The organism is Salmonella sp. FC25216, assembly GCF_057751355.1.
In genome coordinates this window covers 288,357-344,655 of sequence record NZ_JBDGON010000007.1, presented here as the reverse complement: position 1 = coordinate 344,655, position 56,299 = coordinate 288,357, and the positions used below count along the sequence as shown (strand labels likewise).

59 protein-coding genes, 3 tRNA genes and 4 pseudogenes (2 of these 66 only partly in view) are annotated in these 56,299 nt (G+C 45.1%); 39 read left to right on the top strand and 27 right to left on the bottom strand.

What is annotated here, in order from left to right:
- On the bottom strand, positions 1-279 hold the 5' portion of the coding sequence (mltD, locus tag AC3G3F_RS16480; RefSeq protein WP_488395349.1) for a murein transglycosylase D. Its footprint begins 1,089 nt before the window's first position; 279 of the gene's 1,368 nt are visible here — the first part of the coding sequence; its start codon is at positions 277-279; its stop codon lies off the left edge, out of view.
- Positions 280-350: 71 nt separating this feature from the next.
- Positions 351-1,106 (bottom strand): hydroxyacylglutathione hydrolase, encoded by a 756-nt coding sequence (gene gloB / locus AC3G3F_RS16475; RefSeq protein WP_023248844.1) that lies wholly within the window; start codon positions 1,104-1,106, stop codon positions 351-353.
- Between the two features lie 34 nt (positions 1,107-1,140).
- Here gloB and AC3G3F_RS16470 point away from each other — a divergent pair, with 34 nt between their 5' ends.
- Complete coding sequence (locus tag AC3G3F_RS16470) at positions 1,141-1,863, top strand: class I SAM-dependent methyltransferase (RefSeq protein WP_023248845.1); 723 nt, start codon at positions 1,141-1,143, stop codon at positions 1,861-1,863.
- On the opposite strand, the gene rnhA is transcribed toward AC3G3F_RS16470, so the two are convergent.
- Positions 1,860-2,327: a ribonuclease HI gene (rnhA, locus tag AC3G3F_RS16465; protein WP_023248846.1), complete on the bottom strand. Its 468-nt coding sequence runs from the start codon at positions 2,325-2,327 to the stop codon at positions 1,860-1,862. The genes AC3G3F_RS16470 and rnhA overlap by 4 nt on opposite strands.
- Before the next feature lie 63 nt (positions 2,328-2,390).
- Between rnhA and dnaQ the strand changes: the two genes are divergently transcribed.
- Positions 2,391-3,122, top strand: coding sequence for a DNA polymerase III subunit epsilon (gene dnaQ, locus AC3G3F_RS16460; protein ID WP_023177499.1), 732 nt, complete (start codon positions 2,391-2,393; stop codon positions 3,120-3,122).
- Positions 3,123-3,257: 135 nt separating this feature from the next.
- A tRNA-Asp gene (locus AC3G3F_RS16455) sits at positions 3,258-3,334 on the top strand.
- A 552-nt stretch (positions 3,335-3,886) separates the two neighbouring features.
- Here the strand turns inward: AC3G3F_RS16455 and pagN are convergent.
- From pagN to fadE, 6 genes are all read right to left on the bottom strand, one after another.
- A complete protein-coding gene (gene pagN, locus AC3G3F_RS16450) occupies positions 3,887-4,606 on the bottom strand; it encodes an adhesin/invasin protein PagN (protein WP_023248847.1) in 720 nt (239 codons plus the stop codon).
- 318 nt (positions 4,607-4,924) lie between these two features.
- Complete coding sequence (locus AC3G3F_RS16445; protein WP_023248848.1) at positions 4,925-5,236, bottom strand: autotransporter outer membrane beta-barrel domain-containing protein; 312 nt, start codon at positions 5,234-5,236, stop codon at positions 4,925-4,927.
- Positions 5,237-5,306: 70 nt separating this feature from the next.
- Positions 5,307-5,573 (bottom strand): hypothetical protein, encoded by a 267-nt coding sequence (locus tag AC3G3F_RS16440; RefSeq protein ID WP_023248849.1) that lies wholly within the window; start codon positions 5,571-5,573, stop codon positions 5,307-5,309.
- A gap of 86 nt (positions 5,574-5,659) precedes the next feature.
- A complete protein-coding gene (locus AC3G3F_RS16435) occupies positions 5,660-6,067 on the bottom strand; it encodes a Spy/CpxP family protein refolding chaperone (protein WP_023248850.1) in 408 nt (135 codons plus the stop codon).
- Between the two features lie 161 nt (positions 6,068-6,228).
- Positions 6,229-6,996 (bottom strand): amidohydrolase, encoded by a 768-nt coding sequence (locus AC3G3F_RS16430; RefSeq protein ID WP_023248851.1) that lies wholly within the window; start codon positions 6,994-6,996, stop codon positions 6,229-6,231.
- Positions 6,997-7,104: 108 nt separating this feature from the next.
- On the bottom strand, positions 7,105-9,549 hold the full coding sequence (gene fadE, locus AC3G3F_RS16425; protein WP_023248852.1) for an acyl-CoA dehydrogenase FadE: 2,445 nt from the start codon (positions 9,547-9,549) through the stop codon (positions 7,105-7,107).
- Positions 9,550-9,788: 239 nt separating this feature from the next.
- Here fadE and lpcA point away from each other — a divergent pair, with 239 nt between their 5' ends.
- Complete coding sequence (gene lpcA / locus AC3G3F_RS16420) at positions 9,789-10,367, top strand: D-sedoheptulose 7-phosphate isomerase (RefSeq protein WP_000284051.1); 579 nt, start codon at positions 9,789-9,791, stop codon at positions 10,365-10,367.
- Positions 10,368-10,492: 125 nt separating this feature from the next.
- Positions 10,493-11,260: a class II glutamine amidotransferase gene (locus AC3G3F_RS16415; RefSeq protein ID WP_114048574.1), complete on the top strand. Its 768-nt coding sequence runs from the start codon at positions 10,493-10,495 to the stop codon at positions 11,258-11,260.
- On the opposite strand, the gene dpaA is transcribed toward AC3G3F_RS16415, so the two are convergent.
- Positions 11,231-11,971 (bottom strand): peptidoglycan meso-diaminopimelic acid protein amidase, encoded by a 741-nt coding sequence (gene dpaA / locus AC3G3F_RS16410; RefSeq protein WP_023248854.1) that lies wholly within the window; start codon positions 11,969-11,971, stop codon positions 11,231-11,233. The two genes, AC3G3F_RS16415 and dpaA, sit on opposite strands and share 30 nt — an antisense overlap.
- Positions 11,972-12,223: 252 nt before the next feature.
- Here dpaA and dinB point away from each other — a divergent pair, with 252 nt between their 5' ends.
- Complete coding sequence (dinB, locus tag AC3G3F_RS16405; RefSeq protein ID WP_063390150.1) at positions 12,224-13,279, top strand: DNA polymerase IV; 1,056 nt, start codon at positions 12,224-12,226, stop codon at positions 13,277-13,279.
- 260 nt (positions 13,280-13,539) lie between these two features.
- On the opposite strand, the gene pepD is transcribed toward dinB, so the two are convergent.
- Positions 13,540-14,997, bottom strand: coding sequence for a cytosol nonspecific dipeptidase (gene pepD, locus AC3G3F_RS16400; RefSeq protein WP_488395346.1), 1,458 nt, complete (start codon positions 14,995-14,997; stop codon positions 13,540-13,542).
- Positions 14,998-15,242: 245 nt separating this feature from the next.
- Here pepD and gpt point away from each other — a divergent pair, with 245 nt between their 5' ends.
- The 3 genes from gpt (at position 15,243) to crl (ending at position 17,493) form a co-directional block, all read left to right on the top strand.
- Positions 15,243-15,701 carry a xanthine phosphoribosyltransferase gene (gene gpt / locus AC3G3F_RS16395; protein WP_001292018.1) on the top strand — a complete coding sequence of 153 codons (459 nt, stop codon included), beginning with the start codon at positions 15,243-15,245 and terminating at the stop codon, positions 15,699-15,701.
- 88 nt (positions 15,702-15,789) lie between these two features.
- Positions 15,790-17,034 carry an esterase FrsA gene (gene frsA, locus AC3G3F_RS16390; RefSeq protein WP_023248857.1) on the top strand — a complete coding sequence of 415 codons (1,245 nt, stop codon included), beginning with the start codon at positions 15,790-15,792 and terminating at the stop codon, positions 17,032-17,034.
- A gap of 57 nt (positions 17,035-17,091) precedes the next feature.
- On the top strand, positions 17,092-17,493 hold the full coding sequence (crl, locus tag AC3G3F_RS16385; RefSeq protein WP_000174693.1) for a sigma factor-binding protein Crl: 402 nt from the start codon (positions 17,092-17,094) through the stop codon (positions 17,491-17,493).
- 99 nt (positions 17,494-17,592) lie between these two features.
- On the opposite strand, the gene phoE is transcribed toward crl, so the two are convergent.
- Complete coding sequence (phoE, locus tag AC3G3F_RS16380) at positions 17,593-18,645, bottom strand: phosphoporin PhoE (RefSeq protein WP_053510632.1); 1,053 nt, start codon at positions 18,643-18,645, stop codon at positions 17,593-17,595.
- Positions 18,646-18,927: 282 nt separating this feature from the next.
- Here phoE and proB point away from each other — a divergent pair, with 282 nt between their 5' ends.
- The 6 genes from proB to AC3G3F_RS16350 all read left to right on the top strand — a co-directional run bounded on the left by proB (position 18,928) and on the right by AC3G3F_RS16350 (position 25,264).
- Positions 18,928-20,031 (top strand): glutamate 5-kinase, encoded by a 1,104-nt coding sequence (gene proB, locus AC3G3F_RS16375; protein ID WP_001285275.1) that lies wholly within the window; start codon positions 18,928-18,930, stop codon positions 20,029-20,031.
- Between the two features lie 11 nt (positions 20,032-20,042).
- On the top strand, positions 20,043-21,293 hold the full coding sequence (gene proA / locus AC3G3F_RS16370; protein WP_063390152.1) for a glutamate-5-semialdehyde dehydrogenase: 1,251 nt from the start codon (positions 20,043-20,045) through the stop codon (positions 21,291-21,293).
- Between the two features lie 115 nt (positions 21,294-21,408).
- Positions 21,409-21,484: transfer RNA gene (locus AC3G3F_RS16365), tRNA-Thr, on the top strand.
- 451 nt (positions 21,485-21,935) lie between these two features.
- Positions 21,936-22,874: a retron St85 family RNA-directed DNA polymerase gene (locus tag AC3G3F_RS16360; RefSeq protein ID WP_108629849.1), complete on the top strand. Its 939-nt coding sequence runs from the start codon at positions 21,936-21,938 to the stop codon at positions 22,872-22,874.
- Between the two features lies 1 nt (position 22,875).
- Positions 22,876-24,504 (top strand): retron Ec78 anti-phage system effector ATPase PtuA, encoded by a 1,629-nt coding sequence (ptuA, locus tag AC3G3F_RS16355; protein ID WP_108629848.1) that lies wholly within the window; start codon positions 22,876-22,878, stop codon positions 24,502-24,504.
- Entirely contained in the window at positions 24,455-25,264 is an 810-nt protein-coding gene (locus AC3G3F_RS16350; RefSeq protein ID WP_488395345.1) for a retron system putative HNH endonuclease, read from the top strand. The genes ptuA and AC3G3F_RS16350 overlap by 50 nt, the downstream gene beginning before the upstream one ends.
- A gap of 84 nt (positions 25,265-25,348) precedes the next feature.
- On the opposite strand, the gene AC3G3F_RS16345 is transcribed toward AC3G3F_RS16350, so the two are convergent.
- Positions 25,349-25,612, bottom strand: a complete 264-nt coding sequence (locus AC3G3F_RS16345) for a HigA family addiction module antitoxin (protein ID WP_074188826.1) — start codon at positions 25,610-25,612, stop codon at positions 25,349-25,351.
- A 953-nt stretch (positions 25,613-26,565) separates the two neighbouring features.
- On the opposite strand from AC3G3F_RS16345, the gene AC3G3F_RS16340 reads away from it, so the two are divergent.
- The 6 genes from AC3G3F_RS16340 (at position 26,566) to AC3G3F_RS16315 (ending at position 30,222) form a co-directional block, all read left to right on the top strand.
- On the top strand, positions 26,566-26,847 hold the full coding sequence (locus tag AC3G3F_RS16340; RefSeq protein WP_077257455.1) for a hypothetical protein: 282 nt from the start codon (positions 26,566-26,568) through the stop codon (positions 26,845-26,847).
- A 281-nt stretch (positions 26,848-27,128) separates the two neighbouring features.
- Positions 27,129-27,482: a conjugal transfer transcriptional regulator TraJ gene (traJ, locus tag AC3G3F_RS16335; protein WP_001460377.1), complete on the top strand. Its 354-nt coding sequence runs from the start codon at positions 27,129-27,131 to the stop codon at positions 27,480-27,482.
- An 81-nt stretch (positions 27,483-27,563) separates the two neighbouring features.
- Positions 27,564-28,358, top strand: a complete 795-nt coding sequence (trbJ, locus tag AC3G3F_RS16330) for a P-type conjugative transfer protein TrbJ (RefSeq protein WP_001460378.1) — start codon at positions 27,564-27,566, stop codon at positions 28,356-28,358.
- An 11-nt stretch (positions 28,359-28,369) separates the two neighbouring features.
- Positions 28,370-28,543 (top strand): hypothetical protein, encoded by a 174-nt coding sequence (locus AC3G3F_RS16325; protein WP_488395344.1) that lies wholly within the window; start codon positions 28,370-28,372, stop codon positions 28,541-28,543.
- Between the two features lie 2 nt (positions 28,544-28,545).
- Positions 28,546-29,940: a P-type conjugative transfer protein TrbL gene (trbL, locus tag AC3G3F_RS16320; RefSeq protein WP_159192295.1), complete on the top strand. Its 1,395-nt coding sequence runs from the start codon at positions 28,546-28,548 to the stop codon at positions 29,938-29,940.
- A 69-nt stretch (positions 29,941-30,009) separates the two neighbouring features.
- The gene (locus AC3G3F_RS16315; protein WP_001460380.1) at positions 30,010-30,222 is read left to right on the top strand and encodes a hypothetical protein; all 213 of its coding nucleotides are present in this window, start codon (positions 30,010-30,012) and stop codon (positions 30,220-30,222) included.
- 21 nt (positions 30,223-30,243) lie between these two features.
- Here the strand turns inward: AC3G3F_RS16315 and AC3G3F_RS16310 are convergent, their stop codons facing one another.
- From AC3G3F_RS16310 to AC3G3F_RS16300, 3 genes are read right to left on the bottom strand one after another with little or no spacing between them, the layout of a single operon-like run.
- The gene (locus AC3G3F_RS16310; RefSeq protein WP_063809048.1) at positions 30,244-30,471 is read right to left on the bottom strand and encodes an antitoxin VbhA family protein; all 228 of its coding nucleotides are present in this window, start codon (positions 30,469-30,471) and stop codon (positions 30,244-30,246) included.
- The gene (locus AC3G3F_RS16305; protein ID WP_063809049.1) at positions 30,458-31,348 is read right to left on the bottom strand and encodes a hypothetical protein; all 891 of its coding nucleotides are present in this window, start codon (positions 31,346-31,348) and stop codon (positions 30,458-30,460) included. Before AC3G3F_RS16305 ends, AC3G3F_RS16310 begins: the two co-directional genes overlap by 14 nt.
- Positions 31,349-31,357: 9 nt before the next feature.
- Positions 31,358-32,431: a site-specific integrase gene (locus AC3G3F_RS16300; RefSeq protein ID WP_001396517.1), complete on the bottom strand. Its 1,074-nt coding sequence runs from the start codon at positions 32,429-32,431 to the stop codon at positions 31,358-31,360.
- Positions 32,432-32,456: 25 nt separating this feature from the next.
- On the opposite strand from AC3G3F_RS16300, the gene AC3G3F_RS16295 reads away from it, so the two are divergent.
- The 5 genes and pseudogenes from AC3G3F_RS16295 to AC3G3F_RS16275 all read left to right on the top strand — a co-directional run bounded on the left by AC3G3F_RS16295 (position 32,457) and on the right by AC3G3F_RS16275 (position 37,195).
- Positions 32,457-32,568, top strand: a tRNA-Ser gene (locus AC3G3F_RS16295).
- 163 nt (positions 32,569-32,731) lie between these two features.
- Positions 32,732-33,913, top strand: coding sequence for a tyrosine-type recombinase/integrase (locus AC3G3F_RS16290; protein ID WP_001130496.1), 1,182 nt, complete (start codon positions 32,732-32,734; stop codon positions 33,911-33,913).
- 392 nt (positions 33,914-34,305) lie between these two features.
- Positions 34,306-34,924: pseudogene (locus tag AC3G3F_RS16285) on the top strand (ABC-three component system protein).
- Positions 34,924-35,382 (top strand): ABC-three component system middle component 2, encoded by a 459-nt coding sequence (locus tag AC3G3F_RS16280; RefSeq protein WP_000251689.1) that lies wholly within the window; start codon positions 34,924-34,926, stop codon positions 35,380-35,382. Before AC3G3F_RS16285 ends, AC3G3F_RS16280 begins: the two are co-directional and overlap by 1 nt.
- Positions 35,375-37,195, top strand: coding sequence for a hypothetical protein (locus AC3G3F_RS16275; RefSeq protein WP_223152479.1), 1,821 nt, complete (start codon positions 35,375-35,377; stop codon positions 37,193-37,195). The genes AC3G3F_RS16280 and AC3G3F_RS16275 overlap by 8 nt, the downstream gene beginning before the upstream one ends.
- Before the next feature lie 409 nt (positions 37,196-37,604).
- On the opposite strand, the gene AC3G3F_RS16270 is transcribed toward AC3G3F_RS16275, so the two are convergent.
- The 3 genes from AC3G3F_RS16270 to AC3G3F_RS16260 are packed head-to-tail and all read right to left on the bottom strand — an operon-like array spanning position 37,605 to position 39,183.
- On the bottom strand, positions 37,605-37,877 hold the full coding sequence (locus AC3G3F_RS16270; protein WP_021294172.1) for an ogr/Delta-like zinc finger family protein: 273 nt from the start codon (positions 37,875-37,877) through the stop codon (positions 37,605-37,607).
- A 5-nt stretch (positions 37,878-37,882) separates the two neighbouring features.
- Positions 37,883-38,434, bottom strand: coding sequence for a phage polarity suppression protein (locus AC3G3F_RS16265; protein ID WP_488395343.1), 552 nt, complete (start codon positions 38,432-38,434; stop codon positions 37,883-37,885).
- Positions 38,431-39,183 (bottom strand): phage polarity suppression protein, encoded by a 753-nt coding sequence (locus AC3G3F_RS16260; RefSeq protein ID WP_488395342.1) that lies wholly within the window; start codon positions 39,181-39,183, stop codon positions 38,431-38,433. The genes AC3G3F_RS16265 and AC3G3F_RS16260 overlap by 4 nt, the downstream gene beginning before the upstream one ends.
- A 917-nt stretch (positions 39,184-40,100) precedes the next feature.
- On the opposite strand from AC3G3F_RS16260, the gene AC3G3F_RS16255 reads away from it, so the two are divergent.
- Genes AC3G3F_RS16255 through AC3G3F_RS16235 form a run of 5 tightly spaced genes read left to right on the top strand, consistent with a single transcriptional unit; the run spans position 40,101 to position 43,803 of the window.
- Positions 40,101-40,361: a helix-turn-helix transcriptional regulator gene (locus AC3G3F_RS16255; protein WP_001244581.1), complete on the top strand. Its 261-nt coding sequence runs from the start codon at positions 40,101-40,103 to the stop codon at positions 40,359-40,361.
- The gene (locus AC3G3F_RS16250; protein ID WP_488395341.1) at positions 40,358-40,915 is read left to right on the top strand and encodes a host cell division inhibitor Icd-like protein; all 558 of its coding nucleotides are present in this window, start codon (positions 40,358-40,360) and stop codon (positions 40,913-40,915) included. The genes AC3G3F_RS16255 and AC3G3F_RS16250 overlap by 4 nt, the downstream gene beginning before the upstream one ends.
- Complete coding sequence (locus AC3G3F_RS16245; protein ID WP_001071227.1) at positions 40,912-41,133, top strand: hypothetical protein; 222 nt, start codon at positions 40,912-40,914, stop codon at positions 41,131-41,133. Before AC3G3F_RS16250 ends, AC3G3F_RS16245 begins: the two co-directional genes overlap by 4 nt.
- Positions 41,133-41,456 (top strand): DUF5375 family protein, encoded by a 324-nt coding sequence (locus AC3G3F_RS16240; protein WP_000562750.1) that lies wholly within the window; start codon positions 41,133-41,135, stop codon positions 41,454-41,456. Before AC3G3F_RS16245 ends, AC3G3F_RS16240 begins: the two co-directional genes overlap by 1 nt.
- Before the next feature lie 13 nt (positions 41,457-41,469).
- A complete protein-coding gene (locus AC3G3F_RS16235; protein WP_114050523.1) occupies positions 41,470-43,803 on the top strand; it encodes a primase-helicase zinc-binding domain-containing protein in 2,334 nt (777 codons plus the stop codon).
- Positions 43,804-43,935: 132 nt separating this feature from the next.
- Here the strand turns inward: AC3G3F_RS16235 and AC3G3F_RS16230 are convergent, their stop codons facing one another.
- Entirely contained in the window at positions 43,936-44,892 is a 957-nt protein-coding gene (locus tag AC3G3F_RS16230) for a hypothetical protein (protein WP_039514466.1), read from the bottom strand.
- A gap of 563 nt (positions 44,893-45,455) precedes the next feature.
- Positions 45,456-45,656, bottom strand: a pseudogene (locus tag AC3G3F_RS16225) (tyrosine-type recombinase/integrase); the annotation flags it as partial.
- A 48-nt stretch (positions 45,657-45,704) separates the two neighbouring features.
- On the opposite strand from AC3G3F_RS16225, the pseudogene AC3G3F_RS16220 reads away from it, so the two are divergent.
- Positions 45,705-46,839 (top strand): annotated as a pseudogene (locus AC3G3F_RS16220) (IS3 family transposase).
- A gap of 27 nt (positions 46,840-46,866) precedes the next feature.
- Here the strand turns inward: AC3G3F_RS16220 and AC3G3F_RS16215 are convergent.
- Positions 46,867-47,325, bottom strand: a pseudogene (locus AC3G3F_RS16215) (IS3 family transposase); the annotation flags it as partial.
- A 309-nt stretch (positions 47,326-47,634) separates the two neighbouring features.
- On the opposite strand from AC3G3F_RS16215, the gene AC3G3F_RS16210 reads away from it, so the two are divergent.
- On the top strand, positions 47,635-48,600 hold the full coding sequence (locus AC3G3F_RS16210; protein WP_079814220.1) for a sugar-binding transcriptional regulator: 966 nt from the start codon (positions 47,635-47,637) through the stop codon (positions 48,598-48,600).
- Between the two features lie 30 nt (positions 48,601-48,630).
- On the opposite strand, the gene hxlB is transcribed toward AC3G3F_RS16210, so the two are convergent.
- From hxlB to AC3G3F_RS16185, 5 genes are read right to left on the bottom strand one after another with little or no spacing between them, the layout of a single operon-like run.
- On the bottom strand, positions 48,631-49,152 hold the full coding sequence (gene hxlB / locus AC3G3F_RS16205; protein WP_079814229.1) for a 6-phospho-3-hexuloisomerase: 522 nt from the start codon (positions 49,150-49,152) through the stop codon (positions 48,631-48,633).
- A 56-nt stretch (positions 49,153-49,208) separates the two neighbouring features.
- Positions 49,209-49,667, bottom strand: a complete 459-nt coding sequence (locus AC3G3F_RS16200) for a PTS sugar transporter subunit IIA (protein WP_079814230.1) — start codon at positions 49,665-49,667, stop codon at positions 49,209-49,211.
- A 7-nt stretch (positions 49,668-49,674) separates the two neighbouring features.
- A complete protein-coding gene (locus AC3G3F_RS16195; RefSeq protein WP_000723161.1) occupies positions 49,675-49,959 on the bottom strand; it encodes a PTS sugar transporter subunit IIB in 285 nt (94 codons plus the stop codon).
- A gap of 21 nt (positions 49,960-49,980) precedes the next feature.
- Positions 49,981-51,351 carry a PTS galactitol transporter subunit IIC gene (locus tag AC3G3F_RS16190; protein WP_079814221.1) on the bottom strand — a complete coding sequence of 457 codons (1,371 nt, stop codon included), beginning with the start codon at positions 51,349-51,351 and terminating at the stop codon, positions 49,981-49,983.
- Positions 51,352-51,354: 3 nt separating this feature from the next.
- Positions 51,355-51,891 carry an RpiB/LacA/LacB family sugar-phosphate isomerase gene (locus tag AC3G3F_RS16185; RefSeq protein WP_079814222.1) on the bottom strand — a complete coding sequence of 179 codons (537 nt, stop codon included), beginning with the start codon at positions 51,889-51,891 and terminating at the stop codon, positions 51,355-51,357.
- 379 nt (positions 51,892-52,270) lie between these two features.
- Here AC3G3F_RS16185 and AC3G3F_RS16180 point away from each other — a divergent pair, with 379 nt between their 5' ends.
- The 6 genes from AC3G3F_RS16180 to AC3G3F_RS16155 form a co-directional block, all read left to right on the top strand.
- Complete coding sequence (locus tag AC3G3F_RS16180; RefSeq protein ID WP_079814223.1) at positions 52,271-53,026, top strand: DeoR/GlpR family DNA-binding transcription regulator; 756 nt, start codon at positions 52,271-52,273, stop codon at positions 53,024-53,026.
- 352 nt (positions 53,027-53,378) lie between these two features.
- Positions 53,379-53,828, top strand: coding sequence for a PTS galactitol transporter subunit IIA (gene gatA / locus AC3G3F_RS16175; protein WP_079814224.1), 450 nt, complete (start codon positions 53,379-53,381; stop codon positions 53,826-53,828).
- A gap of 21 nt (positions 53,829-53,849) precedes the next feature.
- Complete coding sequence (locus AC3G3F_RS16170) at positions 53,850-54,143, top strand: PTS sugar transporter subunit IIB (RefSeq protein WP_025106018.1); 294 nt, start codon at positions 53,850-53,852, stop codon at positions 54,141-54,143.
- Positions 54,144-54,170: 27 nt separating this feature from the next.
- Positions 54,171-55,424 carry a PTS transporter subunit IIC gene (locus tag AC3G3F_RS16165; RefSeq protein WP_079814225.1) on the top strand — a complete coding sequence of 418 codons (1,254 nt, stop codon included), beginning with the start codon at positions 54,171-54,173 and terminating at the stop codon, positions 55,422-55,424.
- A gap of 18 nt (positions 55,425-55,442) precedes the next feature.
- On the top strand, positions 55,443-56,087 hold the full coding sequence (gene rpe / locus AC3G3F_RS16160) for a ribulose-phosphate 3-epimerase (protein ID WP_079814226.1): 645 nt from the start codon (positions 55,443-55,445) through the stop codon (positions 56,085-56,087).
- A 122-nt stretch (positions 56,088-56,209) separates the two neighbouring features.
- Positions 56,210-56,299, top strand: partial view of an SDR family NAD(P)-dependent oxidoreductase gene (locus tag AC3G3F_RS16155; RefSeq protein WP_079814227.1) — the beginning only. It continues 663 nt past the right edge of the window; only the first 90 of its 753 coding nucleotides appear in the window; its start codon is at positions 56,210-56,212; its stop codon lies off the right edge, out of view.

The following is a 56,299-nucleotide window of genomic DNA, read 5'->3' as shown; positions in this document are numbered from 1 at the left end:
ATAGCTCTTATTGCGTAAATACTTCTGTTTTTGTTCGCGAATCCGGCTGTTTTCCGGAATTCCCATCTTTAGCTCGTCGCCAATGAAAGCCCACAAGTCTTGATCTGGCGCGATAGACGTTCCGTCGTCCATCCATCGTGCCTGACTCGTAAACTTTCCTGCTTCCCCTTGACCAGCTGCAGAAAGGCTCTGTGCGTGCTGTTGGACGTTGCCAGTGTTCTGAGACGCCTGGCACCCCACAAGCAGGACAGAGGCGAGTAATATCGCTTTTGCCTTCATGTGTGTGTCAATAGTTGCTTAAAAGACGACCGATCATAACGGCGAAGTTAGCGAATGACAAGTAAGAATTATCAGAACGTGTCTTTCTTTGACCTTAACCATGCAAAACGCGCTTCTGGTTGTTGCAATATTGTTTCTTTGTTAATTTCATTAATTAAATCAATATCTTCAATTCTTAAAAAAAGATTAATCTTACGCTCATTTTTAAGAATAACGGGTAATGTCATTTGTTTTTTTACACGTAACTCATTAACTTTACGATAATATTCATTTATGAACGAATCGTGCGGAAGTATGCTCAATGCGAACTTAATATTAGCTAAAGTATATTCGTGAGCGCTACAAATGAGTGTGTCGTCAGGTAGGGAGTTTATTTTCATAAGTGATTGATACATCTGTGATGGCGTGCCTTCAAACAGTCGGCCGCAGCCGCCGGAGAACAGCGTGTCGCCACAGAATAGGTAAGGATGGCTAAAGTAACAGATGTGTCCTGACGTGTGACCCGGCGTGGCAAATATACTAAATTTATGTCCTAAAACGAGGATAATATCGCCATCGCCAACAAGATGGGTTGCTCCCTTGTCTTGCGTTTCCGCCGGTCCATAAACTGTCATTTGCGGGAAATGTTGCAACAGCTCTTTTACTCCGCCAACATGGTCGTGATGGTGATGCGTCAGGAAAATCGCCTCCGGAATCCACTTATGTTCAGCGATGGCCTTTAAGACCGGCGCAGCTTCGCCGGGATCAACAATCACACAGCGATCTTCATCATTGGTCAGCACCCAGATGTAATTGTCCTGAAATGCGGGAATACTGTTAAGATTCATATATTACCTCTCAAATAATTAGTGGAAGGTTGTGATGAAACCGGCAAGGCTCTCTCAAACTGTCGTTGCGCCCGGATGTTGGGGGGATTTGCCCTGGGGCAATTACTACCGTGAGGCGCTGGAACAGCAGCTAAATCCGTGGCTTGCAAAAATGTATGGTTTCCATTTGCTTAAAATCGGTAATTTAAGCGCAGAAATCAATTCCGAAGCGTGCGCGGTCTCCCATCAGGTGAATGTTTCATCGCAGGGGTCGCCGATGCAGGTTCTGGCCGATCCGCTACATCTTCCTTTTGCGGATAAATCCGTCGATGTTTGTCTGCTGGCGCATACTTTGCCGTGGTGTGCCGACCCACACCGTTTACTGCGGGAAGCCGACCGCGTATTGATTGACGACGGTTGGCTGGTCATCAGTGGATTTAACCCGCTCAGTTTGATGGGATTGCGCAAACTGGTACCCGTTTTACGTAAATCACCGCCCTATAATAGTCGGATGTTTACCCTTATGCGGCAACTGGACTGGCTGTCTTTACTCAATTTCGAAGTGTTGCACTATAGCCGTTTTCATGTCTTACCCTGGAAAAAGCAGGGGGGGCGGCTTTTAAATACGCATATCCCGGCTCTGGGCTGTTTACAGCTTATTGTGGCCCGTAAGCGGACCATCCCGCTTACGCTCAATCCTCTACGACATAATAAAAGTAAAGCCCCCATTCGCCAGACCGTTGGTGCCACGCGGCAATATCGCAAACCGGATGGCTAGGCTTCTGCCTGGTAGCCACTATCTTCCTGCGTGGGATTCATTGCCGCAGCGCGCGCCAGTTCATCGCAACGTTCGTTTTCCGGATGGCCTGCATGGCCTTTGACCCATACCCATTTGATCTGATGCTGGCCTAACGCAGCATCGAGACGTTTCCAGAGATCGACATTTTTTACGGGTTTCTTTTCCGCTGTTTTCCAGCCGCGTTTCTTCCAGTTATGAATCCATTGGGTAATTCCCTGCCGCACATACTGGCTGTCGGTACTCAATATAACTTCGCAATGTTCTTTTAAGGCTTCAAGCGCGATGATCGCCGCCATCAGTTCCATACGGTTATTGGTGGTCAGGGTGTAACCTTCACTAAACGTTTTTTCATGGCCGCGATAGCGTAAGATAGCGCCATAACCACCAGGCCCTGGATTCCCCAGGCAAGAGCCATCGGTGAAAATTTCTACCTGTTTAAGCATCTCTGGTAGACTTCCTGTAATTGAAATCGATAACAAAACGCAAGTCTGACATAAATGACCGATATGAGCACTGCAATTACACGACAGATTGTCCTCGATACCGAAACCACCGGTATGAACCAGATAGGCGCGCACTATGAAGGTCACAAGATTATTGAGATCGGTGCGGTTGAGGTGATAAACCGTCGTCTGACCGGCAACAATTTTCATGTTTACCTGAAGCCGGATCGCCTTGTCGATCCGGAAGCTTTTGGCGTACACGGTATTGCCGATGAGTTTCTGCTGGATAAACCGGTTTTTGCTGATGTGGTCGATGAGTTTCTTGATTATATCCGCGGCGCGGAGCTGGTCATCCATAACGCATCGTTCGATATCGGCTTTATGGATTATGAGTTTGGTCTGCTTAAACGCGATATTCCTAAAACTAATACCTTCTGCAAAGTTACCGACAGCCTGGCGTTGGCGCGGAAAATGTTCCCCGGCAAGCGTAACAGCCTTGATGCGCTGTGTTCGCGTTATGAGATAGATAACAGCAAACGTACTTTGCACGGGGCATTGCTCGATGCTCAGATTCTTGCCGAAGTGTATCTGGCGATGACGGGCGGACAAACGTCCATGACGTTTGCGATGGAAGGAGAGACGCAACGTCAGCAAGGTGAAGCGACAATTCAGCGAATCGTTCGTCAGGCCAGCCGGTTACGGGTCGTTTTTGCCTCTGATGAAGAGTTGGCTGCGCATGAATCGCGGCTTGATCTGGTGCAGAAAAAGGGCGGAAGTTGCCTTTGGCGGGCATAATTCAGCCCTTTTTACGCGGTAAAAATCATCCTTCGGGCGATTTTTGCAGCAACTGATTCAAAAGGTGACAAAAAGCGTTGACGGGCGACACAGCAAACCGTAATATTCGCCTCGTTCCCAGCGGGAACACAATACGGAGCGGTAGTTCAGTTGGTTAGAATACCTGCCTGTCACGCAGGGGGTCGCGGGTTCGAGTCCCGTCCGTTCCGCCAACTCATTCTTTAAACGCTATGCGTATCATTAATGAGTGAAGAAGCCACAAGTTAAACGACTTGTGGTTTTTTTTCGTCTTATGATTTCATCCCACACCAGGGAAGAAAAGACAATAAGTGTGTCCCCCTTAGAGGAAATTGGTTCGCTTGTTTATAGTTTTCTACAGAAAACAGTCGGTTGCCTGTCTCCCAGAGATCTTCTTCGTGTCAATGTCATAACCGCCATTTTTCAGCGTATTCATAATCTATAAAGTCTTGGTTAACTTTATTTATATAATACAGGGTGAGTATTTTTATATTTTATTGAATAAATAATGAGGCGCCTCAGGGAATGTGGCTTTGATTATTACGGGAGGAACATCTTTTATCGGAGTAATCCTCTAAAAAGCAGGTTTTTTCGTTGCCAGTGTCTAAACTTACTCTTCATGCCATTATCTTGTAGGGCACTTTTCCTGTATTCAGCGGTTTTCTGAAGGCGCAAGGTGATTAATTACTGGTGTCCGCCATTGCGCCTTTGGGAATCAATATCTCCTGCCATTTTACTGATGTTGTTTAAAATGCGTAAGTGATGCCAATCATGAAGTCATTGGATGCAGCTTTTGTGTCTGCGTAATAAGAGGTGTGTTCATCACCAGCATAGTTGTTTTTTGAAATGCTTACTTTGCCTGCATTAATGTATTTATAGCTGGCATCAATGGCAATATTATCTGTTACAGCATATTTTGCACCGATACCCGCGCCCCAGGCAAAGTTATTTTTTGAAGCAGAGAGGGTTTCATTAATGTCATAGCCAACAGGAATGGTGTTATTTTTTAGCTTCACGCGAGCGAGGCCAACGCCTGCGCTGATATAGGGTGTAAATGCTGTACTATTATGAAAATCATAATAGCCATTAACCATGTAAGTGGTCATTCTGACCTGATTTTTTACATTTATGTGTACTGGCTCACCAAATGCAGTAATATCCTGCCCGCCTTTAGCATCCGTCTCACCTCTGAAAGTGGTATCCAGTTCTAAACGTACTGGAAGCTGGAATGGGTCATAAAAGTCATAACCGATAGCAACTCCGCCGCCAAAAACGCCTTTGGTGCGGTTAGGTAACGTTGCATGGCCATTGACTATCTCATCCTGGCTGAAGGTTGAGTTGATTCCATAGAGGTTTACTACGGATGCCCCCGCTTTCCCGGTGATATAGGCCCCTTCTTTTGCTGATGCAGTAACGACATGGGTTACCAGAAGGGAAGCGATGCAGACTGCGAAAAAGTTTTTCATTTCAAAACCTGCCTTAATATTGGGATAAAAGACAAGTTTCACGGTATAGGGTATGGCATAACGATTACATAAACGAAGCCAAAAAAGCTGCTTATTGCAACACCAGGTTTTCTGGAGTCTGGTGAAAAAATGAGATGAAAATTTTAAATAACAATGCGATAAGCTATTTCTGATTGAGGGGCGTCTGAATGATATGGCTTAAAATGTCGGCGTTGGGTTTGTTATCACATTAATACCTGTGTACCTTGTGACGTTCAGGCTTATGTTATTGAATGCCATCAATCTGAAAATTCAGATTGATGGCGCATAATGATGGGCTCAAAACTGATATTTTGCGCCGATATAAGCATTTACTTCGTTGTCAACATCGTGACCAAATACCGTATTGATACGGGTATTTGCGCTCCAGTTTTCTGAAAACTTCATATCCATTCCCAGTCCGGCGTTACCACCGTTAAGATTCTGACCGGCAAAACGATAATCGTCGGTATGGAAATCTGTCTCCGCGCCAAATTGCCCAACGTAAGCCAGCTCAACATAAGGTTTCACTTCTACGTTGTGTAATTGGTAGCTTACGCCTTCCTGCATACCGGCCCCGGAAACTTGCGCCGCCGCTGCCGGCGTCGGCATAAACCACGCTAGCGCTGGAATGACTGGTATCTGTAGCAGTAATGGTACTGTTCTTGAGCACGAGAGTATCCTACGCGTCTTCTCCCTCAGCCATCGTCCGTACGCCCTGATCAATGTCGGAATAATTGATGGTCGTGGTTGCATTCAGAGCAGCATCAACATCCAGTTTGCCCGTGAGAATCGCATTTGAAACGTCAGCAGTCGCGTTGCCGTAATTAGATTTCAGCCATAAGGAGTCAGATTGTAGGGCGGCTGATGACCCGAAATGGCTATTTGTAACGTTTGCTGTGATATCTCCGCTGCCGCTGAGTTCAATTTCGCCGCCTTCGGTGGTCAAGTTATTGACTGTAAGAAAAGGATTTAGATGAATGTGTATTTAACTTTGGATAAAGCCCGTTATCCATAAATAACGGGCAAAAATATTTACTCTAGCGCCTGGGCGAGATCTTGTTGTACCTGTTGGCGCTGTTCTGGTGTTAAGACTTTGCTTAAATCAAAATAATACTTGACCCGATAATAGCGCGCCTGCTGTTCTATGTTACTGAAGGCAGCAAGCTGCTGTTTCACGGCGGCATCATCCCATTTGCCGGATTTAATCACCTCTATCAGCGCGCCGTCTTTAATTCCCTTCATAGAAATCTGACTGACGTCGGTTTCCAGTTGTTGGTGAAGTTTTTTGATCCGGGTAATCTGATCGTTTGTGAGTTTCAGGTGCTGGACAATAGGATCCTGGGCGGGCAGGGGAGGATTGGGGACAGCGGCGGCGAAAGCGCCAAAAGAAACGCCCGCCAGAGTCGCTGCCAGTAAAGCTGTGCGTACAAAGTTTTTCATGGAGATATCCTGATAAGGGAATAATTAACCGTTTTTATCGCTCTCGAATGGCGAACGATTATCTTAGTCAGAATACGTTGCCTGCCACATTGCGCCACGCGAATTTGTTTTACGGAGAGTTACGGAGTGCAACAATCCCGCCGCGGTGAGCGGCAGGCTGGTTACAATGTGAATGGATCGGCATCGCGCCAGGCAGGAAATTTTTCGCGATAGTCCTGCAAGGCGGCGAGAGAAAGATCGGCATCGATGCGTGTCGCATGGTGTGGATCGGCGGTGGCGATAATGTCGCCCTGGGGATTAATTACCCGGCTATCGCCGCGATAATGAAACCCGTTGCCATCGGTGCCAACCCGGTTACAGCCTGCGACATAAGCCTGATTTTCAATAGCGCGCGCCGTCAGTAATGTTTGCCAGTGTAACGAGCGCGGCGCGGGCCAGTTCGCCACATACAGCGCCAGATCGTAATCATTGCGGTTGCGCGACCATACCGGAAAGCGCAGATCGTAACAGATCAGCGGCAGGATACGCCAACCGCGCCACTGCACGATGATGCGTTTGTCACCTGCGGTATAATATTGATGTTCATCCGCCATACGAAACAGATGGCGTTTATCATAGAAATGAACCTTGCCTTCCGGCTCAACAAGTAAGAAGCGATTTACGGCGCCGCGCTCAGTTTGTAGCGCCGCGCTGCTGGCAATCAGAGCATCAGTTTGTCGGGCTTTGGCCTGCATCCACGCCATCACGCTATCTTGCGAAAGCGAGTTGTTAGCGGCTTCCATCGCAAAGCCGGTGGTGAACATTTCAGGCAGAACAATCACATCCCGGCCAGATACGAGCTCCAGTTGTCTGTCAAAATGACGCAGGTTCGCCGGGCCGTCCATCCAGACTAAAGGTTGTTGCAACAGGGTAATTTTCAAACCAGACACGATCGGGGCTCCTCATTGAACAGCGTCTTTACACTGTAGCATGAGCAATAATAAAAAAGCGGCAAGAAAAAGCCCCGCGAAAGCGGGGCAGGAAAGACGCGAGACCGATTATGCGGCTTCGACTTTACGCACTTTCTCCGGCAGCTTTACCGGCCTGGTCGCCAGCGCTTCAGGTTCAAAATCATCAACGTTGATACTGCGCAGGCGGCTCTCTTCCGCTTTCGCCAGAATGGCGGCTTCATCTTTATCGATAAGCCCTTTCGCCAGCGCATTGCGCGCCAGTTCATCCAGACGAGTAAACGGCAGATTTTTACCCAGTTCTTTGCAGATGCGCTGGTGAATCGGATCGGCGGCAATGACATCACGCAGCGCTTCTTCCAGTAAACCGACCGGATTATGTTCGGCTGGCGTCAGATACTGACCGCGCCCAATACGTGAACGTGTGGCGTTCGGCACCTGCAGGATCTTCGCAACGGCGTGATCCAACTTATCAGACGGCGCCAGATAATGACGACCAGTCGGGAAGATCATCGCAGTGAGCAATCCGGTCACGACGCGGTTCGGGAAGTTTTGCAGCAGATCGTCCATCGCCTGTTCAGCACGATACAGCGCATCCTGTACGCCCCAGTGCACCAGCGGCAGGTCGGCTTCATGGCGACCTTCGTCGTCGTAACGCTTCAGTACGGCTGAGGCCAGATAAAGCTGACTCAGTACATCGCCCAGACGCGCGGAGATACGCTCGCGGCGTTTCAGGCTGCCGCCCAGTACTGCCATTGACACGTCGGACAGCAGCGCCAGGTTTGCGCTCAGTCGGTTCAGATGCTGGTAATAACGCTTCGTGGCATCGCCGGTTGGCGTATGGCTCGTTAAGCCGCGGGTCAGGCCAAGCCAGAAGCTGCGAACGGTATTGCTGCCGACATGACCAATATGTTTAAACAGCAGTTTATCAAAGGCATTCACATCGTTATTCTGCGCTGCGGCCATCTCTTCCAGTACATAAGGATGGCAGCGAATGGCGCCCTGACCAAAGATCATCATGCTACGGGTCAGGATATTCGCGCCTTCCACGGTAATCGCGATAGGCGCGCCCTGGTAAGCGCGCGCCAGGAAGTTGCTCTCGCCCAGCATAATGCCTTTACCGCCAGTAATATCCATCGCGTCGATAATGGACTGCTGGCCGCGGTGGGTGCAGTGATACTTCACGATAGCCGACAGTACTGCCGGTTTTTCACCCAGCATAATGCCGTAGGTGATTAACGATGCGGCGGCATCCATTACATAAGCGTTACCTGCAATGCGCGCCAGCGGTTCTTCAATACCTTCCATCTTGCCGATAGAAATTTTGAACTGACGACGAATGTGAGCATAGGCGCCGGTTGCCAGCGCGACGGATTTCACACCACCAGTGGAGTTGGACGGCAGGGTAATACCGCGTCCTACCGACAAACATTCCACCAGCATACGCCAGCCCTGCCCGGCCATTTTGGGGCCGCCGATAATATAATCAATAGGCACGAAAATATCGTTACCACGGGTTGGACCATTCTGGAACGGAACGTTAAGCGGGAAGTGACGACGACCGATTTCCACCCCCGGCGTTGAGGTGGGAATCAGGGCGCAGGTAATACCCAGCTCTTCTTCTCCGCCTAACAATTTATCCGGATCGGAAAGCTTAAACGCCAGGCCCAACACGGTGGCTATCGGCGCCAGCGTAATATAACGTTTGTTCCAGGTAAGGCGCATACCCAGCACCTGCTGACCCTGCCATTCGCCCATACAGACAATGCCGGTATCTGGAATCGCGCCCGCATCAGAACCTGCTTCCGGGCTGGTCAGCGCAAAGCAGGGGATCTCCTGGCCGCGCGCCAGTCGCGGCAGATAGTGATTCTTCTGCTCTTCCGTACCATAGTGCTGCAACAACTCGCCAGGGCCGAGTGAGTTTGGAACGCCGACGGTGATAGCCAGAATCCCGGAGACGCCGGACAGTTTTTGCAGTACGCGGGACTGCGCATAAGCCGAGAACTCCAGCCCGCCGTACTCTTTTTTAATGATCATCGCGAAGAAACGATGCTCTTTCAGGTAAGCCCACAGTTCCGGCGGTAGATCCGCCAGTTCATGGGTAATCTGGAAATCGTTCGCCATCCGGCACGCTTCTTCTACCGGACCGTCGAGAAACGCCTGCTCTTCGGCAGTGAGTTGCGGTTGCGGATAGTTGTGCAATTTTTTCCAGTCAGGCTTGCCCTGGAACAGATCGCCTTCCCACCAGGTTGTACCTGCATCAATCGCTTCTTTCTCAGTGCGCGACATCGGCGGCATGACCTTACGGAAGCCGCGGAACACCGGCGCGGAAATCATTGACTTACGCATCGGCGTGACGTTAAACGGCACGAGAATAATGGCCAGAGGAACCAGCAGCCAGATGGACCACAGGCCAGCGACGCCAAGTGCGGCGGTCCAGGCGAGCAGAATCAGACTGCTGAGAAATAAACTCACGCGGTGATAGAACAATGCGCCGAGCAGGACAATAGTCGCGAAAATACTCAAAATCATCATAACGAAAAGCTCCCTTGCTTGTAGGAGGTCTGACCACTTGTGATGATTAGGTTGTAGTGGATGTAAAATCTTTTATCAATGTGTTTACAAAATAATTACAACAAAGCTCACATTGTTGCCGTTTTTGGTGGCACGAAAAATCAAAAGCGCAAGGCGTTAATTCGGCTTATGCTTCTCGCCTGTACCGCTATCCGGTACACTGCATACTGTCATTTACATTCATGCTGAAGGATATCCTCATGTACCAGGATCTTATTCGTAACGAACTGAACGAAGCGGCGGAAACGCTGGCTAATTTTTTAAAAGATGACGCCAATATTCACGCCATTCAGCGCGCGGCGGTCCTGTTGGCTGACAGTTTTAAAGCGGGTGGTAAGGTACTTTCCTGCGGTAACGGCGGCTCCCATTGCGATGCGATGCACTTTGCTGAAGAGCTGACAGGTCGTTACCGTGAAAACCGTCCGGGCTACCCGGCAATTGCGATTTCTGATGTTAGCCATATCTCCTGCGTCAGTAATGATTTTGGCTATGACTATATTTTCTCTCGTTACGTTGAGGCAGTAGGGCGCGAAGGCGATGTCCTGTTAGGGATTTCGACGTCAGGGAATTCCGGTAATGTCATTAAAGCGATTGCCGCGGCCCGCGAAAAAGGCATGAAAGTGATCACCCTGACCGGTAAAGACGGCGGCAAAATGGCGGGAACAGCGGATATTGAAATTCGCGTACCGCACTTCGGTTATGCCGATCGTATTCAGGAAATCCACATCAAGGTAATTCATATTTTGATTCAGCTGATTGAAAAAGAGATGGTTAAATAAGCAGACTTTTTTCTGTGCTTTGCCGGATGGCGGCCTTGCAGGACTTATTTGGCCTATGATGGACTTGCGTAGGCCGGATAAACGCAGCGTCATCCGGCAATGAATTATGTTAAGGCAGGTGATGAATGTGCGAATTGCTTGGGATGAGCGCCAATGTGCCAACGGATATCTGCTTTAGCTTCACCGGACTGGTGCAGCGCGGCGGCGGAACCGGGCCGCATAAAGACGGCTGGGGAATTACCTTTTACGAAGGAAAGGGCTGTCGCACGTTCAAAGATCCGCAACCGAGCTACCACTCGCCGATTGCGAAACTGGTACAGAATTACCCGATCAAATCCTGCTCGGTTATTGCCCATATCCGTCAGGCTAATCGCGGCGAAGTAGCGCTGGAAAATACACACCCTTTTACCCGGGAATTATGGGGACGCAACTGGACTTATGCCCATAACGGTCAGCTCAACGGTTATAATTCGCTGGAAACCGGTAATTTCCGTCCGGTGGGGGAAACCGACAGCGAAAAAGCGTTTTGCTGGTTATTGCATAAATTAACGCAGCGTTATCCCCGCACGCCGGGCAACATGACCGCGGTATTTAAATATATTGCGACGCTGGCGACGGTATTACGTGAAAAAGGCATTTTTAACATGCTGCTGTCAGATGGGCGATATGTGATGGCGTTTTGCTCAACACATTTGCACTGGATCACTCGCCGGGCGCCGTTTGGCGTCGCCACGCTGGTGGATCAGGATATGGAAATTGATTTCAGTTCACAAACCACGCCAAATGACGTGGTTACCGTGATTGCTACCCAGCCCCTGACAGGGAATGAAACCTGGCAAAAGATTATGCCAGGCGAATGGGCGTTATTTTACCTCGGAGAGCGTATAGTTTGAGGCCAGTTGCGGCTGAACGACTTCGTGACTCAACGGTTTGCTCACGACGTAACGTCCATCAACGATGGAAACAGTTGGCGGTTTATGCGTCTGTTCAAAATAATCGTAGCCGGGTTTTAGCTGCGCCCAGAAATCTTTGTAATAAGAATATTTATGACGCTGCATATTGGCGTCGGTCATCCGGAACGGATAAATACTCACCTGCACACTCGGCTGACCAAAAACCAGCGCGGCGGTGACAAACTGGAAAATCTCATCAATGCCGCTGTCGGTCATGGCATAGCAGCCGACGGAAACACAGGCGCCGTGAATCATCAGATATTTACCATCATAGCCATGCGCGCGATCGTAGGCATTTGGAAAACCAATATTGATGGCCTTATAAAAACGGCTGTCTGGCTTGAGTTGATTACGTTGAACGCTGTAAAACCCTTCCGGACTTTTAAAATCGCCCTGACGGCGTTTCGGGCCTAACCCGCCGGAATAGTTGCAAATTTTGTAGCTATCAAGCAACTGGTATTGCTCACCCATTTTGACGTAGAGATCAAGGGTGCGCTCTTCTTTAAAAATCTGAATATAGACCGGTGAGCCCATTAACTGCTGCTTATACTCTTTACTGACCGGCGTGACGGGGCTGCTGCTGCTCAGCAAACCGGCAAATGAGACGCACGGAATCAGAAGCATCGCAAGAAAAAATGCGATTTTACGCATACTGCTTGTTCCTTGATAAAACGGTTACACACGCCAGAACGGCAAAAGAGTCCCCAAATCGGAGTAATCTGGATTTGGAGCGCTCACATTAGCACCACAGCAGTTTTTCGCAAGTCCCCGTTTATACGTTTACAATTTTCCCGCAGCTTCTCGTCGTCATATCTTCGAATCCGTCGCTTGTTTTAACGCGAATGTCTCTTTGCGTGCAATAGAATGCACTGTATACTTAAACAGTGTTTCGGGAGGCGAACGATGCGCAAAATCATACATGTTGATATGGACTGTTTTTTTGCCGCGGTTGAGATGCGTGATAATCCGGCGTTACGCGATATCCCCATTGCCATTGGCGGGAGTCGTGAGCGTCGAGGCGTTATCAGTACCGCCAACTATCCTGCGCGCCAGTTTGGCGTACGCAGCGCGATGCCGACCGCCATGGCGCTAAAACTGTGCCCCCATCTCACCTTATTGCCTGGTCGCTTTGACGCCTATAAAGAGGCTTCGCGGCATGTACGTGACATATTTTCCCGCTACACTTCGCTGATTGAACCGCTCTCGCTGGATGAAGCCTGGCTGGATGTAACTGACAGTCCGCACTGTTATGGATCGGCGACTCTGATCGCCAGGGAGATTCGCCAGACCATTTTTAATGAACTGCAACTCACTGCTTCCGCCGGCGTTGCGCCAGTGAAATTTCTGGCGAAGATCGCCTCCGATCTCAATAAACCGAACGGGCAATATGTTATTACGCCAGCCGATGTTCCCGACTTTCTTAAAATGTTGCCGTTAGCCAAAATTCCAGGTGTGGGGAAAGTTTCCGCCGCTAAACTGGAAAATATGGGGTTAAGAACCTGTGGGGATATCCAACAGTGCGATCTGGCGATGCTTCTTAAACGCTTCGGTAAATTTGGCCGGGTTTTATGGGAGCGTAGCCAGGGTATTGATGAGCGTGATGTTAACAGTGAAAGGCTGCGTAAATCGGTAGGCGTTGAGCGTACTCTGGCGGAGGATATTCATGAGTGGTCGGACTGCGAGGCCATTATTGAACGTTTATATCCGGAACTGGAGCGCCGTCTGGCCATGGTGAAACCCGATTTACTGATTGCGCGACAGGGCGTTAAATTAAAATTTAATGATTTTCAGCAAACGACTCAGGAACATGTCTGGCCGCAATTAAATAAAGAAGACTTAATTACCACTGCTCGTAAAACCTGGGACGAGCGTCGTGGCGAGCGCGGCGTGCGGCTGGTGGGGTTACACGTAACGCTGCTCGACCCACAGTTGGAACGACAGTTAGTGTTGGGTTTATAAATCAGGCCGTTAAGTTTTTATAATTATTGCGATTGCGCTATCTAAATTTCAGTATGGTTATATGTGCGTCGTCGGAAAGTATGTGGGGCGAGGCTATCCCATCGGCAGCCGATGTTTCATCAAAGCGAGCGAGGTCATCCTGTCCGTATATGTAAAGGAATGGATTTCAGAGCCGTATTATAAAGCTATTGAACCCGGCGAGCGTTTACTGCCGGGTTCATTCTTAAAAAGTCCGCGCCCTTGCTGTGGCGCGGAGATCATTACTTCGCAGGAATCGCTTTCAGCAATTCGGTCAGCAATGTCCAGTAGTGACCGACGCTTTCGATATGTACCTGCTCATCCGGAGAGTGAGGTCCGGTAATGGTGGGCCCAATAGAGACCATATCCATATCCGGATAAGGTTTCTTAAACAGACCGCATTCCAGACCGGCGTGGATAATCTGGATGTTCGGCGTTTTGTTGAACAAACGCTGATAGGTTTCCCGCACCAGGTGCATGACCGGCGAGTTCGCATCGGGCTGCCAGCCAGGATAGCTGCCTTTCGCTTCGGTTTTCGCGCCAGCCAGCTTGCCCAGCGAATCCAGCATACTCACCACATAATCTTTACCGCTGTCGATCAGGGAGCGAATCAGGCAGTGAATTTCAACATTCGTATCAGACATTGTGACCACGCCAACGTTCAGCGATGTTTCCACTACGCCTTTCGCCACGTCTGAATTGCGGATCACACCATTCGGCGTTGCGTTCAGCAGGCGAACAAAGGTATCACGTGACAGCGCGGTCAATGCGGCGTTATCGCTAGCGACATCATTGAGTTGCAGCGTCAGGTTTTTCTCTTTTTCCGCCAGTTCGTTTTTCAGAATATCCTGGTAAGCGTTAACTAACGTTTTCAGTGCTTCTACGTTGTCTGCGGCAACGGCGAGGGTCGCGAACGCTTCGCGCGGAATCGCATTACGCAGCGTGCCGCCGTTGAAATCGATCAGACGCAGCTCCAGTTCTTCTGCGTGCCCGGCAAGAAAACGCGCCAGCAATTTGTTGGCATTGCCAAGACCGAGGTGAATTTCACCACCGGAGTGGCCGCCTTTGAGGCCTTTCAGGGTTAGCTTAAAGTACGCAAATCCTGCGGGTACAGCTTCACGGGTCAACGCCAGGTTAGAGGTAAAATCGATCCCGCCTGCGCAGCCCATATAGATCTCACCTTCTTCTTCAGAGTCGGTGTTGATCAGGATGTCTGCCTGCAACCAGCCGGATTGAAGGCCGAATGCGCCATCCATCCCGGCTTCTTCGGTCATGGTCAGTAGCACTTCCAGCGGGCCGTGTACGACATTATCGTCAGCCAGTACCGCTAAAGCAGAAGCCATTCCGATACCATTGTCTGCGCCGAGGGTAGTACCGCGTGCTTTAACCCATTCGCCATCAATATAAGGCTGGATAGGATCTTTAGTGAAGTCGTGAACGGTGTCGCTATTTTTTTGCGGCACCATATCCAGATGCGCCTGTAAAACGACCGGTTTGCGATTTTCCATACCTGCAGTGGCGGGCTTACGGATCAGAATATTACCGACCTGGTCGCGCTCCACGTGAAGGCCTTTCTCTTTGGCCCAATCCACAATATGTTCAGCGAGTTGCTCTTCGTGATAGGACGGGTGAGGAATAGAACAGATTTTAGCAAAAATATCCCACAAAGGTTGTGGTGATAACTGAGACAGTTCAGACACGATAAGTCTCCTTGACGGTGCCCTGAAAAACATTCTTACAGGCCACAGGGTTAGCGGAATTGATTACTCTTACGAGATGCGATTGAGAATACCACTTTCTCCGCCTGCGGGTAGTATAAAGCATGCAAAAAGAGGCGCGGATTCCGCTAAACACTGGTTTTTAGCGCGTCAGGTCTCTATAATCTCGCGCAACCTGGTTCACCCTCAATTTTTAAGCCGTAGATAAACAGGCTGGGACACTTCACATGAGCGAAAAATACGTCGTCACCTGGGACATGTTGCAAATTCACGCGCGCAAACTGGCAAGCCGCCTGATGCCTTCAGAACAATGGAAAGGCATTATTGCCGTAAGTCGTGGTGGCCTTGTACCTGGCGCATTACTGGCGCGTGAATTGGGCATTCGTCATGTCGATACCGTATGCATCTCCAGCTACGATCACGATAACCAGCGCGAATTGAAAGTGCTGAAGCGTGCAGAAGGCGACGGCGAAGGCTTTATCGTCATCGATGATCTGGTCGATACTGGCGGTACCGCCGTCGCGATTCGCGAAATGTACCCTAAAGCGCATTTCGTCACGATTTTCGCTAAACCGGCGGGCCGTCCGTTAGTTGATGATTATGTTATTGATATTCCTCAGAACACATGGATTGAACAGCCCTGGGATATGGGCGTGGTATTCGTACCGCCGATTTCAGGTCGTTAATCAGCAGTTTTTCAGAGCGCCCGGCAATGCCGGGCGCTGTTTTATTGGTTACAATAAGCCTCAATGAGTATCCAAGGAGGCTGCACGCATGACACAGGCTAACCTCAGCGAAACCCTGTTCAAACCCCGCTTTAAACATACTGAAACGTCTACCCTTGTCCGTCGGTTCAATCGTGGGTCGCAGCCGCCCATGCAATCCGCGCTGGACGGTAAGAACGTCCCGCACTGGTATCGTATGATAAACCGCCTGATGTGGATTTGGCGCGGCGTTGACCCACGAGAAATCCTTGATGTGCAGGCGCGCATTGTGATGAGCGACGCAGAGCGAACGGATGATGATTTATACGATACGGTCATTGGCTACCGCGGCGGCAACTGGATTTATGAGTGGGCAAAGCAGGCGATGGACTGGCAGCAGAAAGCCTGTCAGGAACAGGACGCCATGCGCAGCGGACGCTACTGGCTTCATGCCTCAACGCTCTATAACATTGCCGCCTACCCACATTTGAAGGGCGATGAGCTGGCGGAGCAGGCGCAGGCGCTGGCGAATCGCGCCTATGAAGAGGCAGCACAGCGGTTGCCAGGTTCGTTGCGTGAAATGGAATTTGCCGTTCATGGCGGTTCGCCGGTAACTGCATTTTTACATATGCCGAAAGGTGATGGTCCGTTTCCGACGGTGCTCATGTGCGGCGGCCTGGACGCCATGCAAACCGACTATTACACCCTGTATGAACGCTATTTGGCGCCGCGCGGTATCGCAATGTTAACGCTTGATATGCCTTCGGTTGGATTTTCATCAAAGTGGAAATTAACCCAGGATTCCAGCTTGATCCACCAGCATGTGTTAAAAGCGCTTCCTAATGTCCCTTGGGTGGATCATACCCGTGTCGCGGCGTTTGGTTTTCGTTTTGGTGCCAATGTTGCGGTGCGTCTGGCCTATCTGGAAGCGCCGCGTTTGAAAGCGGTGGCTTGCCTGGGGCCGGTGGTCCATGCGCTACTTAGCGATCCGCAACGACAGAGCACGGTGCCGGAGATGTATCTTGATGTGCTGGCCAGCCGTCTGGGTATGCATGATGCTTCGGATGAGGCGCTACGTGTGGAGCTCAATCGCTATTCGTTGAAAGTACAGGGTCTACTGGGCAGACGTTGTCCTACGCCAATGCTTTCCGGCTTCTGGAAAAACGATCCTTTCAGCCCGGAAGACGAGTCTCGCTTAATCACATCGTCATCTTCAGACGGTAAGCTGATAGAGATCCCTTTTAACCCGGTGTACCGCAATTTTGACAAGGCGCTGCAAGAAATCACCGACTGGATTCATCATAGATTGTGTTAATAGATTGCTAAATTCTATTGATTTGGTAAAACAGTTGCTTCATTAAAGGAGATCGCAATGACGTTACCGAGTGGACACCCGAAAAGTAGATTGATCAAGAAATTTACCGCACTTGGCCCCTATATCCGGGAAGGGCAGTGCGAAGACAATCGTTTTTTTTTCGATTGCCTGGCAGTTTGCGTCAACGTGAAGCCGGCGCCTGAGAAGCGTGAATTTTGGGGCTGGTGGATGGAGCTGGAAGCACAAGAGAAACGCTTCACCTATCGTTATCAGTTTGGTTTATTTGATAAAGAGGGCAACTGGACCGCAGTGCCGATTAACGAAACCGAAGTGGTGGAACGACTGGAATACACGCTACGCGAGTTTCATGAAAAGCTACGCGACCTGTTGATTTCTATGGAGCTGGCGCTGGAGCCATCTGACGATTTCAACGACGAGCCGGTAAAACTGTCGGCATAACCCTGCTGCCATGCCTGATGGCGCTGCGCTTATCAGGCCTACATATTATCCGTAGGCCTGATAAGGTGTTTATGCCGCCATCCGGCACAATACGACTTATCAGAACTGGTAGGTCAACCCTATCGCAACGATATCATCGTCATTAATGCCTAACGTGTTATCGCTATCAAGCTGGTTGATTTTGTAATCTACAAATGCGGACATATTTTTGTTGAAGTAATAGGTTGCGCCAACGTCAATATAATTCACCAAATCCTCACTGCCGACGCCCTCAATATCTTTGCCTTTTGACAGCACATATCCTAATGATGGACGCAGACCAAAATCAAACTGATACTGGATAACCGCTTCGAAGTTTTGAGTTTTATTGGCAAATCCGCCGGAAATTGGCGTCATGTTGCGGGTTTCCGAATAGAAGGTCGCAATATAAATATCATTAGCGTCATATTTTAAACCCGTAGCCCAGGCTTCGGCTTTATCGCCGGTACCGCGGCGCTGCAGATTTTGCTCATTGGTGCGATCGGAATGAGTATAAGCGCCGCTGATGGCAAAATCGCTGCCGCCGAAATCATAGCTCAATGATGTCCCGAAGCCGTCGCCGTTTTGCTTTTTCACATCGCGATCTTCATTTTTCCCCTGATACTGTAAGGTAAGATCCAGTCCATCAACGATGCCGAAGAAATCGGTATTGCGGTAAGTCGCCAGGCCGCTGGCGCGTTTAGTCATAAAATTATCGGTCTGGGCGGAAGAGTCGCCGCCAAATTCGGGAAACATATCCGTCCAGGCCTCAACATCGTACAGCGCGCCCAGGTTACGCCCATAGTCAAAAGAACCGATGTTTTTTAATTTCAGGCCAGCAAAGGCCAGGCGGGTTTTTTGCTGGGACGAATCACTTTCGGCTTTATTACCGGCGAACTCAGCTTCCCAGCGCCCGTAGCCGGTCAATTGATCGTTAATTTGCGTTTCGCCTTTAAAGCCAAAACGGACATAGCTTTGATCGCCATCTTTGCTGTCATAATCGCTCATATAGTGCATGGCTTTAACTTTTCCATACACATCAAGCTTATTACCGTTTTTATTGTAAACTTCGGCGGCGTGAACAGATGCTGATGCGATGATACTCACCACTACTGCCAGAGTGCTCTTTTTCATTTCCATTCCTGTTTTAATTACGCGCTATGATTTGTCGGGAAACCCCGTAAAAAACAGGAAGGTTTTTAACGTTCGGCAATGAAAGATTTATGACAAAGTGAGAATTTTTTTAAAAAAATATGTTTAATTATTGCGGTAATAAAATTGTCAAATTCCACCGCTACGCTTGCTGATCCTGCGCAACAAAATTTCACGCTACGCGTACAGGTTGTTGGCAACCGGAGCCAGTCCTGCTAAAACGTTCATTTGGTCTTTATTTCTTATTTTGAACGGCAGAGAATCATGAGTGACAGCCAGACGCTGGTCGTAAAACTCGGCACCAGCGTGCTAACAGGCGGATCGCGCCGCCTGAACCGTGCCCATATCGTAGAACTTGTCCGCCAGTGCGCGCAGCTACACGCCGCGGGGCATCGTATTGTTATTGTTACCTCTGGCGCGATTGCCGCCGGACGTGAACATCTCGGCTACCCGGAACTTCCGGCAACGATCGCCTCTAAACAACTTCTGGCGGCGGTAGGGCAAAGCCGTTTGATTCAACTGTGGGAGCAGTTGTTTTCAATTTACGGTATTCACATCGGGCAGATGCTGTTGACGCGTGCGGATATGGAAGACAGAGAGCGCTTTCTGAACGCCCGCGATACGCTGCGTGCGTTACTGGATAACCATATTGTGCCGGTTATCAATGAAAATGATGCCGTTGCAACAGCGGAAATTAAAGTGGGCGATAACGATAACCTGTCCGCGCTGGCGGCGATCCTGGCAGGGGCGGATAAACTGCTGCTGCTGACCGATCAGCAAGGATTATTTACCGCCGATCCGCGTAGCAATCCGCAGGCGGAGCTTATCAAAGATGTGTATGGCGTTGACGATGCGCTGCGCTCTATCGCTGGAGACAGCGTTTCCGGTCTGGGGACTGGCGGTATGAGCACTAAGCTTCAGGCGGCAGACGTTGCCTGCCGCGCTGGTATTGATACGATTATTGCCTCAGGCAGTAAACCAGGCGTTATCGGCGATGTGATGGAGGGGATTTCCGTCGGCACTCGTTTTCATGCGCAAGCCTCGCCGCTGGAGAACCGCAAACGCTGGATCTTCGGCGCGCCGCCGGCAGGCGAAATTACGGTTGATGAAGGCGCTACCGCAGCAATGCTGGAACGTGGAAGTTCACTTCTGCCAAAAGGGATCAAAAGCGTGACGGGTAATTTCTCGCGGGGGGAAGTGATCCGAATTTGTAACCTGCAAGGGCGTGATATCGCTCATGGCGTCAGCCGTTATAACAGTGACGCTCTGCGACGGATAGCCGGTCACCACTCTCAACAAATCGATGCGATTCTGGGCTATGAATATGGCCCGGTCGCTGTCCATCGTGATGACATGATTACTCGATAAGGAACAGGCATATGCTGGAACAAATGGGCATTGCTGCTAAAGCGGCGTCGTATAAGCTGGCGCTGCTCTCCAGCCGCGAAAAAAATCGTGTGCTGGGAAAAATCGCTGATGAACTGGAAGCGCAGACCGAGACCATTCTCAGCGCCAATGTGCAGGATGTCGCGCAGGCGCGTGAAAACGGTCTGAGTGAAGCGATGCTGGATCGCCTGGCGCTAACCCCTGCGCGTCTGAAAGCGATCGCCGACGATGTGCGGCAGGTTTGCTATCTGACCGATCCGGTCGGGCAGGTGATCGACGGCGGTCTGCTGGACAGCGGGCTACGTCTGGAGCGCCGCCGCGTGCCGCTGGGCGTGATTGGCGTTATCTATGAGGCGCGTCCGAACGTTACCGTTGATGTGGCGTCTTTGTGTCTGAAAACCGGTAATGCGGTGATTCTACGCGGTGGGAAAGAGACGCATCGCACGAATGCTGCAACTGTTCGTGTCATTCAGAAGGCGCTGAAAGCTTGCGGTTTACCGGAGGCAGCGGTTCAGGCGATTGATAATCCGGAGCGTTCGCTGGTCAATGAAATGCTGCGTATGGATAAGTATATCGATATGCTTATCCCGCGCGGCGGCGCAGGCCTGCATAAGCTGTGCCGCGAGCAGTCGACGATCCCGGTGATTACCGGCGGGATTGGTGTGTGCCATATTTTTGTTGATAGTAGCGCAGAAATCGCCCCGGCGCTGAAGGTTATTGTTAACGCGAAAACCCAGCGCCCGAGCACCTGTAACACGGTGGAAACCTTGCTGGTGCATCAGGACATCGCAGAACGTTTTCTGCCTGCGCTGAGCCAGCAGATGGCGGAGAGCGGCGTGACGCTGCACGGTGATGAAATCGTCATGCAGGTAATGAGAGGCCCGGCTAAACGCGTTCCGCTGAAGCCAGAAGAACTCGACAACGAATTCCTGTCTCTGGACCTGAATGTGGTCATTGTCATGAACGTTGATGATGCGATTGACCATATCCGCGAACATGGTACTCAGCACTCCGATGCGATTTTGACGTGTGATATGCATAATGCTGCGCGTTTCGTGAACGAAGTGGATTCCGCTGCGGTTTATGTCAACGCCTCTACCCGTTTTACCGATGGCGGGCAGTTTGGGCTTGGCGCAGAAGTGGCGGTCAGCACGCAGAAATTACATGCCCGCGGTCCAATGGGGCTTGAAGCGCTTACCACCTATAAGTGGATAGGCTTTGGCGATGGTACGATTCGTGCGTAATTAATGGCGAGCGGTGCAAAAATAGCCGGTTGAGTAGCAAGGCTATTGACGCACCGCTCGGTTAGTTTTAACCTTCTACCCCGTGATTCACCCATATGAACACTCCCTTCTCAGGGCCGATATAGCTCAGTTGGTAGAGCAGCGCATTCGTAATGCGAAGGTCGTAGGTTCGACTCCTATTATCGGCACCATCTTTTCTCGTAAAATCATCAAGATACTATTGCAGTGTTTTGCTTTATTGAACACTAATGTGCAATTTTGCGCGTTGTAGGTGTGGCAAAATTGTGGCAACAATAATTGTTTAATTTAGCACTACAAAGCGTAAGCCTGTATGAGTTCAATTGCGTCTCATATTTGAAATTTCGTGGAAGAAGGCGTAAAATGGCAATGCTCTTTAGCGTATTATGGATTTACCACCTGATTGGTCAAATCTAGTTGGGCGTTGCGCCAAACTCTAATTTATTGATTACATTTACAGTTGCGGAACAAACTTTTTGAGCCGCAATCCAGTAGGTTGCGGATCAAAAAGTTTGTTCCGCGGCTTCAAGTAAAGAGCCTGGACCTCGGGATGGACAGGGAGCTTAGAGCTCCTTGTTCATCTCTTGGTACTAGTTATTGACTGGTAAACGGAACAAGCTGGTAATGAGCATCGACATTGAAACGACACTTCAAAAAGCTTACCCCGATTTTGACGTACTTTTAAAATCAAGACCAGCAACACACTACAAAGTATACAAAATTCCAAAGCGTACAATTGGCTATCGTATCATAGCTCAACCTACGTCACGAGTAAAAGCAATACAAAGAGATATAATTGAAATACTCAAACAACATACTCATATTCACGATGCAGCCACAGCGTATGTTGATGGGAAGAATATATTAGATAACGCCAAGATACATCAAAACTCAGTTTATTTATTAAAGCTGGACTTGGTCAATTTTTTTAATAAAATAACACCGGAACTTTTATTCAAGGCATTAGCTAGACAAAAATTAGATATTTCAGACGCCAATAAAAACATATTAAAACAATTTTGCTTTTGGAATAGAACAAAAAGAAAAAATGGTGCATTAGTTTTAAGTGTAGGGGCACCAAGCTCTCCTTTTATATCGAATATTGTTATGAGCAGCTTCGATGAAAAGATGAGCTCTTTTTGCTTATCAAATAAAATAAATTATTCAAGATATGCTGATGATTTAACTTTTTCAACAAATGAAAGAGATGTTTTAGGATTGGCACATCAAAAGGTAAAATCAACCTTGCTCCATTTTTTTGGCTCACGGATTATAATTAACAATAACAAAATTGTATATTCATCAAAAGCTCATAACCGTCATGTCACTGGAGTAACTTTAACTAATAATAATAAGTTATCAATAGGAAGGGAAAGAAAAAGATACATTGCTTCTTTAGTATTCAAGTTTAAAGAAGGCAAGCTTTCTAGTGTTGATGTTAATCACCTTAGAGGTTTAATCGGTTTTGCTCATAATATTGAGCCAACTTTCATTGAAAGACTTGAGAAAAAATATGGAAAATCAACAATTGAGTCTATCAAGAAATATTCTGAAGGAGGATGAAATGGAACAGAAATTACCGAGTAGAATAACAAAATTAATTAAAAAATCGGAAAATGGTGATTTTGCAACTTCTTATCAGCTTTATAAGATATTTAGCTCAGATGAGTACGGAGTTGAGCCAGATGAAAAAATGTCTAAATACTTCAAAGAGTTATCAGCAAAGCAGCTAGAAGGCGGTCAACTGAGAGTTGCTGGTATTCGTTTGGAAAATTATAAAGGGTTTGAGTCCCTTATAATGAATTTTTCCTTGAAAAAAAACTCTACAATTTTAGTAGGGAATAATGGTTGTGGGAAGTCGACGATTCTCGATGCAATTCAAAAGGGAATGACGCATCTCTCCTCAAGACTATCTACTCGCTCACATAACGGCGACAGTATTGAAAAGCATGAGTTAAAAAAAGGTCAAAACTATGCTTCGATCGTAATAAATTACGACTATATGGGAGTACCTTTCCCTATGACCATAGCTATGACCGAACCTGGTTATGAGGATAGAGCAAAAAGTAACTATAGCGGGATTAATGAGTTAGGTAATATTTTCAAAACAGCCAATTCAATAAATCAAAATACTTCATTTCCTTTAATTGCAATGTATACAGTTGAAAGAGCTAATGACGTTTCAACTAAAGACATTGAGAATTCAGCAGAAATTAAAGAAGCTCAAATTTGGGATAAATTCAAAGCATATAATAAGAGCCTGACAGGAAAGGCTGATTTTAAATTATTCTTTAGATGGTTTAAAGAACTTATAGAAATTGAAAATTCTGATAATGCTGATATAACAGCATTAAGAGCAGAAATTCGAGCTAAAGAAAAGGACTTAGACAATCCACTATTAAAAGCTCTACTAGCAGAAAATAAAGATTCTCAGACTACTAAAAAGTTGCTAGAAGATCATAACAACACTCTAAAGATTTTAAAGGATAGATTAAATAGCTATTATTCAATTAATAGTAAAACATTACATACTGTTGAAGACGCAATTTATTCTTTCCTTCCGGGATTTAGTAACCTTAAACTTCAAAGAGCTCCTCTTGATCTGATTGTGGATAAAGAGAATGTTTCTCTAAGTGTTTTGCAATTATCGCAAGGTGAAAAATCCATTTTAGCATTAATTGCTGATATTGCTCGTAGATTGACATTGTTAAACCCTAATAGCGTCAATCCGTTAAATGGCACTGGAGTTGTGTTAATTGATGAAATAGATCTTCACTTACACCCATCATGGCAGCAAAATATTATTCCGCGACTTGAGAGAACTTTTAAAAATATTCAGTTTATAGTTACAACTCATAGTCCTCAGGTTTGTCATACTATTGATAGCCAAAACATATGGTTATTAAAGAATGGCCAAAAGTTTAAGGCACCGAAAGGAGTTAGAGGAGCAATATCTTCTTGGGTATTGGAGAATTTGTTTGAGGTTGCTCAAAGGCCGCCAGATGATAAATACACCAAACTCTTACAAGAATATAAAGATTTAGTATATTCAGAAGAATATGCTAGCGATTACACAAGAAAGCTAGGTGCTACTTTATCCCAACATTTCGGTCCGGATGATGAAACCTTAGTAGAGTTAAAGCTTGAAATTGAAAAAAGAATTTGGGAAGATGACTTTGAAAAGGATCAATAAAACTCCGGAGGATAAATTCTTTAGCAACTTTAAAGCTCAAAATCCAAATGGAACTTGGGATGATTTTAGGAATCATGAACAAGGTGTTTTGTATAAGAGGCTCAAGCAACATATTTGCATTGATCAAATGTACCTTTGTGCGTATTGTGAGATAGATTTAGATTGTGAAAATGAACATGAAATAAAAGTGGAGCATTTCAAATCCAAATCTGGTTCACTCCCAGGTGGTATTAATTGGCATTTAGAATGGTCTAATCTCTTAGCTGTATGTCTGGGTGGTACAAATGAAGGTGATGATTATCAATTACCGGTGAATCTTAGTTGCGATTCATATAAATCTCATTATGAAGACAAAAATAAAGTTATTGACAAAGACTGGACAGGGAAAATTCTCCTTCCCCTCACGCTTCCAGATGCGCATAATTTATTTGTTTTTGACAAAGGTACAGGTAAATTGCTACCTAATGAACCATACTGTAATAGCATTAGCATAGATGGGAAGCCTGCTGCAGAAACACTCGACATTGTTAATAAAACAATAGAGGTTTTAAATTTAAATTGTAGCAGACTAAATAACGCTAGAATGAAATTGCTATTTCTCTTCAATAAGTGTGCACGAGAAAAAGATTTAAGAAAAATGCATAAGTTACTGATACAATGGAGTCAAGGTAAACCTAAGTTTTTTCAGACGACACGAGATATAATTATTCGTGAAAGCCGAATTTGCCAAGGATTATTGGACGGAACGATAAAATATTAACGATAAAGGGACATGCGCAGATTCCATTTATTGTTATTCTAAATGATAATGATTTAAATATTTTGCGCATGATTTCTATTCTCATCAAAGAATATTTTTACGCTGCATCCAATTATTATAGTTATTATGTAGGTTCCACCAAAAATAAACATCTGTATTAAAAATAACTGAAAGAGATAAACACTCTTTCTCTGTTATTGAAGACTCATTCTGTAAGATATCAATCATTCTTTTGTAGGAAATATCCATTTTAATAGATAATTCATACGCTGATATTCCTAATGGCTTTAAAAATTCAAATAACAGCATTTCTCCTACGGTCGTTGGTGCAGCACTTTTCGTCTTCACATCAGTCGCCTTTTTGAAAATATACACTAATCTTATCACCAGCAAAGATACCACAACAATGTTCTAACTTGCATTTATCTGAAGATAGAATTTTTCGCCTAATGTAGGATGCCCCCTCCGTTCAGAGCTTCACATATTCAAGCCTAGCCTTACCAGTCGGGTTTAGTTTCCCTACCTTCCCGGCTTTACTGTCAGTAGTGTTCCTATGCCTAAACATACCTCACCATTTATCATCCCTTTCTATCTGGGATCAATATTTATACTTCATTAATACTCAGCAAAGTTTAAATTTGTTTAGCTAAACCAATCATCGAGGATGATTAACTAAAGGTTTTTACTTCCTGATTTCGATATATCCGTTGTTAATGATGGTTCTTTCATGATTAATGTAGCCCACAAAGGTTAGCTAACCTTTGTGGATAACTATTACTAAAATCCATAATTTTACATTTTGTTTCATTTTATTTATTGCTATATAGTTTAGCTAAACAATTTATATTTACTATGTATAAGCTGTGTGTTTATCCACAGATTCTGTTAATAATATTGTGCATAACCTGTTCCTTTATTTTCTATATTATTGACATATGAGGTAGGGTTTATTGACATTTGAAGTAGAGTTTCATGACATATGAGGTACGGTACTAATAAAAAATTATCATAATAAACAATTAAATGTATCTCTTTTCCACACCCTTCTAACCAGATCTTTAACCCTATATATAACCAAAAAGATTAAAAGAATTATTAAAACCTTAGCGTCGTTTAAAAAACGTCCAAAAAAACAAATTTCCTACAGAATAAAAACCCACTGAATAAAAACTCTGTTGACATAACTATTTTTGCCAGTAAGTTTTAATTATTCTCAATTCATAACGTTGGTTTGCAAATTTTAGCCGCTAAAATTTTAGCCGCTAAAATCCTCTAATTTTTACTGAGAGATAGGTTCTTCGATGAAATCAGTTATGCCAGAACTTATAACCGTTGAAGAGTTGGCTTTTGCGTTAAAGAAAACCGTAAAAAGTATACGCAGTGATGCAACGCGAAATCCAAAATGTCTGCCACCAAGGTGCCGTCTTCCAGGTAATAAACGCCTTCTCTGGCGTAGAGAAGATGTCAAGGACTGGATAGATAAATCCGTTGAGTCAAAGAAAGAGAATGATGATATATCGAAAGAGATACATAAGTCTCAAAGGAAACGTGGCAGACCACCAAAGCTCAAGCCGCAAGAATAAAAATATTCCTTGGGGTATTGAAATAATTTTCCTTCCAATAAACACATAGGCTGCACACTTTTACACTAATAATCCTGCACAAATGCTTTAGGAAAACACACTGAGTACACAGGAATACACAATACATACACAGATTCACAACGGCAAATGTAGGGCAGGACATGTAAAGTAGGCCCACCGTAAACGGTGCTTCTACTTTACCTTCTCTTATTCGCAGCTGGGCTGCTCAACGGAGTCCTGCTCTGCGAGGCTGATCGGCTACCGCCTGTATGGAGAATGATATGACCGTTTCTCAGACTAGAAAAAATAGTACACCAATTAAAGTTTATTGTTTGCCAGATGAAAAAGCGCAAATCCAGGAAAATGCAGAAGCATCTGGCTTAAGTGTAGCGAGCTTCATTCGTAAAGTAGCAATGGGTTATCAGGTTGAGTCTATTGTAGATATTGAACAGGTTGTAGAGCTTAGCCGAGTAAATGCTGATCTTGGTCGACTTGGTGGGTTACTTAAACTGTGGTTAGCTAACGATCCACGCACAGTTGATTTTTCACCCTCATTGATCAAAACGTTGCTTGCTAAAATAGAATCAACCAGACAAGAACTAAGAAATATTATGGATAGAATCTTGGACAAATAAATTTATGGTTTCCTAAATATCTGTATCAGTTAAAAGTACGAGTTTTCAATATCAATAATCAGTTAAAATTGAGGTGGGCAAATGAAGTTAATGCTCCGAGTATTTTCATCACCGAGAGGGATTTTAGCAGCTAAAAAATCATTAGCAGCTTCCTTCCTGGCGTCCATCATGGCATTACCGGCGACAGCCGGTATCCCTGTAATCGATGGTACTAATGTGGTGCAGACCACAATCAGCGCAGTCAACAACGTTCAGGCTGTGGCTAAACAGATCCAGCAGTACCAAACGCAGCTGCAGCAGTATGAAAACATGCTGAAAAATACAGTCGCACCTGCGGCATATATCTGGGATCAGGCCAATTCGACCATCAACAAATTGTTGCAGGCGCAGGACACCCTTAATTACTACAAAAATCAAGCCGGAAGTCTTGATTCATATCTGAAACGTTATCAGGACGTGAATTACTACCGCTCATCACCGTGTTTTAACAGTAATGTTGAATGTACTACGGATGAAATTAGCGCACTGCGTAAAGCTGAGCAGAACAGTTCTGAGGCACGTAAAAAGGCCAATGACGCCGTGTTTAAGGCTCTCGACGAACAGCAGGAAACACTGCAAAGCGATGCTGATAACCTTGCAGATTTGCAAACTCAGGCAACCAGCGCACAAGGGCAAATGGAAGCTATTCAGGCCGCTAACCAGCTTGCCAGTGCTCAAACGAACCAGTTGCTGCAAATCCGCTCGCTTCTGGTATCCCAACAAAACGCTGCAGCAACACTGGCACAGGCTCAGGCCGATAAAGAGGCCCAACAAATAGTAGCTGATGAAAAAGCGTTAGCTGGCAAGAACACACCAAGCCCGAAGCGAATTTGGTGAGGGATAGCTGAATGAAAGATAAACTTTTGGTCATTTTTATTCTAATCATTCCATTGATTCTATGCTCTTGCGATAAAAAATATGAAGATTGTTTATCGACGCCAGAGAATAAATTGAACGAACATAACTATGATAAATGTGCCCTGCGCAGTAATAACAATCCTAGCCCTAAGCGAGAATGGTAATTATGAGAATAGTAAGCAAACTCACTTTTTTGGGAATGATTTTTTTGTTTTCTGTAAATGCTTATGCTGGTCAATTAGATAGTAGCGGATTACTTGATACGTTATTAGATAGGTTTCAGCAAGTAGCCAGCACATGGTCATTAGTAATTGGTGATTATGCAAATTGGCTCTTCTGGGGGCTGGTATTAATAAGTATGGTTTGGACATTTGGTATGTTGGCGATGCAAGGGGAAGGTTTAACCAGTGCACTTGCAGAGATAGTTCGTTTTTTTGCCGTGATTGGTTTTTTTTATTATCTTTTAATCAACGGCCCAGCCATATCACAATCTATAATTAACTCAATGAGACAACTTGCAGCAAATGCTTTAGGAACAAGTACTGGTATTTCACCCTCCAGCATAGTTGATATGGCTTTTGTGATATTAACAAAGGTCAGTTCAGCAGCATCAATTTGGTCTCCAATGATTTCGACCATTATGATAACCGTCGCGATAATAGTATTAGTAGTAATGGCACTTATCGCGATAAATATGCTAATAATGTTAGTTTCTGCATGGGTGTTGTGTTATGCAGGAGTTATTTTGCTTGGGTTTGGTGGCTCAAAATGGACTTCTGATATAGCAATAAATTACTTACGCACAGTATTATCGATTGGTGTTCAGTTATTTACGATGACATTAATTATTGGGATTGGGCAATCATTTATAGATCAGTATTTTTCTATTATTAAAAATGATATTCCTGATCTTAATAGTCTTATTGTTTTACTTCTGGCGTCAATTATTCTTTTAGTATTGACGAATAAATTACCGTTGTTGTTATCAGGCGTTGTAGGAGGAGCGTCCTTACAAGGGATCGGTGGTTTTGGAGCAGGTATGATTACTGGCGCTGCTACTACTGCAATCAGTGGCGCTGGGGCAATGGCAATGAGCGCTACAGCTCAAGTCAGTGGTGGTGCTTCCGCTCTAAAAGCAGCATTTGAATCTGCACAAGCGGCGATGGCCGAAGAATCTGGTTCTGGTGATAGAGGTGGTTCAGGTGGAGGATTTGGCGGCGGGGAAGATACCGGTTCCGTAGATACTTCTGGAGGACAACCATCAGGCGGTTCCGGTGGTTCTTCTGCAGGGAGCAATGCAGGTAGCTTCAGCGGAGGAAGCCAAGGGTTTGCTTCATCATTCTCACGAGCTGGCCGCATGGCTTCTCACATGGCGAGCGGACTGTCTAATGGAGCTGCGGAGTATCAGATGATGAAGGGAAGTACTAATTCTATCCGAACACAACAGACCGTTGGTGGGGAAATAGCGAATCAAATACGTAAACACACAGCCGATCGTCAGAGTAACCACGAACAGGATGAGTTTGAGGGTGATAGTTTAACTGGCAGTAAAAAATCTTGATTTAGGCGCGTCAGTTAGCGCGGTAACGTTAACTGACGCTTCCACTAAACACCTGTAAGGAGGTGGATAATGGCTGATTATAATAGCTTTGTTTTGGAAGGAATAAAAATTATTTTTGCCGATAACAACAAGGAGTTTATTAAAGAGATTTGTGAACCATTGATAAATATTCTATGTATCGAAGAGTATTATTCTGCTACCGGAATTTATAATTATGATGATGCTGATGTGCAAACTGAGTTACTTAAAAATGCATTAAGGGACTATAAAATAGCTCACTAGTGAGAAGAGGCTAACTAAATGTTAGCCTTTTTTATTTTGATTTTTAGATTGTTCAATGTGATAATTTAATACTTCTCTCTTTGCCTCTTCATAGGTTAGCTCTCCATTGATTACCTTACTTTTTATTTCATTAAAAAATGAGGAGCCTTTGGGATCTTTACTTGATAAAAAAAGACTGGCTTCAGCTCTCCGAAAAGCTTCTTTCCTTGCTTCTATAGAAAATGAATTAGCAGGGTTATTTTTGTTCATAAGTTGAAGTGCCTTTATTATTTATATTCGAGATATTTTTATCTACAAGAGTTAGTCTTAACTCCGAGAATTTATTTCCTGATATTTTATAACACTGATTTTCATTTTTTTCAATATAAAGAGATTTGCTTTCTGAGCTACCACATGTCGTAGATGTTCTTGCATCGAGAAAAATAAACTTTTCTTGAAATCTTTCAATGTATTTCATTGCTGTCATGCTAATAATAAAAAGAGCAACTGACACAGCAAAAAGGGATAAGCCTGATACTAAACGATTAAAATTAAATTTCCTTTTAATAACTAATGAACTAGCTAAATTGACCATGTTATAGGGGACCATAATTATAAGTCCTATTAATATTATTTTTTCAGGAAGATTGTTCACCTGTATATGATGTTGAGCCAAGCTTCCAATATATACTGAAATCATAGAGGATATTACTATTTTTGCTGGGGATACATCTCGCAAAAATATGTATATATAGACTGTAATTGCACAAATCATTGCCCCTATTGGAAATGAGAGCATGAAAGCATAAGCTAATGTCGAGTAATTAAGGTTTTCTGGGACTATACCATAAGCTATGTCAAGCTTAAACTTTGCGATCCATAAGCATACGGAATATGTAAAGCCAGTTACGCCCCATTTAACTACTGCATTATTAAATACTTTATTTAATAAATCACGATATCCTATGTATACACTGGTTAATAAAGCTATAGATGATAGGAAAATTGGAGCGGCAATGTATATATTTTCTAGCCATAATGGGTTTTCTACAATCAAGTATCCAAAAGGTATTAAGTATATTATAGCCAATAGTTGAGGGTTGTTTAATTTTGGTGATGCATCAACTAACTTATTTTTATAATCCATACAACGTCCTTATTTCAACTTTAACGCCAAATCTTCAGCTTTTGGATGATAATACCGCATTAGCATTCTTGGATCTTTATGTCCTGTAATTTTGGTTAGTTCATGCATAGGGAAAATTTCAGCAAGTCGAGAAGTTGCTTCATGTCGAAGGTCATGAAATCTTAAATCTTTAAGGAAAGATTCATCACATAATGAGTTTGTTTTCTCGTATCGTTCTCTGGCTCGTTTTACAGCTCGGTCAAAAGCTCGGGTAATCGCGTCTGCACGCATATCAAAAACCTTATCAGCAGCTGGCTTAGAATGTTCCTTGAGACTGGACAGTATCGTAATGGCTTTCGTTGATAAAGGGACATCGCGGGCATTACCATTCTTAGTATCCGGCAGATGTGCAACTCGCCGATCAAGGTCGATAAAGCGCCATCGAAGCTCTGCGATTTCGCTACGGCGCATGGCTGTCTCTAACGCCAGAAGAATGATTGCTGGCAATACTAATGAATGTGTTGCGGCGATGATATGTTCGATCTCGTTGGCTATTTGCTTTCCTGACGTAACACCGGTTTTCTCAGAAACTACAGGCAGCGCTTCCAGGCGTCTGGTCCTGGAGTTCTTGGGTTGGGGTTTGCGAATGGCCTCTACGGGGTTCAGCAGGCTCTCCATGCCCCATTCTTTCCGCGAAACATTGAATACATGAGAAAGTAAGGCCAAACGCCTTAAAACGGTTGCAGGAGCATAGATTTTCAACCATTCATCTCTCAGCTTGGCGACATCGGCACTCCTGATGCTGGCCATATAGTTTTTCGCCAGCTGAGTGCCTTTTAGTATCCGCACCAATGATCGGTCTTGCACTGCCCCTTTTTTGTCGGGAACAATCTCTTTTTCATATCGCGTTAGGGCTTCATACAATGTCGTAGATTCCGCTTCGCTGCGGCTAAGCCAAACTCCTCTCGCCATTTCTGACTCGATCATTTTGGCCCAAGCTTCTGCTTCTACTTTGGTGTTAAAGGTTTTGGTTTGAGAGGGAAAACCACGTTTACGGATTTGAGCTTCCCATTGGTAGTTACCACGTTTGCGTATAGTCGCCATTTCTGTCTGATTCCTAACGAACTGTGGCAATATTGTGGCAAAAAATCCATTTAAATTCGATAGGTATTGATTTTACAAGATCAATTTACGCATTCGTAATGCGAAGGTCGTAGGTTCGACTCCTATTATCGGCACCATTTCAACGTCCCAAAACGTCCGTATTCATCCATAAATACCCTGATTTATAAAGACCTTACTGATTTTAAGTCCCTCGGCGTCCGTAACCATCCAGTAGAATCCGATACAGAATGTGTATAGGATTGTGTATATGTTCCTGTTCGGTCCTGGATTCCTATACACATGCCTTTAAACGATATGCAGATTCGCCGCGCTAAGCCTGAAGCTAAAGCCTATACACTTGGAGATGGGCTAGGGTTGTCATTGCTTATAGAACCTAATGGAAGCAAGAGTTGGCGGTTCCGCTATCGCTATGCCGGCAAACCCAAAATGATCTCGCTTGGTGTTTACCCAACGATCACCCTTGCCGATGCTCGTTCCCGTCGTGATGAAGCTCGAAAACTTGTGGCAGAAGGAAAGAACCCTAGTGAGGTTCGAAAAGAGCAAAAGCTAGCTATGCAAACAGAGTCAGAGAACGCCTTCGAAAAGATAGCCAGAGAGTGGCATCAACTTAAATCTGCTAAATGGTCGGCGGGATATGCATCAGACATCATGGAAGCGTTTAAGAACGACATTTTTCCTTATGTCGGAACAAGGCCTGTGGGAGAGATTAAACCGCTAGAGCTGCTGAACGTTCTGCGTAAAATTGAGAAACGTGGTGCGTTGGAGAAAATGCGCAAAGTGCGGCAGCGTTGCTCCGAAGTGTTTCGCTACGCAATTGCAACGGGTAGGGCGGAGTACAATCCTGCGGCTGATCTCTCCAGCGCTCTCGAAGTACACCAATCCAATCATTTCCCATTCCTAAAAGCTGATGAGATACCTGATTTTCTACGTGCCTTAGAGGGTTACTCCGGGAGTAAGCTTGTCCAGATAGCCACGAAATTACTGATGATTACGGGTGTGAGAACCATCGAATTACGCGCGGCATTATGGCAAGAATTTGATCTGGATAACGCTATTTGGGAAATTCCTGCTGAAAGGATGAAAATGCGTAGGCCACATCTTGTGCCCTTATCATCTCAAGCGGTAGATTTACTCAATGAACTCAAGATCATGACAGGGAACTATCGTTATGTTTTTCCAGGGCGGAACGATCCGAATAGGCCAATGAGCGAAGCGAGTATAAATCAAGCCATTAAGCGTATTGGGTATGGAGGAAAAGTCACTGGACATGGTTTTCGTCATACCCTTTCTACAATCCTGCATGAGCAAGGTTTTGAGAGTGCTTGGATTGAAATCCAGTTGGCTCATGTAGATAAAAATTCTATTAGGGGGACTTATAACCATGCTCAATATTTTAGTGGAAGGAAGTCTATGATGGACTGGTACAGTAATTTGATATTTGAAAGACTAAAAAGGAGTTAATTTGTGTCTCAACCACTTTCGGAAATATTGACATGGGATGATGAACAATGGGAGGTATTTGTCCATGATTGGCTTATTGTCTGTAAATCAGATGATTACCCGTGGAGCGAACGTTTGGGAGGAGCTGGAGATAAAGGTAGAGACGTTGTTGGATATAAATCGGATCCTAACGTAGAAGGTTATTCTTGGGATAATTATCAATGCAAACTGTACAAAAAAAGTTTAGGGTTCTCTGATGTTGTAGTTGAGTTTGGAAAACTTATCTATTTTACTCTGAATGGTGATTATCCCATCCCTCAGAAGTACTTTTTTGTGGCACCCTATGATTTATCTACTACATTTTCTAATTTATTGAAAAATAAAAACGAGCTTAAAAAAGCAGTCCTTGATTCATGGGATTCAGCAATTTCAAAAAAAATAACTAAAAAGATTGATATTCCATTAGATGATGAAATAAAAAAATATATTGAGGATTTTGATTTTAGTATTTTTTACTCTCTACCCTTATCATTGATTTTAAATGATATTGCAAATACACACCTTTATTTTAAGTACTTTAACGAGCTGTATGTCGTGAGAATCCCTCCAAATGAAATTCCAACATACAATTCAAAAAAAGAGTCTGTATATGTTAATGCACTGCTTCAAGCCTATTCAGAGCATGGAAATAAAACTTATAGTTCTTTCTTAGAGCTTGATGATCCATACAGACGACACTTTAATAATAGTAGAAATGATTTTTATTTTGCATCTTCGCTTGAGGTTTTTGTCCGCGAAGTATTTAAAGATGATGTATTCAAAGCATTGAAATGTTACATTTCATCTTCAATTGAACCCGTCTTTTATGAAGACCATAATTATGCATTTATTAGGTGTAATGCAGTCTTGAAGCAGGCTGTTCTGACACCAATTGCACATTCAGTACTATCAAAAATATGTGAAGCAAATGATAAAAAAGGAATATGCCATCATTTGGTTAATGATGGTGAAGTAATTTGGACGGTGAGATAATGGTTAGAATTTATAATTCAAGTTTAGAAGTGGCATGTCGAATAGCGAAAGTGCTCGTCGCTATTTATCCTTCTTCATTAAGCCTTGAACGGCTTATTTGTTTTGATTTTATTTTAGTAAATCTTAAGGATTTTTTACCTGAAGAGATTAGTCTTCATCCTCCAATACCCCGTAGAGATGCTCAGTTAGCCCTAAAACGAGAGATTGTTTTAGAATCATTGGCTTTGTTGCAAGGCTATGAACTAGCCTCAAAAATTTATACACATCGTGGTTTTGTATATAAAGCTTCTGAAAAAACATATGCATTTACAAATTCTCTACATAATGAATATGTTGCGCAGATGGAGCATAATATAAATTTGGTGGTTAAGTTATATAGTGATATTCCTGATGAGCAGTTGCAATCAATTATAAAAAATAAAATTGGCAAATATGATATGGAATTTAATTATGAATGACAATTTTTTTACGTTCAGAAAAATAAAGGTAACCGGATTCAATAAATTAGATGCTATAATTGAATTTGGTTCTAAATTGACTATTTTATATGGTGGTTCTGACTCTGGAAAAACATACATATATTATTTGATTCGATATTTATTAGGGAGTGAAAAACTAAAAAATAAAGATATCGATCATGCTCAAGGTTATGATTTAGCCTATCTGGAATTTAATTTTCAAGGTAGGGTAATGACAATTGAGAGGTCTCTTCAGGATAGCGCCCATTACAGATTATATGATTCGAGCATTGAAAATGTTAGTGAAGCTAATCTGTTGATGGTTTTTTCCAAAAGTGCTTCGTCTAAAAAGAGTTTTTCATCATACTTTTATGGTAGGTTGAATTTCAAAGAGGCTAAAGTAAGAACAAACTTAAGTAATACTCTTCATAAATTTAATCTTAATAATGTTTTTGAATTTTTTTGTATTGATGAATTAAGAGTGTTAACTGAGAAGTCGTTAATTCTTTCTGATATTCCTAGCGAGGAGACAAAAAGAAAGTCTGAATTTAAATTCCTTTTAACTCAGAGAGATGATACTAACTCCTTAGCAGAAAAACCAAATAAAAAAGCAAGATATTTTTTAAAAAATCAAATTGCAAATATTTATGAGGAATTGAAAGCGCAATTAATTTATCCTGAATATGATCAAGTCATTGTTTCAAGAGAACTTGAGAAAGTAGAGCAAGATATTGAATCATCGAAAGATATATTGAAAGGTATTGTTGATGCACTTGATGATAAGAAGCAATTATTAAAAGAGTTAAGTGATGAATTATATTCAATCAGTGACAGGGAAAAATACTTATCATTACTCATTGAAAGATTTAGTCTTCTTAAAGACCAATACTTTATAGATCTACAAAGAATAGATGTTGTATCACAGGCGAATTTCTATTTAAATAATTTTGCAGATATTTATTGTGAGTTCTGTAATACACCGCAAAAAAAAGAAAATGAAATATCATATGATGATTATTTTTTGTCGTGTAATGCAGAAAAATTGAAAATCAAAAGCCAGCTGAAAGGATTAATTGAATCAATCGAATCTAATGTTCGCGAACATGAATTAATTATGTTAAGAAAAAATGATGTTAATGAAATTTATCAAGCAGAAAAAAGTGATTTTAAGACGTTAGAAGATAAAAAATATAAAACAATACATTCATCTCTTGAATCACTTTATGAATATAAAGACAATCTTTTAATGGATCACACAAAACATAGCATTCTATCCTCATTACAAGATAAAGAAGATGATGTTGACGAACTTAAATACTCCGCCGAGGACTTTGACTCCTTAACAGTAGCTGATTTGTATGATATAGAAATAGCGATGCAAGACTTTTTGAATGATATAAATTTTGATAATTCTAAAGATAACAAAGTGCGATTTGACGAAGATACATATGACTTTAATATCAATGGGAAACGCCGAGGAATGTTTGGTAAAGGTACCCGTGCAGTAATGCATGCTATATTTACCATTTGCTTTGCGGAATTTTTATCAAGAAAAGGGAATCCATTCATTGGATTTGTTGTGCTTGATAGTCCATTAGTGACGCACTTTGATAAAGATAGAGGGGTTTCTCTATCGGATGTTAATAGCGTCAGTCTCAGTGATTCATTTTATCACGCATTAATCAAAAGGGACTATAATTTCCAGATTGTAATTCTTGAGAATAAAGGTCCGACGTTCCAAATAAAAATTAATGATGCAAATAAAATCCATAACTTAAATAAGAATGGAAGCTCTGGTTTTTATCCTGTTTAATACATTAAAAATATAACTGCTAATTGGGGTGCTCGAAATTATATTTCGTTTCGAGCGCTCAGTTCATTTCTAAATAATTTGCAAAATTATTTTGGGTACTTTCGCCTCTACACTTCCTTCGGGTGGTTCCACAATAATGGATCTCACCGGCGTTTGATATTTTATAATCTAACCCCTTAGCGCGCGCAGCCCCCCACGCCTGCCCGCTTCGCTTAACAGACTGGTTTTCATGCATTCCGCAAATCGTCTCAGAAGCCACCACACAAGGGCTTTCGCGTCAAAAATGGTGCATGAGAATCATGCGTTTTCATGCGCTATAGACATGCACTCATGCGCTCTCAGGCCAGCCAGGGAAAAGGCGTAAAAAATCCCAGTACTGGACCGGGATTACGTGGGCGTTTTTTGCTAATCAGACAGGAATTTGCTGACGGCTTGACAGCTTTGACGCGGAGCCATAGCGATTGAGAGTTTGCTGTTGTTTTTCCGGCATTTGTGCTTTCTCTGATTCCTGTTCATTGCGCCGGGGCTTCATGATTATCGTATCCACACTTTCCAGTGCGGTAAATGTGCAGGAACATTCAAGATTCTGGCACTGATACCATGAGCGTTTAACCGATGGTGCTTCATAGGCGGAGGTTCTGGCGTGTGCCGTCGTACCGCATTCGGGACATTTAAGTGCCATTAATATTACTCCTGCATGCCGTTAATGTAATCCAGACGTTGCTGAAAGCGCAGTTGTTGTGCAGGGGGGTAAGAGCTCTGGCAATCACGAACCATCATGGGGTCAGGCATCACACCGGATTCATCCAGAATCTTACGATAATCCCCGGCAATTTCAGGCGGTGTTATTGCCAGCTGGCGAACCAGAGCATTGCGTAATATACGGGACGCAACGTCAACCCCTCCGCGCCCCTTCAGGAACGGAGCCAGTGCAGATGTCAGGGCTGCTCCATTCGCCTGCATAAAATTGCTGAGAGCGTCTTCTGTGCAGGCCTCCATCAGTTGATGCTGCGAGTAAATGCATTCGCGCGCAGCACAGTTAATTTGCCATTTCAGCACATCCAGATGTTCCCGCTGTAATTCGAGCTGTCGAGCATAATCTGCTGGTTTTTCCATGGCAGTGAGGAGAGATTCTATCTGTTGTTCAACGGCTTTTCGGCTCTCACTATGTCCAGCCCACAGAATACGGGCATTTCTAAAACTGATAAGCGCTTGGTCTGGAGTGACTCGGGCCATCATACTGCTTTCTCCTTCTCAGCACGTTCCTGACGAACCTTCATTTTATGCATAGCTGCTGGAGAGAGTTTATTACTGAAATCCAGACGGGCCGCATAATCCGGGGCAACTCCCGCCAGTTTAAACACGGGGTCCTGTTCGGGCATCGCATCGTTAGTCAGAGCCGGTCTGGTGATATGTTTATGAATAAAATCTTTCAGCAGTGTGTCCGGGTCATTAACTGAATGCACCACACCGACAACTGCGCTGGCTTCCCTGCCCATTGTTGATTTGAGCAGGCTTAGTGTCTGGATTAGTGCTTTTCCATGCGACTGCATAAAATCTTCCCAGATTTGTTTTGCGCGAATACCCACAAGGGTGTCGTGCGCGTGGATATACTTTCCGGCTAATTCCGCAGCCTCCTGCGGCAAAAGTGCATTTTCGCTTTCCTGAGCCGCCAGCAGCTCATCAAAATCCTCAAGCGTTTCTCGTCCCAGCACAATTTCCGTGCGCAGTTTTTTCATTTCCTTTGAGACTACGCCCTGACTTTCACGAAATAGCGTGCGCCACTCCTCATTCAGGGCGTTCGTCGTGGCTTCCATTTCAGCGCGGCGCTGGCGGATTGTCGCAATATTATCCGCTGCCGCTTTTTGCTGACGACGTGCTTCAAGCCATGCAGATTTGGTGGCATTCACTTTCTCAAGCGCCTGTTGCGTCGAAGCAGGGATAGAAATTTCAACGATCGGGTTATTGTTCTGTTCTGGGATTGTCATGTCAGCACCTAGTGGTTTGTCGTGGTGTCAATTGTGCTGTGATGCATACAAAGCTGCCATTGAACGCCATTGTGCGAGCGACAAGACAAAGACCTCTTTTGGCTAGCCAGAAAAGGCCTCGTTTAACTAAGGCTGTTTCAGACTTACCTTAACTATTCACTACTATTCACTTAGGTAAAAAAATAGGTAATACAGAAGGTTATAAGGTGAAGGGTTGGCATGGCAGTATTCATCGACTGTTCATAACTGTTCACATGGGAATAAAATTATTTATGGTATTTTTTCATAATGGGTGGTTTTTTTATTCCTCGTAGCTATTTGTTTTTTGCTCCTCACCACTATTCACCCTTATTCAGGAGTATTCAACAGGCACATAAATAGACTGCATGTTTTTGCCGGGGAATAACATTTTCGCCTCTGGCCATGGTGTTGCATTTCATACTGATTTTTATAAAACTAGATCTGTCCGGTTCTTTATGGATTCATTCGGATATATTTTACGATTTAAGGTGATGTTATTTAATATCAAGGTTTTTATGCAGGCCCAATGTTTATAAGTTGGATGCGATTCAAAAATATGCCCGGAAATTGGGGCCTGCAATGCAAGGCCTCGTGTAGAAGTTGTACTGCCTTGCTGTATTGGCGGTGGGGTTAGCACTATCAGGTGCAATGACCCATAGGATAGTAAACCCTGGGTGAATGGTAGTTCCTATTAATGCTCCTGTATTTATAGTCCGCAGGCATGGTGTTTATTATGTCATTTTATATGGTTTAATCGGGCTTTAAATTCCATAAAATCAATATGTGACGCTAAATAAAAAATGCGTGCGCAGGTGGTTTATATACACATAATAAGGAACTACCTGAACCCGGATAAATTCATCCGGACTGTTGTGGAAATTAAAGAGGGTAGATAAATGCGTAATATTTCTGTGTCTGCGCCAGCTCCTGCTGCGCCATTATTTCCTGTATCGAACCATCATGAGCGATTTTTACGCCTGCCTGAGGTGATGCACTTATGCGGGTTGTCCCGTTCGACCGTTTACGACCTGATCAGCCGCGATGCGTTTCCGAAGCAGATCCCGCTTGGCGGTAAAAATGTCGCCTGGGCACAGTCTGAGGTCAGCGCATGGATGGCGGACCGCATCAGCGCCCGTGGGCGGGGATGTGATGCATGATGATACCTGCATACATTAAATACCTTTATTCTGGCTTGCTTACTGTCGTCATTTCCAGGTATAGTTTTTCCGCTGTCGCAAAATCGGCAGCCGGAATTGGCGTTCCGTATAACTTATTGGCGACAATTGACGCCCCTTGCGTCTTTTTTTACGTCGTAGCTCAGGCACAACCATTTTCAGGGCTGTGGTGTTTATGCTTACACCATGGTTCTATCGAGATAATGGTAGTCCGGGCGGGGCAGCCTTCGGGCTGGCCGGTTTCCAATAAGGCCGGTTACGCCAACCCCGTTCGGGCTGCCACCAGTGAAATTGGCGTTTCCGGTGGTAGCAATAACCGCTACTTATTGGAGGCTGCCATCATGGCTACAATCCTCACCCCGTCACACCCGCAATATGTCTTTGTGTTTGCCGCAATCCGCCGTGCTGACACTCAACCCCGCATCTGTATGCTTCGCACTGTCTCCTGCGATGAGCGTTCCGCGCGCCGTTTGCTAGTCCGAGATTATGTGTTCTCCCTTTCTGCACGGCTGCCTGCCGGGGAGGTGACGCTATGAACCAGTTTGAGATTTCCTACGACGATGTTGTAAGGCTGAAACATTTACGCAATGTGGGTGAGTATGTAACTGGCATGGCAGCCCTGCAGGACTGTTATGAAAAGCCAGCAGGTGCCCAATGCGAACAACTGGTTTCCCTCATTTATCTGATGACAGAGCAACTGGATGGAGTGGTGCAACGCTGCCATGACGACCTGATGAATGCGGAGGTGGCCTGATGATATGCTGTGAATCTCTTCTGGCACTTCGTGCCGCTCTGTATCGCCGTGCCGTTGCCTGTGCCTGGCTGGCTCTAAGCAATCATCAGGAACGTTATTCCGGCCTGACGCTCGCTGAACTTGAAGATGCCATAGCCCGCGAGCTGGAAGGGTTCTATCTGCGCCAGCATGGGCAGCAAAGAGGACTGGAAATTGCCTGCGCGTTGCTTTCGGATCTGATGGAGTCGGGGCCGCTTAAAGCCTGTCCGGTTCTCTCACTGCTCGGAATGACGGTCATGGATGAACTTTGTTCCCGTCACCTCAACAAACCAGCGCTGCACTAAGGAGGGCCGCACAATGTCAGGAATGAAAGTTAGCCAGGCTGAGAAAGCAGCTCGGGGTCACTGGTCAAGAATTTTACCTGCGCTGGGCGTAAATGTACTGAAAAATCGGCACCAGCCCTGCCCGGTCTGTGCCGGGAAAGACCGCTTTCGATTTGATGACCAGGAAGGGCGGGGAACGTGGTTCTGTAACCAGTGCGGGGCAGGTGATGGCCTGGCGCTTGTAAGTAAAGTACTGGATGTAGGCATTAGTGAAGCGGCAGACAGAATAAACGGCATTACCGGAAACCTGCTGCCAGTATCTCAGGGAATGCTTGAATCTGGTACTCCTGAAAAAGAGGACGGGAGAAAAGCTGCAGCAGTGCTGGCTGCCCGTTTGTTTGATAAGTCCCGCCAGACCACTGGCAATGCCTATCTGACGAGTAAAGGGTTTCCTGCACTGCCTTGCCGGGAATTAACCGCCATGCATAAAGTCGGTGGTGTGGCATTTCGCGCGGGAGATCTTGTCGTTCCATTGTATGCAGATGGAGAGCTGGTAAATCTGCAGTTAATCAACGCTAATGGGGGCAAATGCTTCCTTAAAGGCGGTCAGGTTAAGAATGCCTTTTACCTGGTTGAAGGTACTGCCAAAGCAGCCAAACGGCTCTGGATAGCGGAAGGATATGCCACCGCACTTACTATCAACTATCTGACTGGCGATGCTGTCATGGTGGCCTTTTCGTCCGTCAATTTCCTTTCCCTGGCGAGCATTGCCTGCAGTGAGTACCCAACGCACCAGATAATTATTGCTGCTGACCGCGATCTCAACGGTGCGGGGCAAACAAGGGGCGCAGCTGTTACCGGGGCCTGCAATTGCACAATGGCGCTCCCGCCTGTGTTTGGTGACTGGAACGATGCATTCACGCAAAACGGCGAAGAAGCCACCCGGCATGCAATTCATGAAGTAATAAAACCAGCTGTTGCCAGCCCCTTCGACACAATGAGCGAAGCTGAATTTACCGCGTTGAGCGTCAGCGAAAAAGCGCAGAGGGTAGTGGATCACTATAAAAATTCACTGGCAGTAGACCCGAACGGGCAACTCCTTTCACGCTATGAGGCGGGGGCCTGGAAAGTTATCTATTACGCCGATTTTGCCCGTGATGTCGCTGCGCTGTTTCAGCGCCTCGACGCACCTTTTTCATCCGCGAAAATTGCGTCTCTCGTGGAAACCCTCAAACTGATCGTTCCGCAACAGCAGAATCCGGCGCGGCAACTTATCGGATTTCGCAACGGTGTGCTCGATACCCGGACAGGATTGTTCAGCCCGCACGATAAGAAGCACTGGTTACGTACGCTGTGCGAGGTGGATTACACGCAGCCCGTTGACGGTGAGTCACTGGAAACCCATGCCCCGGCATTCTGGCGCTGGCTGGATCGTGCCGCAGGTTTTAATCCTGAAAAACGGGACATTATTCTGGCTGCATTGTTTATGGTGCTGGCTAACCGTTATGACTGGCAGCTGTTTCTGGAGGTCACTGGCCCTGGCGGAAGTGGAAAGAGTATTCTTGCTGAAATAGCAACCATGCTGGCGGGTGAAGATAACGCGACCTCGGCAACCATTGAAATGCTTGAGTCGCCAAGAGAACGAGCTGCGTTAATAGGTTTTTCACTGATTCGACTTCCCGACCAGGAAAAGTGGAGCGGTGACGGGGCCGGACTAAAAGCCATCACTGGCGGCGATGCGGTATCCGTTGATCCCAAATATCAGAACGCCTATTCAACCCACATCCCGGCGGTCATCCTGGCTGTGAACAATAATCCGATGCGCTTCACTGATCGTAGTGGTGGAGTTTCACGCCGAAGGGTGATCCTGCATTTCCCCGACCAGATAGCCCCGGAGGAACGCGATACCCAGCTCAAAGAGAAAATTGCCAGTGAGCTAGCGGTGATTGTTCGCCAGCTTATGCAGCGTTTCAGCGACCCAATGAGTGCCAGGACATTGCTTCAGTCACAGCAGAACTCCGATGAAGCGCTCACCATCAAACGTGATGCTGATTCAGCTTTTGATTTTTGCGGCTACCTTGAGGTCCTACCTGACACCACGGGCATGTTTATGGGGAACGCTAATATTGTTCCACGTCAGCCTCGAACTTACCTCTACCATGCCTATCTGGTCTACATGGAGGCTAACGGCTATAAAAATACGCTCAGTCTGACCATGTTTGGCAAGGGGCTACCGTTAATGCTCAAGGAATATGGGCTGCAGTATGAGAAACGACGGACCAATCAAGGAATGCAGACTAATCTGGCCCTAAGAGAGGAAAGCAATGCTGACTGGTTGCCAAAATGCGATGAGTTTGCAGCGAAATAACTGACCTAAGACCGGCTGTGCCGGTCTTAAATCCGCTACAGGAAATTATCTCAAAATATATATCGATAAAATTTAAAAGTTATATGCTAAGGCGACAGCGGAAAATGCATCTAACTCATTGTTAGATGATGTTTATTTTTGAATTGATTTAAACATCCCATCGAGTTGTAATTTATTTATGTCGGTTTTTTTTATGGCTTTAATTAAGTTTTCAATAACTTCCAAAGAAAAAATTACATCTTTCTTTTCAATTCTAACCCCCCCGTGGTGGCTGCAAGCATTAAGGATGTCCTTTGTAATTTCAACATTATTTTTCATTAATGGTTCATAGTCCAGAGCCTCAATAACAGAAACTAAACTACCTAGCATTTGCTCTTGGTATTGAACGTTGTTTAAATGCATTATACGAATATTAACAAGCATGAGAATATATTCTAAATATCTCCTGGCAGTATTTCCTTTCTCTTGTAAAGAATCACGATCATATTCCTCAATACTCATGACTTCATTATGTAAAGAGGCTATTTTGTGCTCTGCTAATGAAATATTTATCGCATCCATGAGGTTTCGTGAGAAGCCTGTAGATGTAACATGACCATTTGCGGGCCTTGTTAAAATACATGTAGTATAGCAATTTATATTTGGGGTCTGGATTGTCTCATTTACTCTTTTAACCGTTCTATAAACGTCTACCATATAAGAACCTGAGTTTTCAAATGAACATGAAGAGCATTTTGTATTATATATTCTATTTAGAGATAACTGATTGTGATAGTATCCCTTTAAGAAAGCATATATAGTGTCATTAAACTCGACAAACACAACGGACTCAATATATATATGGAATTTATCATTGGGGTGCCACTCTAATTCAAGTCTTCTTGTAGAGTCATCAAAGGAAAAGTTTGAAATAAAGTCCCAGTTACCTAAATCTATAAAATCAACGATATTTCTACCTGCACCATGGATATTTTTATTTATTAAAGTTGTGATTGAGTTTTTTATAATGTCCCAATCATGAATTTCATGATCGAATTTATTATTGATGGTTTCTTTTATTTGATTGGAAAAGTTTGAATAACTAGTCACTTGTTAGCCTCAAAATTAATAATGAGTATTAAAATTTAATTGATATTTTCTATAAAATGTAGCGATGCAATTTTATTGCAACGAAATGATTTTTACAACATACCATTATCGCTAAACAAAATCGCACCCATCAAATCAACTTACGTTACAATCACTACAAAGCGATTGCATTTAAATTCAAAACAGTCTTCTGTTGGGCGCATTTTTTGTTGTACTGGACTAAAGAGAAAAAATGGGGTAAGGAACAAATACCTTCCGTGCTCAAAAATTAGGTTTTTATGCACTTATTAATCAGTCAAGGTGAACAGTAAAGTGTTCACTTCTTATCAATCGTTAATTTCATATCTTTTTGAATATTAATGAAAAAAAATACAATGAGTAGTATGAACAGTTTTCCCCCAAAAAAAGTTTTTTCTGCCTTGAGAATACGCGGAAAGCGAACGCCTTCACCAATGTGTATAGGGGTGTGTGTAGTTTAAATCTTCTATTTTAATTTATGTATTAAAATCATTGTGTTGGGGGCGATTATTGGTTCCTATTATCGCACCATCTAAATCAAATGCTTACGTATTATTCGTACCTTCCTTATTTTTACTGTGGGACATATTTGGGACAGAAGTACCAAAAATAGAGTTAATTTGTCGAGCGTGTTCAGTCAGGTGATTTGGTGCCAGATGAGCATATCGGCGAACCATTTCGATAGACTCCCAGCCACCCATTTCCTGCAATACAGAAATCGGAACGCCAGCCTGAACAAGCCAACTTGGACGGGCCCCACCCCGGTAGACGATCCTGCCCTATAGTTTGAGCATATGGGCACACCACGATTTACACCTGAATTTAAGGAAGAAGCCGTCCGTCAGATAACGGAACGCGGTTATTCCGTTGCTGAAGTATCCGACCATTTTGGCGTTTCTGCGCACAACCTCTACAAGTGGCTACGGGCTATCAAGCCTGATAACAGCGAGCAGCATGCTCGGGATTTACTGGAAGCCAAAAGCGAGATCCTGAAACTACGGGCGCAGCTAAAACGCACCGAAGAAGAACGGGATATCCTGAAAAAGGCCGCGCGGTACTTTGCAAGGGAGCCCGACAGAAGTACCGCTTTATCAACGAGCACCGCACTGTATGGGGTGTGATGACGATGTGTCGGGTACTGAATGTCGCCCGGGCTGGGTTCTATGCGTGGCTGCACAACCCGGTCTCGGCACGTGATAAAGATAACCAGCGTTTGCTGATGCTTATCCGTGACTCATATTCACTGAGCGGATGCGTATATGGTTACCGGCGGGTTCATGGCGACCTGAACGAAATCGGTGAAACCTGCGGTAAAAAACGGGGGGGCGTATCATGCAACTGAACCGGATCAAAGCCGTACGCGGCTATAAAGCGCCACGTCGTATCGCCGGCCGACCTTCAGTGGTAGCTCCTCATCGCGTACAGCGGCAGTTTACTGTTGTCCGGGACACTCAGATCTGGGACACAGACATCACTTACATCCGCACCTGGCAGGGTTGGTTGTATCTGGCGGTGGTTATCGATCTCTTCGCCCGTAACGTGGTCGGCTGGTCGATGAAGCCCACTCTCTCACGTGAACTGGCACTCGACACGCTGATGATGGCCGTCTGGCGTCGAAAACCTGACGGCGAGGTCATCGTACACTCGGACCAGGGCAGCCAGTACGGCAGCAACGACTGGCAACGGTTCTGTCGGGTCAATAACCTGGCACCGAGCATGAGCCGGCGTGGCAACTGCTGGGATAATGCGGTGGCCGAATCGTTCTTCAGTTCGCTGAAAAAAGAACGGATCAGAAAACGTATCTATAAAACCCGGGATCTGGCCCGGGCCGATATCTTCGATTACATTGAAGTCTTCTACAACCGGGCCCGGCGCCACAGTCACCTTGGCGGCGTCAGTCCGGAGGCCTTCGAACAGGCCTCGTCGTGAGGACAGAAACTGTCTACCGGAGCGTGGTCACTCCATTTTCCAGTATCGGTTTTCCGATTCGTTTGGGGGTAACCCACCGTTATAGTCATGCGGCTTTAGCGAGCTGTAATACCCGACGATATAGTCTGTGATCGCATGAGCTGCTTCGCTAAAGTTTATATAGCCTGTCACTGGCACCCACTCGTTTTTCAGACTTCTGAAGAAGCGTTCCATCGGGCTGTTATCCCAGCAGTTTCCGCGTCGGCTCATACTTTGCCTGATCCGGTAACGCCACAATAACTGCCGGAACTGCCTGCTTATGTAGTGGCTACCCTGGACGCTGTGGAACATCACTCCCGCTGGTTTACCTCGGGTTTCCCACGCCATTTCCAGCGCATTGATGGTTAGCTTGCTGTCCGGTGAGAATGACATTGCCCAGCCTATCAGTTTCCTGGCGAACAAATCGAGAACAACGGCGAGGTAAGCCCAGCGCCTGCCTGTCCAGATATCACCTCTGTTCAGGTGGCCAAATTCAGTAAACCACTACATTTGCTATGGAAGATGGCGAGAAAGTCGTTGATTGCAGGACAAAGAGTGAAGTAAACATGAGGGGGAGGCTTCATTTTACGTTCTTAGTGCTGAGGCTTCTCTGCGATCTTACTCCCGCATTGGCGGGTCGTTTTGCATCACAAAATTCGAAATTCCCTCCTGTACAGCTATCTGATGAGCAATTAAAAGTGTACTCTTTTGAGTATTACATCTGAGCGGATAGCTCAACAAATTTGTGATGCCTCCTGTTACATATGGATAACCGCTATGCCAAAAGAGAACAAAAACCCGAAGCTGCGCAACTGCGATCCTCGTTTTATCTACTCTCTTGTTGTTAAGCGTTACTTCTCTGAGATGAAGACGAAGGTAGAAATTGCAGAGGAGCTCGGTCTGTCTCGATTCAAAGTTGCACGCCTGATTGATGAAGCCATTGCACAAGAGTATGTAAAATTTACCTTCCCTAAACAGCAGGCTCTTGATGAGGAAATAGCGCAAAATCTCTGTAAGAAATACAGATTGCAGGATGCAGTTGTGCTTTCCGTTTCCGAGTCCTGGTCTTCTCAAGAACAATTAAACGTCAAGCTGGGAGGGATAACGGCGACCTACTTGAGTGAGAACCTCAAAGAGGGTATGAAGTTTGGTCTGGCCTGGGGGCGGGTTCTTTCAAGTACGGTGAGTCAACTGACGACATTACCTGTTCTGGATGTGGTTCAGCTTTCTGGCGTTCATCCTGGCATTGAATTTAGTCAGGGACCGATTGATCTAATACACAAAGTTGCCGCAATTTCCCACGGAAGAGCTCACCCGATGTATGTACCCATGTGGGTGGATGACGAAAGTTTAGCCCAGAAACTCGCTGACGATCAGGCTGTTCAGGATACGCAAAAATTTTACTCAAATATGGATGTCGTTATTACGGGCATTGGGGCCTGGAAAACGGGCTCTTCCAGTCTGTGCGATATATTCCCTGAAGCGTGGCGTGAGGCTTTAATAAGCCAGGACATTACTGCTGATGTATGCGTAACACTGGTAAATAGCAAAGGGGAAATTCTGGATAGTCCGCTGAACCGCCTGGGTTTCGGCATTACGACAGATCAATTACGCGCCACAAAGAAACTGATTGGTGTGGCTGGAGGGGACGAAAAATATGAAGGTATCGTTGCCTCTCTCAAATCAGGTCTTCTGAATGTGCTGATTACTGATTTTGATACGGCTATTAAACTTCTGGATTAATAGCCGCTAGCGCTTTACGCCTCGGCGGTATTATTCAATATCGGCGTGGCGTTCCTTCATCGTCTGACTGGTTTCATTAAGATTGGCCATTAATGACAGCACAATACTGTCATAGGTCAGCAGAGAAGCCTGTTCAAAAAGAGAGCCCATTGGTTGGGCGCTGTGACCTGCCGGGATGATGAGTACGTAATCCGCCAGGGTCGCCAGAGTTGAATCTGGTGTGGTAGTGATGAGCGCGATAAACACGCCATTATTCTTTGCCATTTTCACCTGGTTGATCAGGCGTTGGGTTTCTCCGGAGCCTGAACCAACGATCAACAGGTCGTTTTTGCGAGAATGTGGAGAACTGATTTCCCCTACCACACTGACGGACAGGCCAAGGTGCATCATCCGGTTGGCAAAAGCGTTTATCATTTGCCCTGAGCGTCCGGCACCGGCAAGAAATACATGACCGGCTGTGATAATAGAATCAACGAGTGAGTTAAATTCTTTCTCATCGATTTTATCCACAAGCGAAGATAACTCGTTTAAAACGAGGGAGTAATTTTTCATGATGGTCATTCTTTTTTTTAAAAAAAGGCAGATATCCCCTATCTGCCTTTTGTTTATCAGGACGCTACAAGCATCTCTTCGACATATTTCCCGACTTCGTGCGTTTTGAGATTACGGCACGACTCGATGAACGAAATATCCTGGAAGAGCGTAAAGAGGCGACGCAGCACAGACATATGCTGATCGCTAGTTGCGAATGCGAGATTAAACATAATGCTGCATTCAACTGTGAGGTCAGCATCTTCCATCTGACCAAACACGACTCCTTTATCAAAACGCACAATGCTTATGCTGTTGGTTTTTACCAGCGTATAGTCTGCATGCGGGATGGCAATGCCCTGACCGTTTGCCATCAATAAACCAGTTGGATAAGTCTTCTCACGCTCCAGACAGGCCTGAATATACTCGGGAGTGATATAGCCTTTTTCCAAAAGCTTCTGGCCTGCAAACTCAATTGCTGCATGCCAGTCAGCGATCGCACCCTCGACGTCATTTACCACAATCTCAAGTTTCATCATTTACCTACTTAAGCATTTCTTCTTTAACGGCATCAAAAATCTCATCTTCGCCCAGACCCGTTAACAGGCCCGCTCCCACAATCACACGAGTAGTGATGCCTGGGTTATCCAGCTTGGTTGAAGAAACAATCAGGTCATAGCTGTTAAACGTGTCCGTGGTGCAGGCCATCAATGAGGATTTATCTACCTGCGCTTCGATATTCTGTTCTTTCAGGTAGTCCTGCAGGACAGAAACCATAATGGAAGAAGAGGCAATACCGTTTCCGCATACAACTAAAATCTTTTTCATTTTCAATCACCTTATGAAGTTTTAAGCCGTTTCTTCCGCCTCAGTTTTCAACTGACAGCGCGCTTTCTGTTTGAGTAAGTAGCCTACGGACAACAGCAATACAGCGGCGAGAGCATAGCCTGCGATGCCAACATGGCTGAGTCCAGCAAAGAGTCCGGTGAACGGGTTAGCTGACGGGTTAAGCGATGAATACATCACGCTGGCATCAGGATTGGTGCCGAATTTCTGGAACACTTCATTCGTTGCTGGAGCCATCCAGGAAGCGATGTATAAGCCGCCGCCAAACAGGATGATGGAGGTCACCCAGGTACGAATAATGTTGCCATTAAAAACAGGTACCATGCACGCAATAAAGAATACGAACTGCGAGAGGTCTCCCAGAGGCATCACTCGGTTGCCGGGAAGGACAACGGCGAGAATAACAATGACCGGGATCAGCAGCAGTGCAGGCGCGATAACTGAAGGATGACCAACAATCAGTGCGGTATCCATCCCGACAGTGATCTCACGATCCGGGAAACGTTTAACCAGTTTCTTACGTGCCACGTTGGACAGCGGAACCAGACCTTCCATCATGATTGAGGTCATGCGTGGCAGCAGGAGCATCACAGCGGCAAGGTACATACCCAACTGCAGGCTGGCGATAATGGTGTGATACGGAGATTCCCAACCATAACCACAGAAGCCAAGAAGAATACCAATAATGAAACCAACCATGGTCGGATCGCCAAGGATACCAAAGCGTTTCTGAATGCTTTCCGCCGTAACGTTCAGATTACGGAATCCAGGGATGCGATCGTATATCCAGTTAAACGGATAAGCGAACAGCAAATAGGTGTTTGCAACCGGGTGGGAGATGGCAACGCCTTTTGGCAGGTTGAAGAATTTTTCGTTGTTTTTCGCACCCAGGTCAGCCGCAATAAGCGCCCAGACATGGAACAATGCAGCCGTAAGAACACCGTAAAGGAAGCTGCCGGAGTAAACTCCAACGATTGCTCCCATTGAGGCATTTTGGTGAAGGTTAAATACGTCAACGTTTACGCAGTCCGTCAAACGGGCCACCAGCATGGCAATATTCACGGCAACGCACAGAGGAATAATTATCGCCCCCATGCTTGAGCCAAAACCCATAACTGCTGTGGCTGCGCCGCCAACATCAATGGCGCTCAGTGAGGAGCCGGTGGCCTCAGCAAGCCCTGTCACCGCTGGCTGCATTTTTTCAAGCATCAGCTTGATGGTCATGGTTAATGCAATAAAACCGATACCGACTTTAATGGCGGATGAAATACACTCCGACAGGGGACGCCCCAGAAGTTTCATCAGTATAAGGAAGATGACCGGTATAAAAATAAAGTTACCCAGGTCATTGATAAACTGTGTGATCAGTTCCATTTATTAGCCCTCAGATTTCTCATCATCTGGTCTGAAACCCATATTCCATCGAATATCTTCAGGTTTCGTCAGCAATGCGTTGTCACTGCGTTCTGCTTCCAGTAGATTCTTTTTGGAATTTTCCCTTGCAGTGGCAAAGTCAAACGCATTGTCATACCAGGCATCAATGATCATTTTTGTGTATTCAAGATCATTAACTCTGCAGCCAAGTCCAATCACCTGCGCATTGTTACTGAGTCTTGCTCGCTTGGCCGAGTAGGGGTTGGTGACGGCGACAGCACGAATCCCCCAGTGCTTATTTATCTGGCAAGTAAAGCCAATTCCGGTTCCGCAAATGTAGATACCTAGGCGGCATTCGTCCCGCTGAATAACACCTGCCATTTCATCCGCAAGACGAGCGAAGTTGTTGAAACCGTCTTCTTTTCGTTTAACGGGATCGTACACGACCTCGGCATTTTTCTCTTCTTCGAGGTACTTTTTAATTTCCTCCTTACGATCAAACCCTACATCATCACATGCGATTGCAATTTTCGTTTTCATCTCAACTAACCTGTCATAAAGAACTTAAACCAAGTATGCAGTTGGTAAATATTGGTTGTCAACTGAGATCAATATCACAAAAATTATAACATATTGATTTTATTAAAATTAAAAGCCAATAAAAACAAATAAAAGCTAATTTTCACCAATTTCGTGGCGCTGTTCTGGGACGAAGGATTTACAGCATGTAGTGAATGAACTTGATTTAATATAATTAATGCATTGATTTAAAATGGTTTTAATTTTTTGACTGTTACTTTCACGAATGACTGCCCACAGGCTGATGGCAACTCGTCTTCTGATGGAGTTTGTTTTTGTTTGTATCTTGTGTGCTATGATTCGCTTCATTGCATTGAGTTGAAAGGTTATGGGGGGAAGGATGTACCTGGTTGAAGAAAGGAGAAAATTGATCCTTGAAGAGATTATTTCGGCGGGTACCGTGTACGTTAGCGACCTTGCTAAAAAGTATGAGGTCACTTATGAAACCATCCGTAAAGATCTCACCCATCTTGAAAAAAAAGGGCTGCTGGTTAAAAGCCACGGAGGAGCGACTTTAAAGCAGGGGGCTGTTGAACATCCTTTCCAGGTCAGGGAAAAAGAAAACAGTACTTTCAAACAAGCTATAGCCAGAAAAGCGCTGGATTTTATCCCCCCCAATAGCTCAATGATTATTGGTACTGGGAGTTCTAACTATGAACTGGCTAATCTGTTGTGCATGAAATCTGGCTTTAAAATTTTTACCGATTCTTTGCCGGTGGCCAGTGTGCTGATCGAGTCAGATAACCAGGTCTTTTTGTTCGGCGGAGAACTGAGGAAAAAAAGCTCTTCTGTCTTTGGCGGGTGGGCTGTGTCAATGATTAATGATATTAATGTTGATCTATGCTTTATCGGCACCGATGGCTTCAACAATATGACGGGCCCGTCCACTCCCTCCTCCTCAGATGCCTTTCTGGATCGAACGATCATTGCCCATTCCGAGAAGAGATATATCCTGGGCGATTACACTAAATTCCAGCGCAGCAGCTTATTTAAGATCTGCGACTGGTCTGAGATTACCGCGCTGATCACTAATGATATTGCTGATAAGGACGGTGTTGCCGAAGTTGCGAAACATACGACAGTGGTAACCTGTTGATTCTAAATTCAATGACGGCACATTTCATGTGCCGTTGTCCTGCTGAAACAACAGTTATCAGCACGCCGCGCTCATAAGAGCATTTGAGGTATTGTCATCGTAAAAACCCCCAGAATAAGTCATTTTAATTTAATTCATTAAAAATCAATAAGTTAATTATTTTCAGTGCATTAATCAATCACCACATTTGCTCATATGAGCATTTTATGCAATGCGCTTATGTGATTTAGTGTGATCAAGATATAACTTTTGCAAGCTCCCCATTTCAGCAATTCACTGATGTGCTATAACTGCTCATGTGATTGAGCATAAGCTCAATCACATGAGCAAATGGTAAGGTGAGGAGAAAAAAGTGGGTGCAATTTCTATCAATGTCGCGGATGGGGCGGCATACAAAAATTATGATGAAGTGCTGGAGCATATTCACCAGAAACATCTGGCCGATGGGATTGTAAAAGAGACTTACCTCCAGGCGCTGCGTGAACGTGAAGCCGACTACCCAACTGGAATTTTACTTGACGGCTATGCTGTCGCCATCCCCCATTGTGATAGCCAGCACGCCGTCAGCCCGGCGATTTATATCATTCGTTTGCCACAGGAAATAGAAGTTAATCAGGCAGATGGCGATGAAAAATTGTGGGTTCGCCTGGTTGTCAACCTGGTTGTTACCCAACCTGCAGATCAATTGCAGTTGTTGAAGGCGCTGTTTAACCATCTTCAGTTAGCTGATTTTTACCACCAGATGCTGGAGCTTCCTGCTGAAGAAGCAAAGGCATTGTTTATTAACACGATAATTAAATAACAATTACCCGGAGATTTTACCATGATTACTATCCTCGTAGCCTGCGGAAGCGGTGTAGCAACCTCCACACTTGCCGCTGATGAAGTTAAATCGGTTTGTGCTGAATACGGCATTGCCAACGTTAAGATTAATAAATGCAGCATGTCCGAACTCTCCTCCGAAATGCAAAGCGCTGACGTGGTCCTGACGACGAATAATTATAAAGGTGATATTGGTAAACCGCACATGAGCGTCGCAGGTTTTATTACCGGTATTAACGAAGCCGCGCTGCGTAAAAAATTAGGTGAACTGTTAAGCGAAATTTCCAAAGGCTAAAGTCTAAAAAAGACGGGGGATGGTTAAATGGAAATGTTAAAAAACATCATGTTTACTATTACAAGCATGGGCGCTACAGCAATATTGCCGCTTGTTATTTTCCTTTTAGGTCTGGTTTTTCGAATGAAAGTTGGTGCCGCCATTAAATCTGGCATCACTGTAGGTATCGGTTTCATCGGTCTGGGACTGGTTGTTGGGCTGCTAAACACAGCCCTGCAGCCAGCAATTACGTATTACTCAAAAATTGGCAGCGGTTTCACCGTGGCTGATATTGGATGGCCTGCCGTTGGCGCAGCTGCGTGGGTTGCCCCGTTTGCCGCAATGGTTATTCCTATTGGCATTATCCTGAACCTGATCCTGGTTCGTCTGAAGCTTACCAAAACTCTCAATGTTGATATCTGGAACTACATGCATTTCCTGGTTCCGGGAGCTCTTGCGTATTTCGTCTTTGACAGCTTTTTCCTTGGGTTAGGTGTCGCCGTGGTTCTGAGCGTAGCCGCACTGTTTATTGGTGATCTTATTGCGCCAAGATGGCAGAAATACTATGGCCTGGAGGGGACGACCTGTACCACAATGATCCACATCGGATGGACACTTCCATTTGCATGGGTTGTTAACAAAATTATCGATTTCATTCCGGGGTTAAACAAGCTGGATGTGGATTTAGAGAGCGTTCAGAAGCGACTGGGTGTATTCGGTGAACCCGCAATCATCGGCGTGATTGTCGGTTGTCTCCTGGGATTGTTAACCAAACAACCCATTACAACCATCGTGCCAATGGCGATGGGCGTGGCTGGCGTCATGGTACTGTTGCCAAAAGTGGTTGGGGTCCTTATGGAAGGACTTAACCCGATAGGTAAGAGTGCTAAAGAAATCATGCAAAAGCAGATGGGTAAAGATGCGGAACTGAATATCGGGATGGACTGCGCCCTGGCGCTTGGCGATCCGGCAACTGTGACTGTCACCGTTATTACCATCCCTCTGACAATGCTTTGTGCGCTGGTTTTACCGGGTATTCAGATATTCCCAATTGGCGTTCTGATGTCAATTATCTACATGACGACCATGACCGTCATGGTCAGTAACGGCAACGTTATTCGCTCGATTATCTCAACCTTACTGTTTTGTGTGGTGGTTATGTATCTGGGGGGATATGTCGCGCCCGGTGCAACTCAGTTCCTGAATGGTGCTGGAGTCGGCCTGAATGGCCAGGGTACGGACTTCGTATTAACCGGCCCATGGGAGATTCTGACCTACTGGTTGAGCACAGTTACGCATTAATTTACGGAGTTGACTAAAATGGCACAAATTTTACCATCATTATTTGGTGCAAACATATTACGTTTGCAGGAAGAAATTCAGTTTCTGGAAACAGAAAAAACAGAAATTCTGCATGTTGATTTAATGGATGGCACTTATGTAAGCAATATAGCCTTCGGTCCTAATCAAATTGCAGCAATGAAGAAAGCCAGTTCAATGACATTTGATGTGCATATGATGCTGGCAAACCCGGAAAGACATATCGATGATGTTATTAAAACCGGGGCGGAAATGATTTCAGTTCATTATGAATCAACACCACATGTTCATTATATTATCCAGAAGATCAAGAAAGCCGGACGCAAAGCCGGTGTGGTGCTCAATCCGGGGACTCCGGAACATGTAATTGAATACCTCCTGGATGATATTGATTATATCTTGATTATGACCATCAACCCAGGTCAGCCTGGCCAGACATTTATTGAAAAAAGTCTGGAGAAGATCAGAAATACTAAAAAGATGGTTGCTGAACGCAATATTCAGATTGAAGTTGATGGCGGCGTTAATGCTGAAATTGCTAAAAAGGTAAAAGAAGCGGGTGCTGATTTAATTGTTGTAGGTGGCGCGTTATTTAACGATACACCGAGAGAAAGCTATCAGGCATTAAGGGCAGCGATCCAATAGCAGTTCGGTAAAAAATAAACCCATTAACCCTACACGCTATTATTAGCATTCATTAAATCACCAATTACCTGAAAGGGGAGTTGTCCTCCCCTTTGTCATGAGATTTTGAGGAGTATAGTGAAATGAGTAATTTTGAAGGTAAAGTCGCGCTAGTAACCGGTGGGGCACATGGAATCGGTAAAGGAATTGCTAAGCAATTCGCAGACCGTCGG

Excerpts from the sequence above, each read along its gene's own strand:
- AC3G3F_RS16305 (WP_063809049.1), bottom strand. The coding sequence starts at position 31,348 with ATGGATTATAAAAATAAGTTAGTTGATGCATCACCAAAATTAAACAAC.
- AC3G3F_RS16340 (WP_077257455.1), top strand. The coding sequence starts at position 26,566 with ATGAAATCAGTTATGCCAGAACTTATAACCGTTGAAGAGTTGGCTTTT.
- proB (WP_001285275.1), top strand. The coding sequence starts at position 18,928 with ATGAGTGACAGCCAGACGCTGGTCGTAAAACTCGGCACCAGCGTGCTA.
- AC3G3F_RS16270 (WP_021294172.1), bottom strand. The coding sequence starts at position 37,877 with ATGGCACTTAAATGTCCCGAATGCGGTACGACGGCACACGCCAGAACC.
- gloB (WP_023248844.1), bottom strand. The coding sequence starts at position 1,106 with ATGAATCTTAACAGTATTCCCGCATTTCAGGACAATTACATCTGGGTG.
- AC3G3F_RS16240 (WP_000562750.1), top strand. The coding sequence starts at position 41,133 with ATGATATGCTGTGAATCTCTTCTGGCACTTCGTGCCGCTCTGTATCGC.
- AC3G3F_RS16195 (WP_000723161.1), bottom strand. The coding sequence starts at position 49,959 with ATGAAAAAGATTTTAGTTGTATGCGGAAACGGTATTGCCTCTTCTTCC.
- pagN (WP_023248847.1), bottom strand. The coding sequence starts at position 4,606 with ATGAAAAACTTTTTCGCAGTCTGCATCGCTTCCCTTCTGGTAACCCAT.
- trbL (WP_159192295.1), top strand. The coding sequence starts at position 28,546 with ATGAGAATAGTAAGCAAACTCACTTTTTTGGGAATGATTTTTTTGTTT.
- AC3G3F_RS16250 (WP_488395341.1), top strand. The coding sequence starts at position 40,358 with ATGATGATACCTGCATACATTAAATACCTTTATTCTGGCTTGCTTACT.
- dnaQ (WP_023177499.1), top strand. The coding sequence starts at position 2,391 with ATGAGCACTGCAATTACACGACAGATTGTCCTCGATACCGAAACCACC.
- proA (WP_063390152.1), top strand. The coding sequence starts at position 20,043 with ATGCTGGAACAAATGGGCATTGCTGCTAAAGCGGCGTCGTATAAGCTG.
- AC3G3F_RS16415 (WP_114048574.1), top strand. The coding sequence starts at position 10,493 with ATGTGCGAATTGCTTGGGATGAGCGCCAATGTGCCAACGGATATCTGC.
- AC3G3F_RS16360 (WP_108629849.1), top strand. The coding sequence starts at position 21,936 with ATGAGCATCGACATTGAAACGACACTTCAAAAAGCTTACCCCGATTTT.
- traJ (WP_001460377.1), top strand. The coding sequence starts at position 27,129 with ATGACCGTTTCTCAGACTAGAAAAAATAGTACACCAATTAAAGTTTAT.
- AC3G3F_RS16255 (WP_001244581.1), top strand. The coding sequence starts at position 40,101 with ATGCGTAATATTTCTGTGTCTGCGCCAGCTCCTGCTGCGCCATTATTT.
- AC3G3F_RS16310 (WP_063809048.1), bottom strand. The coding sequence starts at position 30,471 with ATGAACAAAAATAACCCTGCTAATTCATTTTCTATAGAAGCAAGGAAA.
- AC3G3F_RS16210 (WP_079814220.1), top strand. The coding sequence starts at position 47,635 with ATGCCAAAAGAGAACAAAAACCCGAAGCTGCGCAACTGCGATCCTCGT.
- crl (WP_000174693.1), top strand. The coding sequence starts at position 17,092 with ATGACGTTACCGAGTGGACACCCGAAAAGTAGATTGATCAAGAAATTT.
- AC3G3F_RS16260 (WP_488395342.1), bottom strand. The coding sequence starts at position 39,183 with ATGACAATCCCAGAACAGAACAATAACCCGATCGTTGAAATTTCTATC.
- phoE (WP_053510632.1), bottom strand. The coding sequence starts at position 18,645 with ATGAAAAAGAGCACTCTGGCAGTAGTGGTGAGTATCATCGCATCAGCA.
- AC3G3F_RS16200 (WP_079814230.1), bottom strand. The coding sequence starts at position 49,667 with ATGAAACTTGAGATTGTGGTAAATGACGTCGAGGGTGCGATCGCTGAC.
- AC3G3F_RS16470 (WP_023248845.1), top strand. The coding sequence starts at position 1,141 with ATGAAACCGGCAAGGCTCTCTCAAACTGTCGTTGCGCCCGGATGTTGG.
- AC3G3F_RS16315 (WP_001460380.1), top strand. The coding sequence starts at position 30,010 with ATGGCTGATTATAATAGCTTTGTTTTGGAAGGAATAAAAATTATTTTT.
- AC3G3F_RS16280 (WP_000251689.1), top strand. The coding sequence starts at position 34,924 with ATGGTTAGAATTTATAATTCAAGTTTAGAAGTGGCATGTCGAATAGCG.
- lpcA (WP_000284051.1), top strand. The coding sequence starts at position 9,789 with ATGTACCAGGATCTTATTCGTAACGAACTGAACGAAGCGGCGGAAACG.
- AC3G3F_RS16165 (WP_079814225.1), top strand. The coding sequence starts at position 54,171 with ATGGAAATGTTAAAAAACATCATGTTTACTATTACAAGCATGGGCGCT.
- frsA (WP_023248857.1), top strand. The coding sequence starts at position 15,790 with ATGACACAGGCTAACCTCAGCGAAACCCTGTTCAAACCCCGCTTTAAA.
- AC3G3F_RS16190 (WP_079814221.1), bottom strand. The coding sequence starts at position 51,351 with ATGGAACTGATCACACAGTTTATCAATGACCTGGGTAACTTTATTTTT.
- AC3G3F_RS16325 (WP_488395344.1), top strand. The coding sequence starts at position 28,370 with ATGAAAGATAAACTTTTGGTCATTTTTATTCTAATCATTCCATTGATT.
- AC3G3F_RS16245 (WP_001071227.1), top strand. The coding sequence starts at position 40,912 with ATGAACCAGTTTGAGATTTCCTACGACGATGTTGTAAGGCTGAAACAT.
- AC3G3F_RS16275 (WP_223152479.1), top strand. The coding sequence starts at position 35,375 with ATGAATGACAATTTTTTTACGTTCAGAAAAATAAAGGTAACCGGATTC.
- dinB (WP_063390150.1), top strand. The coding sequence starts at position 12,224 with ATGCGCAAAATCATACATGTTGATATGGACTGTTTTTTTGCCGCGGTT.
- fadE (WP_023248852.1), bottom strand. The coding sequence starts at position 9,549 with ATGATGATTTTGAGTATTTTCGCGACTATTGTCCTGCTCGGCGCATTG.
- AC3G3F_RS16300 (WP_001396517.1), bottom strand. The coding sequence starts at position 32,431 with ATGGCGACTATACGCAAACGTGGTAACTACCAATGGGAAGCTCAAATC.
- AC3G3F_RS16185 (WP_079814222.1), bottom strand. The coding sequence starts at position 51,891 with ATGAAAACGAAAATTGCAATCGCATGTGATGATGTAGGGTTTGATCGT.
- AC3G3F_RS16265 (WP_488395343.1), bottom strand. The coding sequence starts at position 38,434 with ATGATGGCCCGAGTCACTCCAGACCAAGCGCTTATCAGTTTTAGAAAT.
- hxlB (WP_079814229.1), bottom strand. The coding sequence starts at position 49,152 with ATGAAAAATTACTCCCTCGTTTTAAACGAGTTATCTTCGCTTGTGGAT.
- ptuA (WP_108629848.1), top strand. The coding sequence starts at position 22,876 with ATGGAACAGAAATTACCGAGTAGAATAACAAAATTAATTAAAAAATCG.
- AC3G3F_RS16170 (WP_025106018.1), top strand. The coding sequence starts at position 53,850 with ATGATTACTATCCTCGTAGCCTGCGGAAGCGGTGTAGCAACCTCCACA.
- trbJ (WP_001460378.1), top strand. The coding sequence starts at position 27,564 with ATGAAGTTAATGCTCCGAGTATTTTCATCACCGAGAGGGATTTTAGCA.
- gpt (WP_001292018.1), top strand. The coding sequence starts at position 15,243 with ATGAGCGAAAAATACGTCGTCACCTGGGACATGTTGCAAATTCACGCG.
- AC3G3F_RS16435 (WP_023248850.1), bottom strand. The coding sequence starts at position 6,067 with ATGAAAAACTTTGTACGCACAGCTTTACTGGCAGCGACTCTGGCGGGC.
- AC3G3F_RS16235 (WP_114050523.1), top strand. The coding sequence starts at position 41,470 with ATGTCAGGAATGAAAGTTAGCCAGGCTGAGAAAGCAGCTCGGGGTCAC.
- AC3G3F_RS16180 (WP_079814223.1), top strand. The coding sequence starts at position 52,271 with ATGTACCTGGTTGAAGAAAGGAGAAAATTGATCCTTGAAGAGATTATT.
- dpaA (WP_023248854.1), bottom strand. The coding sequence starts at position 11,971 with ATGCGTAAAATCGCATTTTTTCTTGCGATGCTTCTGATTCCGTGCGTC.
- rnhA (WP_023248846.1), bottom strand. The coding sequence starts at position 2,327 with ATGCTTAAACAGGTAGAAATTTTCACCGATGGCTCTTGCCTGGGGAAT.
- rpe (WP_079814226.1), top strand. The coding sequence starts at position 55,443 with ATGGCACAAATTTTACCATCATTATTTGGTGCAAACATATTACGTTTG.
- AC3G3F_RS16445 (WP_023248848.1), bottom strand. The coding sequence starts at position 5,236 with ATGCCGACGCCGGCAGCGGCGGCGCAAGTTTCCGGGGCCGGTATGCAG.
- AC3G3F_RS16290 (WP_001130496.1), top strand. The coding sequence starts at position 32,732 with ATGCCTTTAAACGATATGCAGATTCGCCGCGCTAAGCCTGAAGCTAAA.